The organism is Caldimonas sp. KR1-144, from assembly GCF_049446155.1.
Classification (GTDB): domain Bacteria; phylum Pseudomonadota; class Gammaproteobacteria; order Burkholderiales; family Burkholderiaceae_C; genus Rivibacter.
Window position 1 is genome coordinate 55,716 of record NZ_JBMSEE010000011.1, and the last position, 56,821, is coordinate 112,536.

A 56,821-nucleotide genomic window follows, 5' to 3' on the forward strand; every position below is an offset into this window, starting at 1 on the left:
CGCGAGCGCGGCCTGCTCGCCGTCATCGAGTCGGCTCAGGACCTCACAAGCCGGCTGGAGCGCAACGAGTTGCTGAGCGTCATCGTCGCGCGGGCAAGGAACCTGCTGGGGTCGGACCTGGCCTGGCTGTCCACCCACGATCCCGACAGCGGCGAATTTCGAGTTCTCGTCGCCGACGGTGCCGTGTCACACCGCGTCGCGAAGATGGTGACCCGGCGTGATGCCGGCGTTGCAGGCGTCGTCATGTCGACCAAGCTTCCCTTCACGACGCCTGACTACCTGCACGACACACGCTTCGCGCACGACGGTGCGTTGGACGATACCTTCCGGGACGAGGGAATCGATGCTCTCGCCGGGGTGCCGCTGATCTGGGAAGGCGAGGTCGTCGGACTTCTCTTCGTGGCCGACCGCTACAACCGGACCCACCTCGCGCCAAGCATTGCCATCCTCTGCACCCTGGCAACGTATTGCGCGGTCGCGCTGAGGAACGCGCGGGACTTCGAGCGGGTCAATGCAGCGCTGGCGCGTGCCGATCAGGCACGCGCCGACCTTGAGCACACCCTGCGCGGCATACAAGCTGCCGCCGAGGCCCACGAGCAGCTCACCACGCTGCTCGCAAGAGGTGCGCCACTGGCGTCGCTGTGCCAATCGATCGCCCGTTGGTTCGGCGGCAGTATGCTGGTCCTGGACGAAGCGGGACACGTGGTCAGCCAGGGTCATGCGCACAAGGACCCGGACTCCTGCGCGGCGAGGTACGAACCGAATGGCGTGCATGCGATGGACGTGAGCCGCGCTCTGCGCTCGAGCCGGCAGGTCGGCCGCTCGGTCGTTGCGTTCACGGAGTCCGGCGAGGCCTGCCGCGTGATGGCCGTCATCGGCGGCGATGACATCCTGGGTGCGACGCTGCTCTTCCACCGCAGCGATCTCGACGATCTCGCTGTGCGCACCTTCGAGCGCGGCTCGAGTGTCGTCGGCATCGTTCTGTTGTCCCAGGAACGTGCGGAAGCGGCCAAGCACCGAAGCGAATCCGCTCTCCTGCGGTCACTCGTGGCGCAGCGGCAGGACGAACCCGCCGTCATGGCCAATCACGCCGAGCGGCACGGACTGCTGCTGACCCAACCCTTGTCTCTGATGCTGATGCGGTTGGACGAGCCAAGCGCCTCGTACGGCGCCCGTGCGCTGAGAATTGCCGTGCCTTCGGCCGGCATGCTGGTGGACGACATCGACGGTCTTGTCGTGGTCCTTTGCAGCACCACCAAGGCGCTCGACCTCAAGCAATCCGTGTCGACCTGGGCTCGCCGCGAACTCGGAGCGGCCAGATTCCGCGGCGTCATGTCGCGTCCCGTTTCCAGCTCAGCGGAGATTCCGGCTCTATACGCCACCCTTCGACGCGCGGTCGGCGTGCTGGATCGCATCGGGATACAAGGTCACATCGTCGATCAGAACGAGTTGGCGTTGTACTCGACCCTGTTCGAGACTCACGATCGATCCAGCCTGGCCGACTATCTGGACTCGATCATCGGCCCGGTGCTTGCGCATGACCGCAAACGCTCCACCGAACTCGCCAACACGCTTCTGAGCTACCTGGACTGCAACCGGAACTCCAAGACAACGGCCCAGAAGTTGGGCATACACGTGAACACGGTGCGCCAGCGGCTGGCCACGATCGAAGAACTGCTGGGGCACTGGGGCCGGGCGGGCCGGGCGCTGGAGATCCATGTTGCGCTGCGCCTCTGGCATCTCAGCACTCCCGTGGATTGAGCCTGTCCGAACTGGAGAGGCGGCTCGGTTTCACACGTGGGGGTAGCCATTGCACACCGCGGCTCCGCGGCTGGGTACGGGCAAGAACATCGGGTTGCCCCCGGCGCCAATGCGCCGCATGGACAACCCGGCACGCCGCGTTCCGCGCCGATCGCGGACGGAAAGCTGCAGATGTTCCTCTAGGGCCGCCGTCTGGCTCGGGCCAGTTCGTTGCGCCTGAGGATCTCTGCCACCGTGCGGCCACTGGGCGACTCCACTTCGGTTGCCTGGGCCTTCGCTGCACGGATGCGCGCGAGGACTTCGCACCGTTCGACATCCGGTCGGCGGAAGGCTCTGGTTGCGCTCGAGAGGTCCGAGTTTGCACGCGAGCGCAAGCACCGACGCTCCTCCCGCAACAGACTGCCGCACTGTCCGGAGCATCGAGTGCACCGGTCAATCCACTGCCGCACCGAGCGACTCGCGTGGGGCAGCCCATTCGCAACAATCTGGAGACGACAACATGATGACGAGGGTGCTTCCTGTGCTGGCCGGTGCCGCGTTCGGGCAAGCGGCCAGCGCGCAATCCAATGTGGCGATATTCGGCACGGTGGATCTCGGCATACGCGGCATCAACAACTCGGGGTCGGGAACGTTCAAGAGCGTGGGCAACCAGGGCAACCTGGCCAACCGCCTGGGCTTCAAGTGCGAGGAGGATCTCGGTGGCGGACTGAAGGCCTCCTTCCACATCGAGACAGGCATCCTGCCGGACACCGGAGAGTCGCTCGGGCAGTCGTTCGGGATCGGGTTCTGGAATCGTCAGGCCACCGTCCGTCGCCGCAAACCTGTCCGCTCGCCGGAAACCTGCCTCTCGCAGTTTTTCCGCGATCAGCTTTTCGAGCGTGTCGGGAAGGACGGCTTATGGCCGGTTGCTCCCGCCGGCATCGGTGGGCTTGCCGGACTCTGGCGCCTTACGGCCCGGCCCGCCGGCCTCAAGGCCCGCGGCCGATCTCGACATAGCTGCCCTCGTGCCAGCGCACGCGCAGCGGTCCTTGCGCATCGGCGATGGACTCCGAGTTCACGTCCTTGCCGCTGCCGAAGTTGATCTGTCGGTCGGTGCGCTTGTTGATGCCGAGCACGAGCACGAGGCGGCTGCCGGCTGCCAGCCGGCGGGCCGTCATGCGCTCGGCGGTGAACGAAAGCAACTGGCGCTCGCCGGCGCGCAGCAGCCGGCGATGGCTGCGGTGGCCGGCGTAGCTGGCGCGAAAGTCGTAGGGCTCGAACAGCAGCAGGTCGTCGCCGCCGGCGGTGCGCTCGTACAGCGAGACGTTGAGGTCCACGTCCTGCCGCGAGGGGGTGATGTCGAACGCGCCGCGCAGGCTGCCTTCGATCTCGGTGTCCTTGGGCAGCGGATCGCTGACGAAGCTGAGGCTGTTGCGCGCCGGCAGCGGCTTCAGGCGCAGCGCGTCGGGCCACGGGATGTCCGCGTCGCGACGATCGGCGAGATCGACCGTCAGCTGCGCGTGCCCGCCCTCCTCGGCCGGCGACGGCAGCAGGCGGTGCGGGCCATCGTGCCGGCGGGTGTCGAGGTAGAGCCGCAGCGCGGCGCGGTCGCTCGCCTCCAGGCTCGGCCCATGGCGCCACCGGTTGGCGCCCATCAGCTGCAGGTTGACGCGGTCTTGCAGCAGCGCGGGCTTCTTCGCGCCCTTGAAGACGTGGTCGAGCCACTGCAGGCGCAGCTCGGGCAGGTCAACGCGCGCCACGGCGTCGAGCGTGTAGCCGCGCAGGCTCGGCGCCGTGCCGCGCCGGATCGACTCCGCGTCCCAGGGGCCGAACAGCAGCGTGGCGTCGGCCTGCGGCCGCAGGCGTTGCAGCTCGCGGTGGAACCACAGCGCGCCGGCCTCGGCGCCGTAGTAGCCGGCGATGGTCAGCACCGGGATGTCGATCTGCGCGAACTGCTGCGCGCTGGGCAGCAGCTGCTGCCAGTAGAGGTCGTGGCTCGGGTGCGTGAGCCAGGTGTGGATCAGCGGGCTGAAGTCGTCGATCAGGGCGCCATCGATCTGCGAGTACGGGAAGTCGCCGCGGTACCACAGCGCGTCGAGCGCCTGCCAGCGCGCATCGGCCGCGGCCTGGCTTTCGGCGCGCGGCGGCGCGCCGCTCGCGTGCTCCTGCGCCCAACGGACCATGGCGTTGCGGTAGATCTGTCCGGCCATCGGGAAGTCGATGCCCGGGGCCATAGGCGCGATCGTCGCGATGGCCTTCAGCGCGGCGGGCTTGCCGCGCGCGGCAGCCCACGCGGCGTAGCCGGAGTAGCCGTCGCCGAGCATCGCAACGCGACCGTCGCTCCAGGGCTGCCGGGCGATCCAGTCGATCACCGCCGCGGCGTCCTGGCCGTCATGCTCGAACGGCCACACGGCGCCCTGGCCGTCGGGCGTGCGTCCGCGCGCGTAGGCGGTGACGCCGGCATAGCCCTTGAAGGCGCTGCGCTGCGCGTCGTCCTCTGACGGATCGAGCGTGAAGCGCAGCAGCGTCGGCAGGCGGCTGTCCTTGGCGCGGCCGGGCCGAACCACGCGCGCGTGGATCACGGCGCCGCCGGGCACGGGGATGCGCAGGTCTTGCGCGGCGGCGTAGCGGCTGCGGTTGTCCGCCGCCACCAGCTCGGGCAGCAGCACGGCGAAGCTGCGGCGGGACTCGTAGTCGAGCCAGCTGCGCACGAGCGCGATGGCCTCGGCCTGCGACAGGCTGCCCTTCGCGCGCGCGCGCTCGAAGGCCTGGCGCACCGGCTCGCGGTAGGCCGCCAGCGGCGCTTCGAGCAGCTTGACGACCGCCTCGGCCTGCGCGTTGTCGAGCGGCGCCACCAGTTCGTGGAAGGCGTGCGCATAGGCCTGGGCGAAGCCGCTGCGCTCCTTCGCCTCGACCGTGCGCGCGTGCGCGTAGATCGCGTCGACGACGGCGCGGCCGTCGAACGGCTTGTCGCGGTACAGGCGACGCAGGGCCCGGCTGCTGTCGTAGGCCGCGACATGCGCGCCGCTGACGATCTGCAGCGCGGTCACGTTGACCAGGAAGACGCCGGTGTCGGCCTCCTTGTAGACGGGCACGATGCGCTGCGCGAGATCGCGCATCGCCTCCACGGCCGCGGGGTCGTCGGGATCGCGCGGCGGCTGGAAGCCGAAGTCCTGGCCCCAGGCCATAAGCGGCAGCGTGAGCAGCAACGCAAAGACGACGCGCAACGCCCCCACGATCATGGCCGCGGCTCCCCGCCCTGCGGCGACTTGACCAGGTGAACCACCTGCGTGAACAGGCGGTCGTGCGCTTCGCCGGCCGAGCCGATGTGGATCACGCCGGTGTGCGCGAGCGGGCCGTTGAGCGCGTCGATGATGAGCTCGAGCGTGTCGTCGTCGAAGGCGCCGAAGGCCTCGTCCATCACCAGCCAGCGAGGCGCCTGCAGCACCACGCGGGCGAAGCCCAGCAGCAGCTGCTCGTCGATGCTGAGCTCGCGTTCCCAGCGTCCCTGCTTGTCCAGCAGGGGCTCCAGCCGCTGCAGGCCCACCGTCGCCAGCGCGGCGGCCATCGCCTCCTTCGCGTGGCCGGCGGGCTCCATCGCATAGGTCAGCACCTCGGCCAGCGTGCCGCGCGGCAGGTAGGGCGTGCCGCGCGGCATGAAGTGGATGGTCTCGCCGCGCGGGCGGCGCACGGTGCCGCCGCCCCAGGGCCACAGGCCGGCGATCGCGCGAAACAGCAGCGTCTTCTCGGTGCCCGGCGTGCCGAGGATCAGCAGCCGCTGGCCGGCGCGGATAACGACGTCTCCCGCGTCCAACCGGTCATGGCCGCTCCAGGTGCGCACCTCGAGCCCCTCGAGCGCGATGGTTCCCGGATCGGCTTCGACATAGGCGATGCGGCTGCCGCGCTGCTGCGCCTCCAGGTCGGAGCGCAGCACCTGGCGCAGCCCGGCCACGCGCAGCAGCGTGGCGCGCCAATCGGCGATCGCGCTGAAGTTGTCGACGAACCAGCGCAGCGACGACTGCGCCTGCGTGAACGCGGCGGCGGCCATCATCAGGCCGCCGAACGACACCTTGCCCGAGAAGTACAGCGGCGCCGCCGCCAGCGTCGGCGCGATGACGGTGACCCAGCCGAAGCCCGCGGTGACCCAGGTCAGGTTGGTGAGCCCGAGGATCACGCGCGAGGTGGCGTGCAGCACCTCGCCCAGATGCTGCACGACGCGGCGCTTCTCGTCGGCCTCGCCGCCGGCCAGCGAGATGCCGTCGAGCTGTTCGCTGATGCGCGTCAGCGAAAAGCGCAGCTCGCCTTCGCGCGCGTAGCGCTCGGCGTTGCGCGCGATCAGGCCCTTGCCGACCCAGTAGCTCAGCAGCGAGCCGGCCACGGCGTAGAGGATCGCGGCCCACAGCATGAAGCCCGGCACGGTGACCTCCTTGCCGTCGAGCGGAATGCTGAAGTCCCGCGACAGGCCCCACAGCACGCCCGCGAAGCTCAGGAACAGCATCGCTGCCTGCAGCAGGCCGACGGCGAGGCTGGCCGACATGTCGCACAGCTTCAGCGCGTCGTCGTGCATGCGCTGGTCGGGGTGGGAGCCGATCGGCCCGCTCCCCTCGAGCCAGAGCGCCTGGCGCGGCTGCAGCCACAGGCCGACGAGGTCGTTGACCAGGGCCTCGCGCATCTTCAGCTGCAAGGTCTCGACCAGCCAGCGCTGCGCGACGTTCAGCACCAGCAGCACGCCGGCGATCAGCGCAAAGATGCCGAGCTGGCGAAAGAAGTCGCGCAGGTCGCGGCGCGAGATCGCGTCGTAGAAGGGCTTGTTCCAGCTGTTGAGCTCGATCTGCGCCACCACCGTGAACACCAGCACCATCACGATGCCGGAGGTCAGCGCCGTCAGCGTCTTCGCCACCGCCGAGCGGCGCAGGGCGCCGAACAGTTCACCGATCTGGTGGCCGACGCCGGTCTTCATGGCCGGCTCGGCGGCGTTCGGCGGCGCCGAGCTCATGACGGCTCCCTTGGCGCTGCGCGCCTTCCCTCCGAGAGGGAAAGAGCGCCTCCGGGCGGCCGAGCGGCGCTCATCGCGGCCGGGACCCCTCGAAGGCAGCGGCGGCGCGGCGCGCGCTGGCGCAGGAGATGAGCGCGGCGTGGCTCCAGGCCAGCTGCCGGGCCGAGGTCTGTTCGCCGCTGCGTTGGTCGAACTGCTCGGACAGCTCGCCGCTGGCCGGCGTGTAGGCACGCACGGTGGCGAGGTAGGCGTCGCCGCGCTCGAACCAGTCTCGCCTGTCGCGTGCGTCGCCGCTGCACTGCGCGGCGCGAAAGCAGAACTCGGCCGCACCGAGCGTGGAGAAGTAGTACGCGCCGCCGGAGAAGTAGACATCGCCGGCGTAGCGGCCCATGGCCGTGCCGCGGCCGCTGCGCGCCGCCTCGCGGTTGACCGCGCTGTTGATGGGATAGGCGCTCGCGAACAGCGCGTCGAGCCGCGCCAGCGTGGCATGCATGCGCGGATCGGCCACGCCGTGTGCCTGCGCGTCGTCGAGGCCAGGGCCGTGCGCGTGGATCGCCGCGAGGATGACCGCGATGTCCAGGTCCTTCGCGCTCGGCCGGCCGTCGGCCAGCCGCCGGGCGCGGTAGTAGCCGCCGAGCGCGTCCTCGTTCCAATAGCCGTCGAGCAGGCGCAGCGCGGCGCGCGACGCCTCGCGACAGCGCCGCGCGCCCTCGGCGTCGCCCAGCGCCTGCAGCCATGTCGCGCCTTCGGCGAGCGCCTGCGCCGACATGCGCAGCGTGTAGTAGTGGTGCCCGCTCTCCTCTTCCCAGATGTCGTACGAGGGCTCGCGCCAGTGGCGCAGCGTGAACGCGAGGTCGAAGCGGATCAGCTCGGCGAGCTCGTCGAGCAACGGTGCATCGAGGCGCACCTCGTTCACCCAGCGCAGCAGCGCCAGCGCGCGCAGCGGCGGCCCGTCGTGCTGGGGGCGCGACCAGCGCGAGATGTCGAGCGTGCCGTCGGCGTTGACGCGCACGTCGGCCGCGACGGCATCGCCGTGCAAGCGCTCGAGCTCGCTGTCCTCGCGCAGGTACTGCAGGAACTCGGCCTGCACGCCGGCGCGGCGGTCGGGCACGGCGCAGATGGCACGCCCGTCGAGGTCGTTCAGGGCCAGGCTGAAGCGGGTGAAGTCGCGCAGGTGCTGCAGGGCAACGCCGCCGACGCGACGCTCGACGTAGAGCAGGCGCAGCGCATCGATCACGACGGCCGAGTCGCGGAACCAGTGGAAGAAGTAGTCCGGGTCGGGCTTCCAGTCGCCGAGCACCGTCGAGGCGACGATGGCGCCGGGGACCGGGCGCACCGTCTGGCCGAAGCCCGGCCGGTGCTTGACGATGGCCACCGGCGAGATGCACGCCAGCATCGACTGCGCCGAGCAGCGCAGCTGCTGTTCGAGCCAGGCTTCGAGGCCGGGGGCGTGCGCCGTGGTCACGGGTCGGCGAGGGCGAGTCGACGATCAGGCGCCGAGATGCGGGCTGCTGAAGTCCAGCCGCCGCAGCCCGGCCTGCACTTCGGGCACGCTCATGAACAGCTTCCACAGCAGGCCCGTGCGGTGGTTTTCCATCATCACGACGATCGGACCCTGGTCGATCGCGAGAAAGGTCCGCGCGAACCAGCCGCGCCGCTCGCAGAACGCATCGACGAAACCGTATTCCTTCCACAGCCGCTCGCCGTGCGCGGCGAGGAGGTGCCGCAGCACGCGCATCACCTCGGCGGGCGCGTAGGGCAGGCTGGCCAGCGCCGCCGTCGGCGAGATGGTGCCGTTGTCGACGTCCGGCGCATGCGCGAGGTAGCCGTCGGGATCGTCGCTGGCGGTCAGGCCCCAGCAGGCTTCGCCGTAGCCCGGATGGCCGTTGGGATTGGCGATGCAGTGCGCGCGGTTGATGCGCACGTGGCGGCAGTTGAGCTCCCAGTAGTCGGCGTAACGGTCTTCCAGGCCGCGCGGATCGAGCCCCAGGAACGAGTAGTGCGCGAAGAACAGCGGGCCGCCGCCGGGCATGCCCAGCGGCAGCTCGATGCCGAAGTAGGAACGGCCGTTGATGTAGCCCGGCCCCGCCGCAAAGCCGCGGTGGTAGACGCGCGGATCGACCGCATGGCGCGGCGCCGCCACCGCCAGCACGTAGGTGATGAGGCACTCGTTCCAGCCGCGTATCTGGTGGTTCATCGCCCAGCCGTGCCGGGGGCTCCAGTGCCAGTACAGGACGTCTTGCCCGCCGCGGGTGAACCAGTCCCATTCGATGTCGCGCCACAGCGTGTCGATGTCGGCGCGCAGCTGGCGCGCGAAGGCCGTGTCCTCGCCGAAGTACTGGCGCGCGCACAGCAGGCCCATCGCGAGGAACGAGGTCTCGACCAGGTCGGCCGCGTCGTCGGTGGGCGTCATCGGGATCGTCGCGCCGCTCGCGCCGTCGAAGAAGTGCGGGAAGACGCCGTGGTAGCGCGTGGCGCGCAACAGCGCATCGAGCATGCGCCGCAGGCGGCTCAGCGCCGCGTCGCGCGTGACCCAGCCGCGCTCGACCGCGACGATCAAGGCCATGATGCCGAAGCCCGAGCCGCCGACCGCGACCTTGTCGTCGTCGGTGTTGCCGTCGAGCGAACGGCGGTCGAGCGCGAGGCCGCTCGCCTCGTCGGCGCCTTCCCAGAAGTAGCGGAAGGTCCGGCGCTGCACGACGTCGATCAAGGCATCGTCGGGCAGGACCGCCAGGGCACTCGGGTTCCGGTCGTCCAGCATGGCGCACGCCTCCTGAGTCAAGCGTCTCGACAAGCCACCATTGGCCTCATGGAGTCGTCGAGGCCACGCGGCCCCGGCAGCGTGACATCATGGCGGCCCTCCTGGGTTCCGATTCGAGTCCGCCATGAGTCGTATCGATGCCATCATGGCCCAGATGACGCTGCCCGAAAAGCTCGGCCAGCTCACGATGACGGCCTCCGGCTACGCGGTGACCGGCCCGGTGATCGCGGGCGACTCCACGCAGGCCATCATCGACGGCACGATCGGCAACCTGCTGAACATGGTGGGTGCCGGGCCGGTGCACGAGATGCAGCGGCTGGCCGTGGAGCAATCGCGGCTTGGCATCCCGCTGCTGATCGGCCTGGACATCATCCACGGCCATCGCACGCTGTTTCCGATCCCGCTCGCGGAAGCGGGCACCTTCGACGACGCGCTGTGGGAGCGCACCGCGCGCGAGGCCGCGCGCGAAGGCGCCGCCGAGGGCCTGGCGATGACCTTCGCGCCGATGCTCGACGTCTCGCGCGATCCGCGCTGGGGCCGCACCGCGGAGGGCCCGGGCGAGGACCCGTGGCTCAACACGCGCATCGCGCGCGCCAAGGTGCGCGGCTTCCAGGGCGGCGACCTCTCGGCGCCCGATGCGCTGGCCGCCTGCGCGAAGCACTTCGTGGCCTACGGCCCGGTCAACGCGGGGCGCGAGTACGCGGCCGTCGACATCTCCGAACGCACGCTGCGCGAGGTGCACCTGCCCGGCTTCGTGGCGGCGCTGGAAGCCGGCGTCGCGACGCTGATGCCGGCCTTCACCGACCTCAACGGCGTGCCGATGACCGCGCACGTGCCGCTGCTGCGCGACTGGCTGCGCGCAAAGATGGGCTTCGACGGCGTCATCGTCAGCGACTACAACGCGATCGCCGAGCTGATCAAGCACGGCGTCGCGGCCGACCTCGTCGATGCCGCGGTGCTGGCGCTGAAGGCCGGCGTCGACATCGACATGATGGCCGACGCGTACCGCAAGGGCCTGCCGGTCGCGCTGGAGCAAGGCCGCGTGACGATCGAGGAGATCGACGCCAGCGTGCGCCGCGTGCTGCGGCTCAAGGAGCAGCTGGGCCTGTTCGACGACCCCTACCGCCGCGGCTCGACGCCGGAGCCCGAGGCGGCGATCGACGAGCGCCGCGCGCTGGCGCGCGAGGTCGCGCGCAAGGCCATCGTGATGCTGAAGAACGAGCGCGATGTCCTGCCCTTGCCTGCCGCGGCGGCGAGGCTCGCCGTCGTCGGCCCGCTGGCCGATGCGAGCACCGAGATGAAGGGCCCATGGTGGGGTGCCGGCGAACACGAGCCGGCCACGAGCGTGCTGGCCGGCCTGCGCGCCGCGCTGCCGCGAGCCGACATCCGCCACGCGCCCGGCGTTGCCATCGACGGCGCGGACGACAATGGCATCCAGGCGGCTGTGGCGCTGTGCGACGGCGCCGACGCGGTGCTGCTGTGCCTCGGCGAGCGCGCCACGATGAGCGGCGAGGCGGCCAGCCGCGCCACGCCCGCGCTGCCGGGCCGGCAGCAGGCGCTGGCCGAGGCGGTGATCGCGCGCGCACGCGCGCTCGGCATCCCGGTCATCGCGATCCTGTTCTCGGGCCGCCCGCTCGTCGTGCCGTGGCTGGCCGAACACGCCGACGCGCTGCTGGCGGCGTGGTTCCTCGGCCGGGAAGCCGGCCACGCGATCGCCGACGTGCTCACCGGCCAGGCGTCGCCGAGCGGGCGCACGCCGATGAGCTGGCCGCGCGCCGTCGGCCAGGTGCCGATCTACTTTGGCGCGCGCCCGACCGGCCGGCCGATGAATCCGGCCGACTACTACACGAGCAAGTACCAGGATGTCGACAACACGCCGCTGTACGCCTTTGGCCACGGCCTGAGCTACGGCCGGTTTCGCTACGAGGGGCTCGAGGTCGAGCCGCGGCGCGTGCGCGAACAGGACACGCTGAGGATCAGCGTGCGGCTTCGCAACGAGGGCGTGCGCGAGGCCGAAGAGACCGTGTTCCTGTTCGTGCGCGACAAGCTCGCGCGCGTCACCCGGCCGCTGCTGGAGCTCAAGGGCTACGCCAAGCTGCAGTTGAAGCCCGGCACGGCGGGCTCGGTGGAGCTGCAGCTGTCGTGCGCCGAGCTGCGCTACCTCGGGCCCGATCTGCAGCCCGTGTTCGAGCCGGGCGAGGTGGAGATCCTCGTCGGGCCGAGTGCAGAGCCGGCGGGCTTGCTGAGGCTGACCATCGAGTTGTGCTGATCGCTCCAGGCCCGTGCGCCCTGGGCGGACGGGCCGTTGCGCGATGGGGCGATGGCGGCGGCCGCCCGCTGCGCGTCGAACCGGATCAGCGCGCCATAGGCGCCGTCGGGGCCGCAGCGCGCGCGTTCGGTGGAACGGGGAAGCCCTCGAAGACCGTGGCCACCGCCTTCTCGGCGGCGCCGCCGCCGTCGCGAAGCATCGCGTCGCTCACGCGGCCCTCCGCGATCCCGCGCCAGACCGCTTCGTTGCGCCGCGCATCGATCAGGTCGATCGCCAGGCGCCCGAGGCGGTAGTCCTCGGTCTCGATGCCGTCCCAGCCCGGAAAGCGCCCCGGCACGCTGCGCAACGCCTGCCGGCCCTCGACGACGACGCCCACGTCGACGAGGAGTTCGGCCGACTGCTCGTCGAACATATAGCCACGGCGTTCGAGTTCGCCGCGCGCGGCCTCGAGCAGGCGCCGATCGATGATCGACCGCACGGCCGCGCCGGCAGGCGCGCGGAACGCGAACGTGCGGTAGCTGCGAAGATCGACCTTGGAATCCTGGATGTGGAAGAGCGCAGGCTTCGGGGTGCTGGTGCAGGCGGCCAGGCCCAGCGCGGCCAGGCCGAGCAGCATGGCGCGGCGTTGAACTTTCATGGGTGTGCTCTTGCTCATTTTGTGGCCTTCGCGTCGATCTCGACGAGCGCCTGGGCGTCGAGCAGGCTGTGCTCGAGCCATTCGTAGGTCAGGTAGGCCAGTCCGTCGTCGCCCCATCCGCTGGACCACGAGTTCTTGACGATGAGGTAGCCGCCGCCCTCGACGCGGTCGTCGTCCTGGTAGCCCACGGCAAGGATCTCGTGGCCGCACAGCGTGGCGCCGCAGCTGTCGGCCTGGACCACCCAGGACACGACGCCGCCCTTGTAGGTCGCGAGCTCGAAGTCGTAGTTCGCGTTGACGCTGATCGCCACCGGGTAGCCGCGATACAGCGCCTGCTTGATGCGTCCTACCGAGGCGTAGAGCTTGTGCGCCGTGGTCAGGCGATAGCCGGCTGCGGACGCGGCGGACGGGTCCTGCTGCTTGAGGTCGCTGCCGCCGCCCTGGGCCTCGGTTTCCGAGCAGGTGGCGTTCGGGTTCTCGAGGTTGTAGCGGGCGCAGAACTTGTCGTCCTGGTTGTACGGCCAGTACGACTCCGCCACCCACTTGGTGTTCTGGCCGATGAACGACGCGAACGTGTCGTAGGGAGAAAGCCCCGCGCTGTCCCAGGTGTCGGTGAGGCGCTTGCCTTCGAAGTACGTGTTCTGTTCCGACAGGTCGGCGTCCTGGTCTTGCCGGGACAGCAGCACTTCCATGCCGCCGTTGAGCGCGAAGGCGACGCAGCTGCCGCGCTGGCCTTGATCGCGAACGCTGGCCTTCAGCTCGCTCAAGCCGGCCACCAGCGCGCTGTCACCCACGCCCAGGGCCGCGGAATCCGTGGTGTCGCAGCCTTCGAGGTCCTGCGGACAGCTGTTCTTCGACGCCGAGATGAGCTTGACCTTGTAGCTGCCGAACACCTGGACCAGCCCGTCGTCGACGGCCGAGATCAGCGATGCCAGTTCGCTGCCGGCGTCCTGGTTGGCCACCACCTTGTCGGTGACGTCGCTCAGGTCGGCCTGCCAGCGGGTGTCGCCTCGAGCATCGCCGTAAGTGGGGGCATAGAAGCCGCTCTCACGGGAGTCGTCGTCGTCGCTGCCCCCGCAGGCCTGGAGTGAAAGGATTGCGGCGGCGAGGAGCGTCGCATGGATGAGTTTCATGTTCGTGTGGTTGTGGATCTCTGAATCGCGGCCCGCGGGCCGTGATGGCAAGTGTCAGAGCCTCGCCACGCGAAGTCGTCTCGCGGCCGTCTTGATTCGGTATCACTTGCGTCCCGCCGCCTGGCGGGGGAACGCCCGGCCCCCGCCCCCAGGCGCGTTCAGCCCTGCGGCGCGCTCCCGCGCGGCGCACGTCTGCGATGCCACTTGGCCAGGACCGCGCGCAAGCGCTCGGCGCTGACGGGCTTGGTGACGAAGTCGTTCATGCCGGCGCGGCGGCAGGCTTCGCGATCCTCTTCGAAGGCGGCGGCCGTCAGCGCGACGATCGGCAAGGCCTGTGGCGCGTACCGGGACCGCAATGTCGCGGTCACGTCATAGCCGCTCATCTGCGGCATGTGCAGGTCCATCAGCACGATGTCAAAGCGCCCTTCGTCCCGGTCGATCAGTTCGAGCGCCTCGCGCCCGCCTTGGGCCGTGACCACCTCGACACCCCATCGGTTCATCAACGCGCTGGCGATCACCACATTGGTTTCGTTGTCCTCCACCAGCAGCACCCTCATGCCGGAGATCGCGGCCTCGTCGGCCGCCGAAGCCGGCGGCGCCTCGCCGGCGCGGACCTGCGGCGGCACGGCAGGCAGCGGAAGCTCCGCCCAGAAGAGACTGCCCTTGCCCGGCTCGCTCTCGGCCCCGACCCGGCCGCCCATCTCCTGGGCCAGCGCCCGACAGATCGACAGGCCGAGTCCGCTGCCTCCGAACTGTCGGGTCGTCGACTCGTCGGCCTGGACGAAGGGCCGGAACAATTGCTTCAGCGTGTCCTGCTGGATGCCGATGCCCGCGTCCTCGACGGCCAGGCAGACACGACCGTCGGTCGTCGCCTTCGCCATCAGGTGCACACGGCCGCGCGAGCTGAACTTGATGGCGTTGCTCAGGAAGTTGGAGAGGATCTGACGCACCCGCACCCGGTCACCGGTCACGTGGGCCGGCACGTCGGGTGCGATCGACAGCGGCAGCTCGAGCCCCTTGGCGGATGCCAGCTCGCGAAAGCCCCGTTGCACCGAGTGCAGCAGGTCGTGGAGGTCGAAGTCGACCTTCTGGAGGCTCGACTCGCCGGCCTCGATCTTGGAGATGTCGAGCACATCCGTGATCAGCTCGGTCAGCGCGCCGGCGCTCTCGACGATGCCTTCGAGGTACTTGCGCAGCCGCGGCGCATCGACCGGCTCGTCCAGGGCCAGGCGGGCCAACCCCAGCACGCCGTTGAGCGGCGTGCGGATCTCGTGGCTCATGTTGGCAAGAAAGGCCGACTTGGCGCGGTTGGCCTGATCGGCCGCGGTCCGCGCGCGGCGCAGCTCGTCGCGCTGGCGGCGTTCGGCCGAGTGGTCCCGAAACGTGATCACCATGCCCCGGATACCGCCGGTCTCGGCCATCGGCTGCACGCCGACCAGCACCGGCCGGCGGCGGCCGTCGAGGCCGACGAACTCGCCCTCGTAGCGGCCGGGCAGCCAGCCGAGGCCGGGGTCGGCGCAGGCCTCGCGGGAGCTGTTCGCGAAGTCGATCGGCGCGAGCGAATCGACGATCCGGTCGTGCAGGCGGAGCCCCAGCAGATCGTCGCGGGCGCAGCCCAGGAGCTGCGCGGCCTCCTCGTTGGCGAACACGCATTCCCCGCGCTCGTCCTCGACCAGGATGCCTTCGCCGACCGCTTCGGCGATGCTGGCCAGGAAGGCGCGCTGGTGCAGCAGCTTCTCGTCGAGCAGCTTCTCGGCGGTGATGTTGGTGCGGATCGACACATAGCGCGACGGCAGGTCGTGCTCGTCGAGCACCGGCACGATGGTCGTGGCCACCCAGTAGAAGCTGCCGTCCCTGCGCCGGTTCTTGAGCTCGCCGTGCCAGACACGTCCGCCCGAAATGGTCTCCCAGAGCTCCCGATACAGCTCGGGCGGATGCTCGCCGGACTTGACGATGTTGTGCTGCGAACCGAGCAGCTCGAAGGCCGTGTAGCCGCTGGTCTCGCAGAAGAGGTCGTTGACGTAGACGATTCTTCCGGTGCTGTCGGCGACGCTGACGATGGCGTGCTCGTCCAGCGCGGCGATGAGCTCCTCCCGGCTCGCGGGGTCCGGCATGGCGTTGTCGATGTGGTGGCCCATGGAGCGCAACGGGGCATCTTCGGCACGGTGCATGGTCATCGGTTCGTCAGCCCTTCGGCGGCTGATAGGGCGCTTGCTCGGCGCGCTCCTTGTCAGGGGCGAGCCGGCGCCCGGTTGGTCTGGGTCGGTCCGTGCATGAAGGCGGCCACCGCTTCGAGCAGGCGGCGCGCCTGCTGCTCGAGGCTCTGGGCCGCGGCCGCCCGCTGTTCCACCAGCGCCGCGTTTTCCTGGGTGGCCTGGTCCATCCTGCTCACCGCCTCGCCCGCCTGCGCGACGCCCGCGCTTTGCTCGGCGCTGGCGGCGCTGATCTCGCCCACGATCGTGGCCACCCGCGAGATCGAGGCAACCACCTCGCTCATGGTCGCGCCGGCCTCGCCGACCAGGGCCGCGCCGTGCGCGACCCGCTCGACGCTGGCGCCGATCAGCCGCTTGATCTCCTTGGCGGCGTCGGCCGCGCGGCCCGCGAGGCTGCGCACTTCGGAGGCGACGACGGCAAAGCCGCGGCCGTGCTCGCCGGCGCGCGCCGCCTCCACTGCCGCGTTGAGCGCGAGGATGTTGGTCTGGAACGCGATGCCGTCGATCACGCCGATGATGTCGGCGATCCTGCGCGAGCTCTCGTCGATGTCGTTCATCGTCGCGACGACTTGCTGGACCACCTCGCCGCCCCTGACGGCAACCGCCGAGGCGCTCGTCGCCAGCTCGTTCGCCTGCCGCGCACGGTCGTCGTTGTGCAACGCGGTCGCGCCCAGCTGCTCCATCGACGCCGCGGTCTCCTGCAGGTTGCACGCCGTCTGCTCGGTGCGCGCACGCAACTCATCGTTGCCCGAGGCAACTTCCGCCGAGGCCCCATGCAGTCCGCGGGCTTGTTCGTTCACGTCGTCGAGCAAAGAGCGCAGGTTGAGCGCGGACTGGTTGACCGCCCGCAGCAGCATGCCGATCTCGTCGACTCGATCGAGGCTGACGTTGCGCTCGGGGCTGCCTTGCGCGGCACTGAGCGCAACTCTCAGCACCGTCGACAGCGGCGCCGCGATCTGCGTCTCGAGCCAGACGATCGCGGCAAGCATCCACAGGCCCGCTCCCGCGGCCACGATCGACAGCGAAGACGCGTCGAGCCCGGCAGCCATGCCGGCGCCGCCCACGACCGGCAGGCCGGCGAGCGCGGCCCATCGAATGCGCGCCCGCACCGACATGGTCTGCAGCGACGGCAAGCGTCCGAGGAGGCCTGTGCGCACGAGCAGGCCCTTGTGCAGCGCCCGTCCGCGCGGCTGGCCGCCACGCAGGTCGCGATAGAGCGCCTCGGCTTGCGCGACTTCGGCGCGCGCCGGCTTGGTTCGAACGGACATGTAGCCCAGCAGGCGTCCGTCGCGCCGCATGGGCGTGGCGTTTGCGCGCACCCAGTAGTGATCGCCGTTCTTGCGCCGGTTCTTCACCAGCGCCGACCAGGACTCCCCGCCCTTCAAGGTCGCCCACATGTCGGCGAAGGCGGCCGCCGGCATGTCGGGATGACGCACGATGTTGTGCGGCTGTCCGAGGATCTCCTCCCGATCGAAGCCGCTGACCGCGATGAACGCCCCGTTCGCGTAGCTGATGTGGCTGTTCACGTCGGTGACGGACATCAGGGTCGTCCCGTCGCTGTAGTCGAACTCCCTTTGCGTCACAGGCTGGTTGTCGCGCATCGTTCTTTCTGTTCAACGCCGATCGATGCATCTTCGACACGCAGCCGCTTTCGCGGATGGGTGTAAACCGCATCGCGGGGCACTACTTGAACGCAAAGTGACGAATCGCGCAGTCCGCGCGGGCCGCGGCGATCTCGGCGATGCGCGCGAGGCGGCTGCCTCAGCCCGATGCTTGCGTCACGCGCGCCAGCAGCTTGTCGCGACGCACCTCGCAGCGCCTGCGATCGCGCCGGATGCCGCCCTCGCCTTCGAGCGTGGCCAATGCGCGCGCGATCGTCTCGCGCCGCGCGCCGAGCAGTTCGGACAAGGCCGAGTGGCTTGGAAGCTCCACCACGGGCACCCGCTGCGCGTCGGCCAGCAGCACGACCACATAGGCCAGCTGCTTCACCACACCGGGCAGGCGCATGACTTCCGACCACGCGGTGACGGCCGCGAAGTTCTCCAGGATCGCCAGGCTTGCATGGGCGTGCAGACCCTGTTCGCAGTCGGCGCGGCCATGCAGGGCGGCGATGGCAATCTCGCAGACGCGAACCGTCGTGAGCGCGACGCAGGAAGCCGGGTTGGGCATGTTGAAGATGCCGAAGGTGCCCAGCGCACTGCCCCGGCTCACGACCCCGACCGGTCGCGATCGGCCGTCGAGGCCGCGGCGGTACGCGAAGACCGTGCCCATCTTGACGACGCGCAGGACGCCGGCCGTGCGGCCTTGCGCCGCAAGCACGTCGTTGCGTCGGAGCACGCGCTCGCGAACATGCGCCTTGAGCAAGGGACCTGCCTCGGGCCCGAGCCGTCCCAGCACGCAATGGCCGCGAATGGCGCATTCATGGCAGTTCGACGCGCGAAGGTGAATGTCGATCGACATGTCAGTGAAGAGGCAATGTGGAAGGCACGAGCCGGCAATCAGGATAGCCGCCGCCGTGCCGGCCCGGCCGGGGCGACGCGGTCGTTACCGAATCAGGACCGACGCGAGACGACTTGGGCGCGCAGAAGTCCGACACTGAATTGAGCGGCCCTCGTGGCCGTCCTCCTGGAAACCGATCCGAGAAGAAGTCGATGAAACCTTTCAACCGCCGCACGCTGCTGCTCGGCCTGGCCACGCTGGCCCTGGCCGCTTGCACGAGCTCTCCGAAGCCCACCACCCTGTTTCGCATCCAGGATCCGAACGTCGATCTCCACACCTACCGCAGCTTCGCGTTCCACGTCAGCCGCCCGCACGGCTACATCTCCGCCGCGGAGGAGCGGCTCTACGAAGCCGCGCGCAACCAGCTCGAGCGCCGAGGCTACGAGTACCAGGCGCAGTCGCCTGACATGCTCGTGAACATCGGTGCCGTCATCGAGGAGCGGCAGGGGCAGCGCCTGGCTGCGGGCCAGCTCGAAAGCCTGGACGGGGCCGGAAGGGAACACTATCGGATGGGGCGCATGGCCATCGATCTGATCGACTCGAAGCGGCACGAAGTGATCTGGCGTGGTGTTGCGGAAGGGCCGGTCAGCGCCGCGATGCTGCGCGACCCGGGCACCTCGGTCGAGAAGGCCGTCGCTGAGATCTTCAAGGGCTTCCCCGTCGGCGTGCGTGCGCGCAACCCGACCGACAAATGACGACCCCTCAGGGCTGCGGGCCTGCGCGGGCCTCGAACCCGCGCAGGTCACTGGAGATCGAAGCCCGCGCCGAACAGGAAGCCGACGTCCGGCGTGTTGTTGAAGCGCATGACGTTCTCCGTCACGGCCGCGGTCAGGCAGGCGGCTTGCAGGCAATGGCGCAGCCCCAGCGAGACCTGGTACTTCATGCCGCGCAGTTCCTCCAGGTCGGTCTCGCGCGAGGTGAACGTGCTGCGGCTGGTCGACAGCTGGGCCACCACGTTGGTCTTCTCGTCCCAGCGGTACTCGTAGCCGAAGATGCCGGTGGGCACCGTCGTCGAGGCGTTGCGATAAGGCGCCGGGCTGCCAGCGAAGCGGACCACGGCAGCGCTGACGTAGAAGGCATGCGCGTGCCGGAACCATTGCGCCGTGACCTGCGTGCCGACGTCGGCGCGGCCGGTCGACATCAGGCCGTTGGACTCCAGCGGCAGCTTGGCTGCCGCCTCGGCCACGACGCGCATGCGCTGCGACGGAATCGGCCAGGTGTAGCGCAGCCCCACGACCGGATCGAGCAGCCCGCCCAGGTCATCGCGGTTCAATTCCTGGACCTTCACGCCCTTGAGGTCCAGGTAGAGATTGAAGCGGTTGCGTGCCGCGCCCGGACGCCCGAAGTCGTCGAAGCCGAACCGGCGGTGGAAGCTCTCGATCATGCCGTCCAGCCTTCCGCCGGTGAACTGGGCCGCCGAGACCATCGCGTAGGCGTCGAGCCGCGGCGACAGCGGATAGCGCACCGTCACGTCGAGCATCGCCAGCTCCATGTCGACGAGATAGTGCTCTCCCGGCGTCGCGCGCAGGCGCTCGACGTCGTCGCCCGTGAAGGCCGAGCGCGGGCGCGTCTGCAGGTAGTCGCGCACGTCTGAACTCGTCGACCAGGTGTTCTGGTAGCCGAACGCGAACTCGATCGCCGGTCGGCTGGCATCCGTCGTCACCGGCGCGGGGCGCATGTCGAGCCGGCGAAAGCCGAACGTCGTCATGTCGCGCACCGGCAGCAGGCCGGCGAAGCCGATGCCGGCGTCGTCGTGCGCCGGCTCGGCGTGAAGCGCGGTGCAAAGCAGCAGCGCGCTGCTCACGGAGATGGCGGCACGCAGGTTGCGGCCTTCGAAGACGGGCAAGCCCATGGGCTCTCGCAATGAAGAATGACCGGATCAGCCGCGGCGCAGGCCCTGCAGCACGAGGTCGAGGTGATGGTCGATGAAGGGTGCGCCGCCCAGGCGCTCCTCGCTCTCGCCGACGGCTCGCAGCAGTTGCTGCTGCAGGCCCGCCATGAAGATCGGCAGCACCAGCGATGCGGCCGCCGCGCGCGGGTCGGCGCACCGGAACTCGCCTTGCTCGATGCCTTGCTGCACGATGCGCGCGATCGACGCGCAGCAGGGTTCGACGACCCGTTCGATCCACGTGCGCGGCAGGCTCGGCAGATTGTGGGCCTCGGCAATGGCGATCCTCAGCAGCCGGCCCGCATCGCCCTGCGCGAGCCGCTCCGCGACGGCGACCAGCGCCTCGCGCAGCGCGTCGGCGCCGCTGCGCCCGGCGCCCGGCGCCGGCTGCGGCGAGGACGCGGCGGCGCGCGACCAGAGACGGTCGGCGACGGCGCCGAGCATTTCGAGCTTGCTGGCGTGGTAGAGGTACAAGGTGCCCTTCGCCACGCCCGCGCGTGCCGCGATCTCGTCGGTGCTCGTGGCGTCGAAGCCCTTCGCCACGAACAGCGACATTGCGGCGTCGAGGATGGCCTCGTCGCGGCCGGGCTCGCGCGCGCGTCGCCGCGGGCTGCCGGCGTCAGGCCGCAGGAGCGTGCTCATGGGTTCACGGCTTTCGCACCCGCGTCCTCGGGGACCGCGTTCGCGGCCGTGAGGCCGTCGTCGGCGGCGAGGCTGCGGCGCAGCCGCTGGAAGGCCTCGGACTCGCGCAGCGCGAGCCGGCCCGCGGCCCTGAGCTTGCGCGCCTGCCCCGGCGCGATCGTCAGCGCGGTAGGCACCCGCAGCAGCAGGTGCCGCAGCGACGGATCGTGCAGGTCGCGAAGGCTGACGTTGATCAGGTGGATCTCGGCGTCGGGCGCGAACGGGCTGCCGGGGCGGCCGCGCTCGTCCTCGAGCTCCTGCGACAGCCGGCGTGCGGCGTCGTCGAGCATCGCGGTCGTCTCGGTGGTGAGCCGCGAGCCGGCGCCGAAGACCAGCGAATCGAGCACTTGCGCGGTGCCGGGGACGCGGTCGCTCTGGTCGATGCGGTCGGCCGTGTCGCGTTCGGAGTTGACGCTGATCAGCACGATGTGGCGCACCGAGCCGGGCGCCATCCCGGCGAAGCCGGCCGCCAGGGAGCCGCGGGAAACGGCGCGATCGAGCAGGCCGCGCACGCCGAGGTTGTCCACCAGCCCGCCGTCCACGAGGTGGATGTAGGGGCGTTCGGCCGAATCGCGGTAGCTCATCGCGATCAGGTGGCGCAGGCGCGCCGCGAGGTTGCGCTGCGTCGTGCGGTCGTCGTCCGCCGCCACCGGGGGGCAGCTGCCGCCGTAGTTGCGCACCGTCATCGGGCTGAGCAGCAGCGGCACCGACGACGAGGCCGCCACCGCGAACGACAGCGGCACGCTGTCGAAGTCGGAACAGATGAGCGCGAACTGCTCGGGCGTGAACTCGAACGGCGCGCCGGTGGTCAGGTCCGTCGCGGTGACCAGCAGGCGCAAGCGGGCGTTGCGCGCGCGCAGGTCGCCGAAGGTGGTGCCACGGAAGACGCGGTCCAGGTGCTCGCGCAGCGCGTCGCTGCGGCCCCACCACGGCGACGTGAGCTTGTGCAGTGTCGACGGCGAGGCCATGTCGCGCAGCAGATGCGACTGGAAGTTGACGAGCAGGAAGTCGTGCTCGAAGCGCGTGAACACCTCGTCGCCGAAGGCGGCGTAGTAGCCGGCCAGGATGCTGCCGCCCGAGACGCCGCTGATCAGCCCAACCTCGTCGAGCAGCGTGGTCTCGCGTCCGTCGATCTCGAAGCGCGTGGCCTTGAGCTCCTCGAGCACGCCCAGACCGAACGCCGCGGCGCGCGCGCCGCCGCCCGACAGGGCCACCGCGGCGACGATCGGCGAACCCGCGGCAGCGCCGGGGTCCATCACGGGCACCATCGCCGGCGGCTGCGCCGCCGCGGGCGCGGCGGATGCCGCCACCGGCTGGTTGATCCAGGGCCGCGTCGTCGAGCATGCGCCGAGCAGCAGCACGGCCGCGCCCAGCGCGAGCGCCCGAACGCGGTGCCACATCGCCTGCAGCGCGAGCGGCTTCATCGCGTGGCCAGCCAGCCGTTGAGCGCGCGCAGGTCCGCCTCGCCCAGCTCGCCGACCGCGGCGGCGAGGCGCACGCGCCCGAGCAGGTAGTCGAAGCGGGCCTGCGCGAGGTCGAGCTCGGCGGCGAAGGATCGCTGCTGCGCATCGAGCACGTCGAGCTCGGTGCGCGTGCCCACGTCGCGGCCGAGCGTCGTCGCCTCGAGCGCGGAGCGCGCGGAGATCAGCGACTGCTGGAACGAGGCGATGCGCGAGACGTTGGTCTTGACCGACAGGTAGGCGTCTTGCACCTGCAGGCGCACGTCGCGCCGCGCGGCCGAGAGCTCCTGGTCGGCCTGGCGCTGCCGCGCCAGCGATTCGCGCTCGCGCGAATCGATCGCTCCGCCCGCGTACAGCGGCACATTGAGCTGCAGGCCGACGACCGCGTTGCGCTGGTTGTCGGAAGCCGCCAGCGGCGACAGGCCGCCGCTCTGGTCGCTGGCTGTGTAGCTGGCCACGAGGTTGAGCGTCGGGCGGCCGGCCAGCTTGTGCTTGCCGATCTCGGCGCCGGCGATCTCGAGCTGGGAGCGCCTCACGCGCACCAGCGTGCTCTGGTCCTCGCCCTTGGCCTGCCATGCCGCGAGGCTGTCCGGCTGGGGCGCGACCGGCGCGAAGCTCGTGGCCAGCGGCGTCAGGTCCTGCGCCGGCAGGCCGATCGCCTCCTTGAACGCGGCGCGGCGCAGGTCGAGGTTGCTCAGCGCCGAGATCTCCTTGGTCTGCACCTGGTCGTAGCGCGCCTGCGCTTCCTGCAGGTCGGTCACCTTGCCGCGTCCGACGTCGAAGCGGGCCTGGGCGCGGTCGCGCTGGGCGCCGATCGCGGCCTTCTCGGCCTGCACGACGCGCACCGTCTCCTCGGCCAGCAGAACGCCGAAGTAGGCCTCGGCCACGCGCTGTGCGAGGTCCTGGCGCGACTGGTCGAACTGCGTCTCGGCCAGCGCGCTGAGCTGGTGCAGCTGCTGCTTGTCGGCGCGCGCGCTCGCGTCGTACAGGGGCTGCGTGAGCTGCACCGAGGCCTGGCGCACGCTGCCGTTGCTGTCCGACGGCACGACCGACGCCAGCGCCGGCGGCAAGCTGCTCGAGCTGCGGCTGTCCACGTAGTTCACGCCGGCCGTCAGGCCGATGCGCGGGCGCAGCAGGGCGTCGCCCTGCACCGCCTTCTCGCGTCCTGCCGCCAGCGCCTCGTCGGCCGCCAGCTTGGCGGGGTCGTAGCGCAGTGCGTGCTCGTAGGCGCCGACCAGGTCGATCGCGTGTGCCGTGAGGGCCTGCAGGCCGAGCACACCCAGTACCGCCCAGCGGACGGCCGAATGCTTCACTTTCATTGCCTATGCTTTCGCCGACGCTTCGACGTCGAGAGGAGTGGGTCGCCGGGCGCCGTACACGGTGGCGTACAGCGCGGGCAGGAAGACGAGGGTGAGCAGCGTCGCGACAGCCAGGCCGCCCATGATGGCCCAGGCCATCGGCCCCCAGAACACCGAGCGCGTGAGCGGCACCATCGCGAGGATCGCGGCCAGCGCGGTGAGCGCGATCGGGCGCAGGCGGCGCACCGCCGACTCGACGATCGCGGTCCACAGCGGCGCGCCGGCTTGCACGTCGTGGTCGATCTGCACCACCAGGATCACCGAGTTGCGGATGATCATGCCGGCCAGCGCGATCACGCCCAGCATCGCAACGAAGCCGAACGGGATGCGAAAGGCCGCGAGGATCGCGCTCACGCCGATCAGGCCCAGTGGCGCGGTCAGCAGCACGATCACCATCTTCTTCATGTCGTGCAGCTGGATCATCAGCAGCACCAGGATGGCCACGATGGCCGCCGGCATCACCGCGAAGATCGACTTCTGCGCCTTCAGGCTCGACTCCGTCGCGCCGCCCACATCGATGCCGTAGCCCAGCGGCAGGTCCTTGGCGAGCGCCTCGATCCTGGGCAGCAGGGCGCGCGTCACGTCGGGCGCCTCGGCGCCGTCGATGTCGGCGCGCACCGTGAGCGTCGGGATGCGGCTGCGCCGCCACAGCTGGCTGTCCTCGCTGTCGAGCGTCAGGCGCGCGACCTGCGAGACCGGCACGAACTTGCCGTCGCGCAGGTAGATCTTGGCGTCCTTCAGGTTGTTGAGGTCGCTGCGCTCGGACTCGACCAGGCGCGCGACGACATCCACGCCCTGGTCGCCCTCGCGGTACTGCGTGATCGGCGCACCCGACAGCGAGGTCTCCAGCGCGGCCTTGATCTGGCGCGAGGTGACGCCCAGGGCGCGCGCTTTGTCCTGGTCGACGTCGACGCGCACGCGCTTGGTCCGCTCGCCCCAGTCCTGGTTGACCTGGCGCACGTGCGGATCGGTGCGCATGATGGCCGCGACCTTCGCGCCGATCTCACGGATGCGGTCGTTGTCGACGCCGTAGACGCGGAACTGCACCGGGTAGCCCACCGGCGGGCCGTTCTCGAGCCGCTTGACGCGCCCGCGGACGTTGGGCATGCGCTCGTCGAAGATGCGCATGATCTTGGCGCGCACACGCTCGCGCGCCTCGCCGCCCTGGGTCATCACCAGCATCTCGCCCAGGTTCAGGTTGGGCGTCTGCGCGTCCAGCGGCAGGTAGAAGCGCGGGCTGCCGTTGCCGACGAAGCTGGTCACTGCGGCCACGTCCTCGTCGCCGCGCAGCGCCTCCTCGAGCGCGCGCACCTCGCGCTCGCTCGCCTCGAAGGTCGATGCCTGCGGCATCCAGAGGTTGACCATCAGCTCGGGGCGGTCCGAAGCGGGGAAGAACTGCTGCGGCACCACCTTGAACAGCGCGATCGAGCCGACGAAGGCCACCACCGTGATGCCCACCACCCAGGCGCGGCGCGCGAGGCAGAAGTCGACGAAGCGGCGAAAGCGCAGGTAGAAGCCGCGCTGGTACACCGCGTTCTCGTCGTGGTGGGCGTGCTTTTCCTCCTTCAGCAGCTTGAAGCCGATGTAGGGCGTGAACACCACGGCGACGATCCACGACAGGATCAGCGAGATGCCCACCACCTGGAACAGCGAGAACACGTACTCGCCGGTGCCCGACTTCGCAAAGCCCACCGGCAGGAAGCCGGCCGCGGTGATCAGCGTGCCCGTGAGCATCGGGAACGCGGTCGCGGTGTAGGCGTAAGTCGCGGCGCGGAACTTGTCCCAGCCCTGCTCGAGCTTGAGCGCCATCATCTCGACCGCGATGATCGCGTCGTCGACCAGGAGGCCCAGCGCGATGATCAGCGCGCCCAGCGAGATGCGCTGCAGCTCGATGCCGAGGAAGTACATCACCAGGAAGGTCATCGCCAGCACCAGCGGGATGCACAGCGCGACCACCAGGCCGGTGCGCAGGCCCAGCGAGAAGAAGCTGACCGCGAGCACGATGATCACCGCCTCGGCCAGGCTCTTCTTGAATTCGTGCACCGACTCCTCGACCACGCGCGGCTGGTCGCTCACCGCGTGGATCTGCACGCCCACCGGCAGCTGCGACTGCACGCGCTCGACGCTCGCCTCGAGCGCATGGCCCAGGCGGATCACGTCGCCGCCCTTGCGCATGCTGACCGCCAGGCCGATCGCCTCCTGCCCGTTGAAGCGCATCTTCGCGACCGCGGGGTCGACGAAGCCGCGCTTGACGGTGGCGATGTCGCCGAGCCGGAAGCTGCGGTCACCGGCGCGGATGCCGATGTCGCGGATGCCCTCGACCGAATCGAACTCGCCGCTGACGGTGATGCGCACCTGCTCGCCGGTGGTCTGCACCGTGCCGGCGGGCGCGACCGCGTTGGTCTGCGCCAGCGTCGCGGCGATCAGCGCGGGGTCGAGGCCCAGCGAAGCCAGCTTCGCGGTGGAGACCTCGACATAGATCTTCTCGTCCTGCTTGCCGATCAGGTCGACCTTGTTGACGTCGGGGATGCGCAGCAGTTCGTTGCGCATGTGGTCGGCGATCTCGCGCAGCTCGCTGTTCGAGAACCCGTCGCCCGTGAGCGCATACATGTTGCCGAAGGTGTCGCCGAACTCGTCGTTGAAGAACGGCCCCTGCACCTCGGGCGGCAGGGTATGGCGGATGTCGCCGAGCTTCTTGCGCACCTGGTACCAGACGTCCGGGATCGCCTGGGGCGGCGTCGCGTCGCGCAGCTCGATCTTGACCTGCGTCTCGCCCGGTCGAACGTAGGTGGTCGTGTGGTCGATCTCGGCGACTTCCTGGAGCTTCTTCTCGATCTTGTCGGTGACCTGGTCGGCCATCTGCTGCGAGGAGCTGCCGGGCCAGTAGGCCTGCACGACCATGGTCTTGATCGTGAAGTCCGGGTCTTCCTTCTGGCCGAGGTGGCTGTAGGCGAACAGGCCGGCGATGGTCAGCAGCAGCAGCAGGAACGCCACCATCTGCTGGTGCTTCAGCGCCCATTCGGAGAGGTTGGGGCCCTTCACTTGGCGCCTCCCGCATCGGTTTCGGACGCCGCTTGCTGAGCGCCGGCGACCTTGACCCGCTGGCCAGGCTGCAGCATGTGCACGCCGGCGGTCACGACCATCTCACCCTCGGCCAGGCCGGCGGCGACGAGCACGGTGTCGTCCTGCGGGCTGCCCAGCTTGACCTCGCGAAGCGCGACGCGCGAGGTCTTGGGATCGACCACCCACACCTGCCGCTTGCCCTGCTGGTCGACGATCGCGGTCAGCGGCACGCGGATCGTGCTCGTGCCCTCGATGTCGGGTGCGAACACCGACGCCGTCATGCCCAGGCGCAGCACCGTCGGGTCGAAGTCGCGGATCGTGATGCGCGCGGAATAGGTGCGCGTCACGTTGTCGGTGTCCGGCGCCAGTTCGCGCAGCACGCCGGTCCATTGGCGGTCCGGATGCGCCCAGACCGAAACCTTCAGCGCCTGCACGCGGCGCAGCTCGTCGATGCGCGACTCGGGGATGCTGATCGCGACCTCGCGCTCGCCGTCGGCGGCCACGGTGACCACCGTCTGGCCGGCCGCGACGACCTGGCCGGCCTCGGCGGCGATCGCGGTCACGACGCCGTCGCGGTCGGAGCTCAGCACGGTGTAGCCGCGCTGGTTGACCAGCGCGTCGCGCTGCGCGATCGCGGCGCGCAGCTGCGACTCGGCCTGGTCCAGCGCCAGCTTGTTCTGGTCGAACTCGGCGCGCGAGGCGAACTGCCGCGCCAGCAGCTGCTCGGTGCGCTGCAGGTCGATGCGCGCCTGGGCCGCACGGCTGCGCGCGGCATCGACCTCGGCATCGGCGCCGGCGACGTGCAAGGCCTCCTGCTGCGGATCGAGCCGCATCAGCGGCTGGCCGCGCTTGACGGTGCTGCCCAGCTCGACCAGGCGCTCGGCCACCTTGCCCGCGGTGCGAAAGCCGAGCCGGCTTTCGTAGCGCGCGACGATCTCGCCGGAGTAGCTGGCACCCACCGAGCCGGCCTGGCGGCCTGCTGCGATCGCGCGCACCGGCCGCACTTCCTCGTAGGCCTGCGGTTCGCCGCGCGAGCATGCGCTCAAGAGGATGACGCCTGCCAGCGGCAGAGCGGCCCAATGGATTCTCATCGATGACTCCTGGATCGTGATCACTTGACGACGTAGCCGCGCGCTTCCATGCAGGCGGCGAGCGCGCGGCCGTAGGCCGAGTGCTGGCTATCGCGTGCGCCGCTTTGCGCAAGCTGGCGCTGCACCTGATCGAGGTCCGGCAGCGGCGGCAGGCCGGACGGCGGCGCCGGCAGCTGCGGCAGGCCAGCGAGCAGTGCCGGCCGCGACGGAAGGCTTGGCGCGGCCGCGCCGCCCGAGGCGGTCGTCGTCGCGGTCGAGGAGTCGGCGCCGGACTTCTGGCGCGCCCATTTCGCGCACTCGTCCTGGTCCTTGTCCTGCTGCTCGGCCGACTGGCCCTTGGCCGGATAGGCGAGCGGCTGCGGCTGCTGCGCGAGCGCGACCGACGCGACGAGCACTGCGGCCGCGATGAGCGCGGCGCTGGCGGTGAGCCGGGTCCTCATCGCGCATCCCCCTGCGGCGCAGCGCCGTGGCCCGAATCGCGCGATGCATGCGCGGCCAGCCATTCGAGCAGCGCGTGGCCGCTGGCAAAATCGGTGCTGTCGCCGCTGGCGACGTGCTCGATGCGGCCCATGAGCTGGCCGACCGCGGGACGTGCATCGCGATGCAGCCGCAGCACATAGCCGCCGGCTGCCGGATAGATCGGAAGAGGATTGAGCGTCATGTCGGCAGTGTCCGAAGGCGCCGCCTCGAAGTCGTCTCGTTACGGTCTCGCTTCGGCACCAATTGAGTCAGGCACCCACGGATGAACGAGACAACGCAGCTGCAGGCCCGCTTCGGCCGGTTCCAGATCGACGAGGCACAGGCGCGGCTGGACATGGACGGCCTGCCGGTCGAGCTGACGCCCAGGGCGTTCCAGCTGCTGTGCGAGCTGGCCAGGCGCGCCGGCCAGCTGGTGACCAAGGAAGAGCTGCTCGACGCCGTCTGGGGTCACCGTCACGTCAACGAGGCGGCGCTCAAGAACATCGTGAGCCAGCTGCGCCAGGCGCTGGGTGACGACGCCCGCGAGTCGCGCCTGATCCAGACCGTTGCCCGGCGCGGCTACCGCTTCATCGCGCCGATGAGCACGGCGGCGGCGCCGGCCGCGCCGGCGCCGGTCGCATCGCGCGCCCAGCCGCTGGCCGGGCGCGACGCCGCACTCGCCGCGCTGCGCCAGGCCCTGGCCGCGGCGAAGCAAGGCCAGCGCCAGCTCGTGTTCGTGCTCGGCGATGCCGGCAGCGGCAAGACCGCGCTGGTCGAGCGCCTGGTCGCCGAAGCCGGCGCGCGCGTCGCCTTCGGCCAGTGCATCGAGCACTATGGCCAGGGCGAGGCCTACATGCCGGTGCTCGAGGCGCTCAACGCGCTGTGCCGCGCGCCGGGCGGCGCGGCGGTGGTCGACGCGCTGCGGCGCGTCGCGCCGAGCTGGCTCGCGCAGCTGCCGTGGCTGCACGACGAGCCGCAGGCCGGCGACTTCGCGCCCGCGGCCGGCACCACGCAGGACCGCATGCTGCGCGAGTTCGGCGAGCTGATCGACCGCGTGGCCGCCGACCAGCCGGTGCTGATGGTGCTCGAGGACCTGCACTGGAGCGACCACGCGACGGTGCAGCTGCTGGGCTACCTCGCGCGGCGGCGCCAGCCGGCACGGCTGATGGTGCTGGGCAGCTTCCGCCCGGCCGAGCTGATCGTCGAGGACCATCCGCTGGCGGGGCTGCGGCAGGAGCTGCGGCTGCACCGGCTGTGCCGCGAGCTCGACCTCGAGTCGCTGTCCGAGGCCGAGCTCGACGACTACCTCGTCGCGCGTCTCGGCGCGCCGGCGCCGGAGTCCTTCGTGCGTGCCCTGCATGCGCACACGTCGGGACTGCCGCTGTTCGTCGTCAACGTCGTCGACGAGCTGGTCGAGTCCGGCCGATTGCAGCGCGACGGCAGCGCCTGGCGCTTCCCGGATGCCGACGGCCTAGCGGTCCCGCGCAGCATCGTCGGCATCGTCGAGCGCCAGCTCGCGCGGCTGTCGGCCGATCAGCAGCGCGCGCTCGGCGCAGCCAGCGTCGCGGGCGTCGAGTTCATGCATCCGCCGCTGGCCGAGGTGCTGGAGCTACCGCCGGCCGAACTGCAGGCCAGTCTCGACGAGGCAGCGGCGCGCCTGCCGTGGCTGCGCTGCGTCGGCGCGGCACCGGTGGCCGGCGGCGGCATCGGCGCACGCTATGCGTTCGCTCATGCGACCTACCGCCGCGTCCTGTACGAGCGGCTGGCAGCGCCGCAGCGGCTGCTGTGGCACCGCCGCTGGGCCGCCGCGCTCGCGTCGATGCACGGCGCCGGCGCCGCCGAAGTCGCCAGCGAGCTGGCACTGCACCACGAGCGCGGCGGCGAGCCGGCCGCTGCCGCGGCGCAGCTCTCGCTTGCCGCGTCGCGCGCGCTCGCGCGTGGCGCCGGGCGCGAGGCGCTGCAGTCAGCGCGCCACGCGCTCGCACTGGCCGGGGGCCGGATCGAGCCCGCACTCGAGCTCGATCTGCGCCTGCTCGAGGCCGTCGCGCTGACGCGCCTGCACGTGCCCTGCGAGCCCGAGGTGGCGGCCGCCTTCGAGCGCGTGCTCGCGCTGGGCGAGTCCGACAGCGCCGCCTGGCCGGGCGCGCTGCACGGCTCATGGTGGGTGCGCTTCCTGCGCGGCGAGCTGCCGGCCGCGCGCGCGTTGGCCGCAGACATGCAGGCGCTGGCCGAACGCCGTGCCGAGCCCGCGCTGCGCTTGAGCGGCCTCAACGCGATGGGCCTGACGCTGATGATGATGGGCGAGCTCGACGCCGCGCGCACGCAGCTCGAGGCGGCGCTCGACGCGCACCGCGAGCTCGCCGACCGGTTGTCGGCGGCGCGCTTCGTGCAGGACCTCGGCGCCGAGACCTCGCTGGCATTGGCGCTCGTGACCTGGCTGGCCGGCGAGCCGCGCCGAGCGCGTGACCTCTCTGCGCAGGCGGCCGAGATCGCGGTCGCGAACCGTCATCCGATCAGCGAGGTCGCCGCGCTGTACGTGGCCGCGATGCTGCACGCGCTGGCGGGCGAGTTCGAGACCGTCCATGCGCTGACCGAACGCGTGTACGGCGTGATCCGCGACCAGGAGGTGCCCGCCGCGCGCAGCGGCTTCGCCTGGCTGCACGGCCGCGCGCTCGTCGCGCAGGGCCGCGTCGACGAGGGGCTCGACGAGATGCGCGCGACGCTTCGCACCGTGCAGGCGCTCGGGATGGGCTTCGGGCTCGGTGACTTCCACTTCCACCATGCCGAGGCCTGCCGCGCGGCCGGGCAGGCCGCGCAGGCGCGCGCCTCGGTCGAGGCCGGCCTCGCCATTGCGCAGGGCACCGGCGAGCGGCTGATGCTCTCGCCCCTGCTTTGCCAGCTCGCGCAGATCCAGGCCGATGCCGGCGACACGGCGGCAGCGGCCGAGAGCTTTGCGCGCTCGATCCGCACCGCGCGCGAGCAGCACGCGGTGTTCCATGAACTCGTCGCGCTCGCGGCGGCCCAGCGCGCGGGATCTCAGGCGGCCGATCCGGCGCGCCTTCGCGAGCTGCTGGCGCGCTATGCCGACGACGCCAGCCCGGTGATCGCCGCCGCGCGCGCGGCGGCTTGCGTCGCCGGCTGAGGACTCAGCGCGGCTGCGCCGCGGCCATTGCGGCCGAGGTCTGCACCAGCAGGCCGCCTGCGAGGATCTCGACCGGCCGCAAGGCCGAATGCGCAATGCGCTCGGCGCCCTTGGCGTCGACGCCCAGCGCTCGCAGCGCGGCCGCCGCGGTCTGCTCTGCGAAGTCGCTCTCGCAGTCCGGCTCGAGCATGCAATGCGTCGCACCGAGCACGGCCCCGGCGACGATGTTGAGCGCCAGCGCAATGGGCATCGGCGCGAAGCGGCCCTGGCGGATGCCCTCGAGCAGGTCGCGGCGCACGAACTCGAGCAGGATGTTGGGCCCGCGCACGTCGGGCCATCCGAGGCGCACCAGGAAGCTCGCCGCCAGCGGATGGTCGATCGCCAGCCGCGCGACCAGGCGGATGCCGCACGAGACGCGCTGCGCCGGATCGTCGTGGCTCAGCACGACCGGCTCGGCCATGCGGATCAGCTCGTTGGCGATCTCGATCGCGAGCTCTTGCACCAGCGCGTCGGGCGACGCGAAGTACTTGTAGAAGGTGCCGCGCGAGACCTCGGCAGCGCTGATCACGTCGTCGATCGACGTGGCCGCCGTGCCCTTGGCCGCGATGAGTTTCATCGCGCTGGCGAACAGGCGCGCGCGCATCCGTTCGCGGCGCTCGGCCGCCACCCGCTGGCGATGGTCCTGGATCTGCATGGGTCGATTGTGCCGCCGGTTGGTAGGTGAAAACGACAATCGTGTCATAATGACATGAACGTCATTATTACGTCCCTCGACGCCCGCGTCATCCGCTCGAAGGACCTCCGATGTCTCGACTCCCACGGCCTTGCCTCCTCGCTGTCGCCGCAGCCGCTGCAGCCCTTCACGCTGACGCATGGGCCGTCAACGGCGCCCAGCCGGGCGGCATCGGGATCAAGAACGCCTCGATGGGCGGCGCATCGATCGCGCTGCCGCTGGACGCGACGGCCGCGGCGAACAACCCGGCCGGCCTTGCATTCGTGCCTTCATCGGCGACCTTCGGCTTGCAGCTGTTTCGCGGCCACTCCTCGGCCGAGTACGTGCTGCCGGGCAACAACCTCGACAACCGGCAGACGCAGCCGGTGCCCGAAGGCGGCATCAACCGGCAGCTCGACGGCGGCATCGCGGTCGGGCTCAGCGTCTCGGGCGCCGGCGCCGGCTCCGATTACGGCCAGCCGGCGCTGCCGGTGGCCGGAGCCGGCGAGGCGAAGACATCGCTGCGCGTGGCCGAGTTCGTGCCGGCGCTCGCCTACGCGCCGCGTCCGGACCTCGCCGTCGGACTGGGCCTCACGCTGGCCTGGCAGCAGTTCGAAGCCGACGGCGTGATCGTGCCGGCGCCGGTGCCCGGCGGCCTCATGCCGCTGCCCGGCCACGGCCGGCAAAGCGCCACCGGCATCGGCGTGCGCGCCGGACTGCTTTGGAAGCCCGCCGAGAACTGGACGCTCGGCGCCACGGCCCGCTCGCGCGTGCGCATGAGCAGCCTCGACGGCTACGAGCGCGACCTGCTCGCCTACAGCGACGGCCACCTCGACGTGCCGGCGCAGTACGGCGTGGGCGTGGCATGGCAGGCGACGCCGCGCCTGACGCTGGCGGCCGACTGGCTGCGCATCCTGTGGGGCGAGATCGAGGCGATGCGCGATCCGAACGGCTTCGCCTGGCGCAACCAGCCGGTGCTTCGCCTGGGCGCGGCCTGGTCGCTCGACGATCGCTGGACCCTGCGCGCCGGCATCAGCCGCAATGACCGCCAGATCGACAGTTCGCGCGCAGTGCAGAACCTGCTCGTGCCGTCGATCCACGACCGCGCCTACAGCGTGGGGCTGAGCTGGCGCAGCGGCGAACGCTCGGAGATCAATCTCGGCTACGAGCTCAATCCGCGCACCACGCTCGAGGGCACCGGCGCGAGCGCGGGCACATCCCTGACGAGCAAGGTGCAGATGTTTTTGCTCGGCTACCACCACAACTTTTGAAGCGAGACCGCATCTTGAAAGGCTCACAAGCCGTGCTGCGGCAGCCCGAGTCCTGCCCGGAAAGCCGGCTGCCACCCGATGTCCAGCGCCTGTCTCGACCGAGCGCGCTCGGCCGCGCCACCGAACTGGCCTTCCTGCGCTGGGAGAAGCGCGAGCTCGCGCCGACCGAGCGCTTCTGGCGTGACTTCGGCCTGCACATCGTCAGCTCGACGCCGCAGAAGCTGGTCGCGCGTGGCACCGGCAGCGCGGCGTGCATCGCCGTGGCCGAGGCCGGCCGCGAGGACCGTTTCGTCGGACCGGCCTTCCAGATGTCGGCCGACACCGACCTCGACCGCTACGTCGCCGAACTCGGCGCGCGCTGGATCGACGCGCGGCAACTGCCGACCGGTGGGCGCGGTGTCGAGCTTGCCGACCCGAGTGGGCGCAGCGTCTGGCTGCTCAAGGACTGCCTGCGCGTCGAGCCGCTGCCGCTTCGCCAGGCGGTCACGGCCGACACCAACACTGCGCATTGCACGCCGCGCGTGAACCGCACGGTGCGCACGCCGATCGAGCCGGCGCGCGTCGTGCGCCTCGGTCACGTGGTGCTGCAGACGCTGGACTTCGACCGCATGGCCGAGTGGTACCTGCGCGTGCTCGGCCTCATTCCGACCGACGTGCAGTACCTGGCCGACGGCAGCCCCGCGCTCGCGTTCTGCCGTCTCGACCTCGGCGCGCAGCCGGCCGACCACCACACGCTGGTGATCGTCGGCGGCATCGAGGAGAAGTACGAGCACAGCGCCTACGAGGTGCTCGACCTCGACGCGCTCGGCCAGGGTCAGCAGGTGCTGCGCGCGCAGGGCCACGAGCACATGTGGGGGATCGGCCGCCACCTGCTGGGCAGCCAGCTGTTCGACTACTGGCGCGACCCCCAAGGCTTCGAGTACGAGCACTACACCGACGGCGACGTCTTCACCGCCGACTTCGAGACCTGCTACTCGCCGCTCGAGTTCGGCGGCATCTGGGCCTGGGGCGACGACGCGCCAGCCTCGATGAAGCCGCGCAAGAACCTGCGCACCCTCCTGCACCTGATCGGGCTGCTGCGCCGCAAGGCGATCACGCCGGCGCGGCTGAAGCTGCTCGGTTCCGCGCTCGACGCGCCTGCCCGCCCCTGGCTGTAACCCAAGACGGATCCTTCCATGCCTGTTTCGATCATCCGCTACGCCGAACAAGGCGTGCCCCGCTGGGGCGTGCTGTTCGGCCGACTCATCGCGCCGCTGTCGACCGATGCGCCGAGCACCGGCGAGCTGCTGTCGCGCCACTGGGACGCGCTGTGGGCCGCCACGCCGTCGCAGGCGGTGCTGCCGCTCGAGCGCGTGCAGCTGCTCGCGCCGGTGACGCGCCAGCAGCAGTTCATCTGCCAGGGCATCAACTACCGCAGCCACATCGCCGAGTCGGGCCTGCGCGTCGAGAACTTCCCGTTCAACACGATCTTCACCAAGGCGCCGTCGTGCATCACCGCGGCCGACGCGCCGGTGGTGCGTCCGGCACACGTGCAGCTGCTGGACTACGAGATCGAGCTGGGCCTGGTGCTGCGCCGCGCGCTGCCGGCCGGCACGCGCGTCGAGCCGGGCGAGCTGCATCAGTGGCTGGCCGGCGTGACCATCGTCAACGACCTGTCGGCGCGCGACGTGCAGCTGCCGCAGGGCCAGTTCTACAAGGGCAAGAGCTACCGCGGCTTCGGTCCGGTCGGGCCGACGCTGGTACTGCTGTCGGCCGAGGAATGGGCGCGCTTGCCCGAGCTGCACATGCGCCTGGCGGTCAACGGCCAGCCGCGCCAGGACGCCTACTGCGCCGAGATGATCCATGCGCCGGCGGCCACGCTCAGCGAGCTGGCCGCGATGCACGACCTCGAGCCTGGCGACCTGGTCGCCACCGGCACGCCGGCCGGCTGCGCGGCGCGCGCGCCGGGCAAGCTCGCGATGTTCGTCCTGCGCCACCTGGTCAGCGACGCCGGCAAGTGGCGCATGTTCGTGCGCAAGGGCCGCGCCAACCCGGCCTACCTGCGCCCGGGCGACCGCATCAGCGCGACCATCCGCACCGACGACGGCGCGATCGACCTCGGCGAGCAGACCACTCGCATCACCGCGCCATGAGCACCTCGACCGCCCACGGCGCGCCGTCGCCGCACGACACCGACGTGCTGCTGGTCGGGCTCGGGCCGGTCGGCGCGGCGCTCGCCAACCTGCTCGGCCGCTTCGGCTTGCGCGTGCTGGTGATCGACAAGGCACGCGCGATCTTCGAAAAGCCGCGCGCGATCGCGCTCGACAACGAGGCGCTGCGCATCCTGCAGATGGCCGGCGTGCGCGAAGGCGAGTTCCAGGTCGTCGCGATCCCGCAGGTGCAGTACCGATCGCCGCTGTTCGGCCGCTTTGCGCGCATCAACAGCGCCGGCATCGTCGACGGCCACCCGGCGCTGGTGACCTTCTACCAGCCCGAGCTCGAGCAGCTGCTGCGCGGCAAGCTCGCGCAGTACCCGAGCGTCGAAGTGCGCCTGGGCGTCGCGTTGAACGGCTTCATGGACGACGGCAGCGGCGTGTTCGCCGAGCTGACCAACGACGACGGCAGCACGACCCGGGTGCGCGCCCGCTACCTCGTCGGCGCCGACGGCGCGAGCTCGCTCGTGCGCCGGCTGCTCGGCTTCGAGTTCGAGGGCCGCAGCTTCCAACAGGACTGGCTGATCGTCGACGCGCTCGACGTGCCTGATCCGATCGATCACGTCGAGTTCGTCTGCGACCCGCGGCGGCCTTCGCCGCGCATGGTCGCGCCGGGCGGGCGCCAGCGCTGGGAGTTCATGCTCAAGCCCGGCGAGCAAGCCGAGGAGATGGAGTCGCCGCAGGCGGTGCGCCGCCTGCTTGCCCCCTGGTGCGACAGCGAGCGCATCCGCATCGAGCGCACCGCGGTCTATCGCTTCCATGCGCGCGAGGCGCGGCGGTTCTCGGAGGGTCGTTGCTTCCTCGTCGGCGACGCGGCCCACATCACGCCGCCGTTCGCCGGCCAGGGCCTGGTCGCAGGGCTGCGCGACGCGGCAAACCTCGCCTGGAAGCTGGCCGCGGTCGTGCACGGGCAGGCCGGCGAGCACGTGCTCGACAGCTACGACACCGAGCGCCGGCCGCATGCACGCAAGATCATCCGGCTCGCGCGCACGCTCGGCGCGCTGGTGATGCCGCGCAGCCGCCCGGCCGCCTTCGTGATCCACGGGCTCGTGAGCCTGATGCGCGTGCTGCCCGCCGGGCGCGCGCTGTTCGAGGACCTCAAGCTCAAGCCGGCCAATGTGTTCGACGCGGGCCTGTTCTGGCGCGCGCGCGGGCGAGAGCGGCTGCGCGCCGGATCGATGCTGCCGCAGGGCTGGGTACGCCCGGGCACCGGCGGTGCCCCGGTGCTCAGCGACGACGTGCTGGGCCCGCATTGGGCCCTGATCGGTTTCGGCGTCGATCCGGCGCAGGCGCTGCCGGCCGAGCTGATGCAGCGCTGGCAGGCTGCGGGCGGCAAGCTGTGGCAGTGGTGCCAGCGCGGCCAGGCGCAGCACCTGGCGCCGCCGCAGCGGCGGCTCGAGGCGCTCGACGAGGCGTTGCTGCCGCGTCGCGTGCCGATCGGCTGGGTCGCGATCGTGCGGCCCGACCGCTGCGTGCTGGCCGAAGGGCCGATCGAGGACTGCGAGGCCCTGCTGCGCGAGGCGCTCGAGCGCATCTCGGCGCCCGCGCCGGCCGGCGGCGTGCATCGCGTCGCAGGAGCTGCGCATGCGTCGTGAACTCGTGTGCGTGGAGCCGGGCACGCCGCCGCGGCTCGCCGTGCGTGATGCGCCCGAGCCGAGGCCGGCAGCCGGCGAGGTGCTGGTGCGCGTGCAGGCGGCCTCGGTCAACCCGATCGACGTGAAGCGCGCCGCCGGATACGGGCGCCGGATGTTCTCGCTCAAGGGCGCCGCGCGGGCGCCGTTCGTGCTCGGCAACGATCTCGCCGGCGTGGTCGAGGCCGTCGGCGCGCGCGCCACGCGCTTCTCGCCGGGACAGAAGGTGTTCGGCCTGGTCGGCGCGCGCCGCGCCGGCGGCACGCATGCCTCGCTGGTCGCTGTGCCGCAGGATCTGCTGCGGCCCGCGCCCGGCGAGACCGACCCCGCTGCGCTCGCGGTACTGCCCTACTCGTTCACCACGTTGTGGCTCGCATTGCGCGCGATCGGCCTCGGCGAGACCCGGGCGCGCGGTGCGCGCGTGCTGATCCACGGCGCGACCGGCGGCCTGGGCCGCCTTGCGATGCAGCTGCTGGTCGGCTGGGGTTGCCGCATCACGGCCATCTGCGGCCGCGGCCAGCGCGCAGTCGCCGAGGCGCTCGACGTGCAGCTTGCGGTCGAGCGCTGGCCGGGCTGCCTCGATGTGCTGCGCCCCGACTACGACGCGGTGCTCAACTTCGGCAGCTGGGACGATGACGCGGCGCTGGCCTCGCGCCTGGCCCCCGGCGCGCTCGGTCACGCCACGACGGTCCACCCGCTGCTCGGCAACTTCGACCGCCTTGGCTGGCTGCGCGGCGCGGCCGCGAGCCGCCGCGAATGGAAGGCGGTGCGGGCCGTCGTCGCGTCGCGTGCGCCGCAGGCGCGCTACGCCTGGACGGTGTTCCGGCCCGACCGCGAGGCGCTCGACGCGCTTGCCGACGGCGTTCGCGCCCGACGACTCGCATTGCCGGTGGGCATTGCGCGGCCGTTGGATCAAGCCGATGCCGCGTTCGCCCACGTGTCGGCGGGCCTAGCCGGCAAAGCGGTGCTGTTGCCATGACTGCGGCCACCACTGCGGCCACAACTGCGGCCATGACGCCAAAGGGGATCGAGACCATGAATGCCATCGCCTCCATGACCGATGTTCTCGCGCTCGAGCGCTCGCTCGACGGCCGCCTGCCGGCCTCGCTGCCGGAAAGCACCTACGAGATGATCGGCGCCACCGCGCGCGCCCAGCCGGATGCGCCCGCGCTGTCGTTCTTCGCGCGCATCGAAGACCACGCGAACCCGCGGCGCTGGAGCTATCGCGAGCTGTTCGAGCGCATCACCGCCACCGCCAATTTCCTGCACGAACTGGGCGTCGGCAGCGACGACGTGGTGGCCTTCGTGCTGCCCAACCTGCCCGAGACGCACCTGGCGATCTGGGGCGCGCAGGCCGCGGGCATCGCGTTCGCGATCAATCCGCTGCTGGAGCCGGCGGCGATCGCCGAGCTGCTGGCCGCCGGCGGCGCGAAAGTGCTGATCACGCTGGCGCCGCTGCCCGGCATGGACCTGTGGAGCCGGCTGCAACCGGCGCTGGCCGGCGTGCCGAGCCTGGCGCACGTGGTGCTGGTCGATCCGGCGCGCCGCCCGGCCGGCAGCGTCGAGCCCGATGCGGCCGCGCGCTGGCAGCTGCACGACTTCCACGCCGGCCTGCAGCGCCAGCCTTCGGACCGCCTGCTCAGCGGGCGGCGCATCCGATCGAGCGAGCGCTCCTCCTACTTCTGCACCGGCGGCACCACCGGCGCACCGAAGATCGCGATGCGCACGCACGGCAACGAAGTCGCCAACGCGTGGAGCGCCGCACAGTTCCTCGGCGAGGGCATCTCGCAGGGCAAGACGCTGTTCTGCGGCCTGCCGCTGTTCCACGTGAACGGCGTGCTGGTCACCGGCCTGCTGCCGTTCTCGCGCGGCGCGCACGTGCTGCTCGGCACGCCGCAGGGCTACCGCGGCGAGGGCGTGGTCGCGCGCTTCTGGGAGCTGGTCGAGCATCACCGCATCAACTTCTTCAGCGGCGTGCCCACCGTCTACGCGGCGCTGCTGCAACAGCCCACGCAGGGCCGCGACCTGAGCTCGCTCGAGTACGGCCTGTGCGGTGCCGCGCCGATGCCCGTCGAGCTGCTGCGCAGCTTCCAGCAGCTGACCGGGCTCAAGATCCTGGAGGGCTACGGCCTGACCGAGGGCACCTGCGTGAGCAGCTGCAATCCCCCGCGCGGCGAGCGGCGCAGCGGCTCGATCGGCCTGCGCGTGCCGCTGCAGGCGATGAAGGCCGTGGTGCTCGACGAGCGCGGCCGCTACCTGCGCGACTGCGAGACGGACGAGCCCGGCGTGCTCGCGATCAGCGGCCCCAACGTCTTCCTCGGCTACCGCGGCCACGAAGACGACGCCGGCCCCTGGATCGACCTGGGCGACGGCCGCCGCTGGCTCAACACCGGCGACCTCGGCCGGCAGGACGCCGAGGGCTACTTCTACCTGACCGGGCGCAAGAAGGAGCTGATCATCCGCGGCGGCCACAACATCGACCCGGCGAGCATCGAGGAGCCGCTGCACCGCCACCCTGCGGTGCAGCTGGCCGCCGCGGTCGGCCGGCCCGATGCGCACGCCGGCGAACTGCCCGTCGCCTATGTCCAGCTCAAGCCCGGTGCGCGCGCGAGCGAGGAGGAACTGCTCGCGTTCGCCGCGTCGCAGGTGGCCGAGCGCGCCGCGCAGCCCAAGGCGATCCACGTGCTCGATGCGATGCCGCTGACCGGCGTCGGCAAGATCTTCAAGCCCGAACTGCGCCGGCGCGAGGTCGCCGACAGCCTCCGCAACGCGCTGCAGGAAGCCGGCGTCGCCGCCGCGCGCGTCGAGGCCGCGCTCGATCCGCGCGACGGCCTGACGGTCAGCGTCGCGCTGGCCGACGCCGCCGACGAGCCGCGGGCGCGCGAGGTGCTGGGCCGCTTCCCGCTGCGCTTCGCGATCTCGAAGCCGCCGGCCGCCTGAGGCCGCGAGGAGCAAGGCGATGCTCGGCGACCTGCAGCACTACTGGAGCGGCCCGTTCCTGGCCGCCAATGCCTTCATCGGCCTGAACCTGGTGGGCGCGCTGCTGCTGGGCATGCCGGTCGGCTATAAGCGCTCCTACAACGGCCACCCACTGCTGCACCGGCTGGAGTCGCGGCCGCCGCGGCGCATCACGCTGGATGTGGCGCCGACCTTCCAGCCCGGCGAGCTGCCCGACCTCGGACTGCTGCGGGAACGCGCCGCGGCGCGCGGCTACCAGCTGCTGCCCGAAAGCCTGACCGTCAGCTATGCCAACGACCAGGTCGTCTGGCGCGTCAGCGTGGTCGCGCCGAACAAGTCGCGCGCGGTATCGACGGCGCTGCTGGCTTCGGAGATCGCGGCCACGCGGGGCTTCGCGCACTTCACGATCGCGCCGGTGCGCAGCTGACGCGTGCGATGGGCACCTTGAAGCTCAGGCTGGCCATCGCCGGCGCGTTCGTGATCGCCATCAGCGTCGCGGTCACCGTCGTCCAGGCGATCGGCGAGATGCAGGCACGCACGGAGGGATCGATCATCGAATCGAACCTCGGCGTGGCCCAGCTGGCGGCGTCCTTGTCCGCCAGCGTGGTCGACCGCGAACGCGCGCTGTCCGCCGCGGCGCAGGACTGGCCGCGCGGACAGCTTGCCGATCCGCAGCGCGTGCAGGCGTTCCTGGCGCAGACGGCCGTGCTGCGCATGCTGTTCAACGACGTCACGGTCGTCGCGGGCGGCAGCGCCGACCTTCCCGCGCGCCCGATGCCGGTCGCAACGCGCGCGCAAGGCGCCGCGACGCACACGGGCCACGTGATGCTGGCCGCCCCACTGCCCACCGGCGAAACGCGACCGCCGTACGTGGCGGGCGTGTTGCGATTGGACGAGACGAACTTCCTGTCCGGCATCGCCGCCGCGGCGGCGCTCGATGCCGGGAACATCCGCACCATCGTCGCCGACCAGCAAGGCCGCGTGCTGGCCCATGCCGAGCGGCAGAAGCTGATGACGGCGATCGACGACGAGCCGGGCCTGCGCGGGATCGTCGAGCGATGGCGGCGCCAGGGAAGCCCGCTCGAGCCGGCACCATGGACCGAACGCTCGGGCGACCGCTTCGCCGCGATGGCGGCGGTGCCCGGCACCGATTGGGTGGTGTTCCGCGTCGCGAACGCCGAAGCCTTGTTCGGCGAGGCGACCCGCTCGGCATCGCGCACCGTCGCGCTGGGCCTGTTGGTGGGTCTGGCGGGCGCGCTCGCGATCTTTGCGATCACCGCCTGGTTCATGCGGCCGATGGGACAGCTGAGCCGCCGCGCGCTGCGCGCCGTCGATGCGCACCAGGCGCCTGCCGAGGGCTGGCCTGCGGCCAGCGGCGAGGTGGGCGAACTCTCGCACGTGCTCAGGGACGTGAGCGTGCAGCTCGCCGCCAGCCGCCGCGAGATGGAGCAGGCGCTGCAGCGCATGCATGCGGTCCTTGCGCATGCGCCGGTCGGCATCGCATTCACGACGGACGCGCGTTTCGATCTGGTCAGCAGCGAACTCGAACGCCTCACCGGTTATGCCTCGGGCGAGCTGCAAGGCACGCGCTGGGAAGCCTTGCTGTGCCCCGACGAGCAGCCGGCGCTGCGCGACGCGGTCGAGGCGGCCTTCCGCGAGGGTCGCTGGTTTCGCGGCGAGATGCCGCTGCGCCGCCGCGACGGCTCGATGCTGTGGGCCCATGTGCACGGCACCGACCTCAAGGGCGATCGCATGCGTCGCATCTGGATCGTCTCCGACGCCACCGAGGCGCGCCGCCAGCGCGAATCCTTGCTGTGGAGCGCGACCCGCGATCCGCTGACCGAGCTGGTCAACCGCCGGGAGTTCGAGCGGCAGCTCGGCCTGCTCGTGAGCGACCGCCGCCGCGACCGCGCATGTGCGCTGTTCATCGACCTGGACCACTTCAAGCCGGTCAACGACGGCGCCGGCCATGCGGCCGGCGACGCGCTGCTGAAGAAGATCGCCCAGCTGCTGCAGATGCGCGTGCGCGCCGACGACACCGTCGGGCGTTTGGGCGGCGACGAGTTCGCGGTGCTGCTGCGCCGCTGCACGCTGGCCGAGGCGCTGCAAAAGGCGCAGGAGCTGCGCACTCAGGTCGAGCTGAACGGCACGTGCGACACCGACCCGTCGCTGCGGGTCACCGCCAGCATCGGCGTCGTGGAAGTCGATGCATGCCAAGGCACGGTGGCCGAGGTTCTCGATGCCGCCGACATCGCCTGCTATGCGGCCAAGCGGGCGGGCCGCAATGCCGTGAGGCCGTTCGAATCGCGGGGGGAACACTGAGACGCCGCTGCCACGGCTGCACAGGGTAAGCAGCAACAAGAGGGGTAGGTGGACGCGAATCCCCCCAAAATTCCCCCACCAAAGGAACACGGGCCAGCCCCTCGCGGGGCTGGCCCGTGTTCTCTTCTTGTTCTTTGTTCTTCTTGTTAGGTGGCGCGGCTGGCAGGATTCGAACCCACGACCCCTTGGTTCGTAGCCAAGTACTCTATCCAACTGAGCTACAGCCGCGCTGAGCCACGCAGTATAGCACGAAGATTTTCCTTGTCTTGCGGTGTTGCACGCGAAAGTGCAGAACCGGTGCGATCACGCGATGGCCGCGGCCGCGCGGAAGGCGTGTGCCGCGCGCTCGCTGGCGCCCTCGTGCTCGGCCATCGCGGCAAGGCGCAGCCAGGCTTCGCGCCGCGCAACGCCGTCGAGCGAGTCGTCGGCCGCGGCGGCTTCGAGCAGCTGGCGCGACTTGCCCCACAGGCCGCGCGCCGCGAAGGCGCGGCCGACCGCGTAGGCCAGCGCCGGTTCCTGCGGAAAGCCGGTCAGCGCGGCTTCGAGGCGCGGCAGCCAGTCGGGGCCGATGCCGTCGCTGGCGAGCGCCAGTGCGCGCGCGATCACGTCGCGCTCCTCGCGCGTGAGTTCGCCGAGGCGGTCCCAGAACGGGCGCAGCCAGGCGCGCGCCTCTTCGGGCCAGCCGAGCGAGACGAGGTGGTTCGCGGTGCGCGCGGCGATGAAGGCGTCGCGCCGCTCGTTGGCGTCGAATTCGCGCCAGGCGCGCTTGATCTGGTCGAGGTCGCGCGTCGCGTCGATGGCCTCGTAGGCCAGCGAACGCATCAGGCCTTGCGCGGCGGCCGGCGAGAAGGCCTGGTGCTTGCCCAGCAGGCGCGCGGTGCGCAACGCTTCGCCGGGTTGGCGCGCAAGACGGGCCGCAGCCAGCTTGAGCCGCAACGCCTGCGTGCGCCGCGCGACGCCAGGCGGCAGCTGTGCCACCAGTTCGAGCGCGCGCGCGGCGTCGCGGTCGTCGATGGCCCATTCGGCCGCGAGCAGCAGCGCGCCCTCCTCCGCAGCGCGAGCATTGCCGCGCTGCGCGATCGAGAGCGCGCGCTCGAGTTGCTCGTTGCGGCGCGCCTTGTCCTGCAGGCGGTGCAGGCTGCCGGCGGCGAGCAGGTGGCCCAGCGCGGCGAACTCGCGGTCGTCCTTCAGCTCGGGCGTGTCGAGCTGGATCGCCACGGCGCGCTGCGCGGCCTTGTGCGCGCGGCTGAAGCGCCCGCCGAAATACTGCGCCAGCGCCTCGCGCAGCGCGGCCTGCGCGGTGCGATCGCGCCGCGCGACGCGCCACTCGCGCGCGCGTCGCGGCATGCCGACCAGCGCACCGATGCCTTGCAGCAGCGCGTTGAGCACGATGCAGAACACGACGACGCCGACGACGAACAGGTTGAGCGAAAGATCCACGCGCCACGGCGCCCAGTAGATCGTCACCACGCTGTCGTTGCCGCCCAGCAGCGTGGCCGCGACCACGGCCACGATCGCCAGCAGCAGAACCCAGACGACGGTACGCATTCGCGGCGTCCGTGGTCAGCGACCGGCCGCGGCCGCGGCGAGCGCGGCCAGGGTCTCGTCGGGCCGCGGCACGCCGGCCTGGCGGGCCTGGCTGGCCACGCCGCGCACGAGCTCCGACAGCGCCGCGGTGCGCCGCGCGTGGCGGTCGGCATAGCGGTCGATCGCGGCCTGCGCGGCCTGCAGGTCGGTCTGCACCGTGTCGAACTGGCGCGACAGCAGCGCGAGCCGCGCGTTCAACAGGCGCAGCTTGAGGTTCTCGCGCAGGAACCAGCTCTGCTCAGGCGCGAGGAGCATCGCGTCGGGCTGGTCGATGCGCGTCACGCGCAGCAGGCTGCGCACTTCGTCCCAGACCGTTTGCGCCCAGGCGCGCCCGGCGCTGGACCAGTCGGCCGCAGCCGAGGCCGCCGAGGCCGCGGGCTGCGGCGCCGATGCGGAGCCGCGCGTGATCGCCCGCGACGGCTTGGCGGGCTCGGCGGCGCGCGGCTCGGCCGCGAGCAGCGGCAGGTCGTCGACCATGCGCACCGCTTCGTCGAGCTTGATGATGAGCGTCGGCAGATCGGCCACCGCGACGGCCTTGACGCGATCGAGATCGCGCGCCACCGCGCGGCGCACGCCGGCCAGGCGCGGCTGGTTCACGCGCGCAAGCCGCTCGTCGGCACTCTTCAGGGCCGCAACCACCGGCTCGGCGCTGCCGGTCAGCGTGGACTGCTGCAAGGCCACGCGCAAACCAGCCTCGATGTCGACGACGAGGTTCTCGTCGCGCGAACGCGAGAGTGACTGGATCAGCTCCTCGAGCTGGCTGCGCTGCAGCGCCGCTTCGGCGACGCGGGCTTCGAGCAGCGTGGCCTTGGCCAGCGCCTCGCGCGCGGCGTCTTGCGCCTGCTTGGCGATCACGCGCGACTCGGTGACCTGGCCCTGTGCGTCCTGCTGGCGGCGCACGAGCTCCTGCTCGAGGGCGCGCATGCGCTGATGCGTGGTCCACGCGAAGGCACCGATGCCGGCGGCAGCCAGCAGCGCCGCCAGCGCCAGGACCGGCGTGATCCGTTGCGGGCGCGGCTTCGCGGCGGGCGGCACCGGCGCGGCGCCGGTGGGTTCGACAGTGGGAGAAGTCGCGTCGGTCACGGTGCGAAGGATTCTATCGACGGGCCTTGTGCGCCCACGTCACGCAGCGCAGCCGCGATCGCGGCCGGTTCGGGCGCCACGAGCCCGGGCTCGCGCCAGCCGAGGGCGCGTGCGCGCTCGGCGATGCGCGGGTGCGTCACGAGCGCCCGCATCGAGCCAGGAACCAGGGGCAAGCCGGCCTCGAGCGCGAGCACATGCAGGCGCTCGATCGCCTCTGCGCTGCTGAACAGCCACGCGTGATCGGCCGGCTTCGCCAGCGCCCCGGCCAGCAGCGCGTGCTGCGCGGCATCGAGCAGCGCCGGCCCGCGCTGATAGACGGCCTGCAGCTGCACCGTTGCCCCGGCCTCGGTGAGCTGCCGTGCCAGCCACTCGCGGCCGCGGCCGACCGCAGGTGCCGCGTCGGCCACGTCGGCCCCGCGCAGGATGAGCACGCGCGCCGCGCGCCAATCACGCCGGCCTTCGAGCGCGTCCCACAGCGACTCGGAGTCGAGCGAGCGCGCATCGGCCGCCGGTTCGACCACGCATGCCGCCGGCACGCCCGCCGCGCGCAAGGCCTGCGCGGTGCCGCGCCCGGGCGCGGCGGCCATGAGCCCGGCCGGCCACGCCACCTGCGCCGGCCGCTGCGCGAAGAACTGGCCCACGGCGTTCGCGCTGACGAACACCAGCGCCTGCCATTGGCTCAGCCGGCTCCACAGCGCGCGCACCGGCGCCGTGTCGGCCAAGGGCGCGATGCCGATCAGCGGCAGCGCCTGGGCATTCACGCCCTCGGCGCGCAGCGCCTCGACCCAGCCCGCCACCTGCTCGGCGGGCCGCGTCACGAGCAGGGTCGGCGCGGTCACGGCTAGGCGAGCAGCTCGCGCCCGCCGTTGCCGAGCAGCTGCTGAGCGACCTCGCGGCCCAGCGCCTCGGCCTGCACGGTGTCGCTCACGACCGCGCTCGCGCGGGCCGTGACGAGGCCGCGCGGTGCGACGCCCTCGGCCGGCTCGGCGCCCAGCGCGGCGCGCAGCTCGAGCGTGCGGCCGTCGGCCGCGAAGCGCGCGTGCGCGGCCAGCGGCATGCTGCAGCTGCCGCCCAGCGTGCGCGCCACCGCGCGCTCGGCATGCACGGAGAACCAGGTCGGCCGGTGCGTCAGCGCCTCGACGGCCTGCCACAGCAGCGGGTGCTGCGTTCGCGCATCGGCGCGCAGCTCGATGCCCAGCGCGCCCTGGCCCGCGGCCGGCAGCATCACGTCGGGATCGAACACGCCGCGGATGCGCGCCGCCAGGCCCAGCCGCTTGAGCCCCGCGGCGGCGAGCACGATCGCGTCGTAGCGGCCTTCGTCGAGCTTGCGCAGGCGCGTGTCGAGGTTGCCGCGCAGCGGCTCGATGCGCAGGTCGGGCCGCAGCGCGGCCAGCTGCACGACGCGGCGCAGGCTCGAGGTGCCGACCACGGCGCCTTCGGGCAGCGCGTTCACGTCTGCGTAGCTCGTCGAGACCCAGGCATCGCGCGGATCCTCGCGTTCGAGCACGGCCGCCAGTGCAAAGCCGGCCGGCAGGTCCATCGGCACGTCCTTCAGCGAGTGCACCGCGAGGTGCGCCGCGCCGGATTCCAGCGCGGTCTCGAGCTCCTTGACGAACAAGCCCTTGCCGCCGACCTTGGCCAGCGTGCGATCGAGGATCTGGTCGCCGCGCGTGGTCATGCCCATCAGCGTGACCGGCGCGGCAAGAGATGGGCCGAGCAGCGCGCGCACATGCTCGGCCTGCCACAGCGCGAGGCGGCTCTCGCGCGTGGCGATCACCCAGGGAGAAAGCGTCGTCGAAGTCATTGCGGGAATGCTAGCAGCGCCACCCCGGCGCACCGCGCCGAACGGTCGTTCGCAAGCTGCGTACGCCTCGCCGGCGGTTAGCATGGCCGCTTTGCCCACCAGCCGAGCAGTCCCATGCCCGCCCGTCGCGCCGCCGCCACCGATCGCCCGCTCGTCGAAGACATCCGCCTGCTCGGCCGCGTGCTGGGCGACGTGATCCGCGAACAGGAGGGCACCGAGGCCTTCGAGCTGATCGAGCGCATCCGACAGCTGGCGGTGGCCTACCGGCTCAAGCGCGACGCCGCGGCCGGCCGCAAGCTCGACCGCCTGCTGCGCGAGCTGAGCGTCGAGCAGGCGGTCTCGGTGGTGCGCGCGTTCAGCTATTTTTCGCACCTGGCCAACATCGCCGAGGACCGCCACCACGTGCGCCGGCGCGTGCATCACGAGCGCCTGGGCCACGTCCAGGAGGGTTCGCTGGCCGCCAGCTTTGAGCGGCTCAAGAAGCGCGGCATCAAGCCGCGCGAGATCGCCGAGCTGCTGGCGCGCGCCCATGTCTCGCCGGTGCTGACCGCCCACCCGACCGAGGTGCAGCGCCAGAGCGTGATGGCCGCCGAGCGCTCGATCGCCGAGCTGATCGCCGAGCGCGACGGCCTGGACGGCGAGCACGAGCTTTCGACCAACGAGGCCCGGCTGCGCGCGCGCGTGGCCCAGCTCTGGCAGACGCGCCTGTTGCGCCCGAGCAAGCTCACGGTCGGCGACGAGATCGACAACGCGCTGCGCTACTACCACTCCACCTTCCTGCGCGAGATTCCGCAGATCTACGCAATGCTCGAGGAGCAGCTCGGCGAGCACGAGGTCGGCCCGTTCTTCCGCATGGGCAACTGGATCGGCGGCGACCGCGACGGCAACCCCAACGTCACCGCAGCGACGCTGCAGCTCGCGCTCGCGCGCCAGTGCGAGACCGCGCTGCGCCACTACCTCACGCAGGTGCACGAGCTCGGCGGCGAGCTGTCGATGTCGGCGCTGCTGGTCGAGGTGACGCCCGAGCTCGCGGCGCTGGCCGAGCGCTCCGGCGACGACCATCCGCAGCGCCAGGACGAGCCCTACCGCCGCGCGCTGATCGGCGTCTATGCGCGCCTGGCGGGCACGCTGCACGCGCTCACCGGCACCGAGGCGCTGCGCCATGCCGTCGCGCCGTCCACGCCCTATGAAAGTGCCGACGATTTGCTGGCCGACCTGCGCACGGTCGAGGCTTCACTGGCCAGCCACCACGGCGCCGCGCTCGCGGCCGACCGGCTCGCGCCGCTGATCCGCGCGGTGCAGGTGTTCGGCTTCCATCTCGCGACGATCGACCTGCGCCAAAGCTCCGACCAGCACGAGCTCGTGCTGGCCGAGCTGTTCAAGGTGGCGCGCATCGAGCCCGACTACGCCGCGCTCGACGAAGACGCCAAGATCGCGCGCCTGGTCGAAGCGCTCAACGACGCGCGCCCGCTGCGCGTGCCGCACGCGGCCTACAGCGCCAAGACGCAGGGCGAGCTGGCGATCTTCGAGGCCGCGCGCGAGGGGCGTGCGCGCTTTGGCGCCGGCGCGATCCGCCACGCCATCATCAGCCACACCGAGACGGTGAGCGACCTGCTCGAGGTGCTGCTGCTGCAAAAGGAAGCCGGGCTGATGGAAGGCACGCTCGACGACGGCGCGTCGACCGCGTCGCTGATCGTCGTGCCGCTGTTCGAGACCATCGCCGACCTGCGCCACGCCGCCGACATCATGCGCGGCTACTACGCGGTGCCCGGCGTGCTCGACCTCGTGCTGCGCTCCGGCGCCGAGCAGGACGTGATGCTCGGCTACTCCGACAGCAACAAGGACGGCGGCTTCTTCACGAGCAACTGGGAACTCTACCGCGCCGAGACCGCGCTGGTGGAACTGTTTGCGCCGCTGCAGGCGCAACACGGCCTGGTGCTGCGTCTGTTCCACGGCCGCGGCGGCACGGTCGGCCGCGGCGGCGGCCCGAGTTACCAGGCCATCCTCGCGCAGCCGCCCGGCACGGTGAACGGCCAGATCCGCCTGACCGAGCAGGGCGAGGTGATCGCCTCCAAGTACGCCAACCCCGAGATCGGCCGGCGCAACCTCGAAACCCTCGTCGCCGCGACGCTCGAAGCGACGCTGCTGCCGCCCGCGCGGCCGGCGCCGAAGCTGTTCCTCGATGCGGCGGCCGAACTCTCTGCACGCAGCATGGCGGCTTACCGCGCGCTGGTCTACGAAACCCCGGGCTTCACCGACTACTTCTTCGCCGCGACGCCGATCCGCGAGATCGCCGAGCTGAACATCGGCTCGCGCCCTGCCTCGCGCAAGGCCACGCAGGCCATCGAGGACCTGCGCGCCATCCCTTGGGGCTTCAGCTGGGGCCAGTGCCGCGCGGCGCTGCCGGGCTGGTACGGCTTCGGCTCGGCGGTGATGGGCTGGCTCGACGCGGCGAGCAGCACGCGCGAGCGCACCGAGCGCACGAAGCTGCTGCAGCGCATGCACAAGGAGTGGCCCTTCCTGCGCACGCTGCTGTCGAACATGGACATGGTGCTGGCCAAGGGCGACCTGGCCGTGGCGGCGCGCTACGTCGAGCTGGTGCCCGACCGCCGGCGCGCGCAGAAGATCTTCGGCGCGATCCAGAGCGAATGGCAGCGCACCGAGCAGGCGCTGGCGCTCGTCACCGGCGAGCGCACGCGCCTGGCGGGCAACCCGGCGCTGGCGCGCTCGATCGCGCACCGCTTCCCCTACCTCGACCCGCTGAACCACCTGCAGGTCGAGCTGATGCGCCGCTACCGCGCGCAGAAGGACGACGAAGGCGCGGTGCACGAGCGCGTGCAGCGCGGCATCCACCTGTCGATCAACGGGGTCGCGGCGGGCCTGCGCAACTCGGGTTGACGACGCCTCGAACGCAGCCGGGGCACGAGCGCTTCGGTGGCCCTGCTGGCCGATCCGCTCAAGGATCTGTCCGACGCCGATGTCGCCGCGCTGGCCAGGCGCGCTCATGCCCAGGCGCGCAAGGCGGCACGCCAAGCCGATCTGGCGCTGCGTGCACGCATCGCGGCGGAGGTCGCGCAGGCCCGGCAGCACGTGCGGGACTTCCTGGCCCAGCGCGCGGCCGCATGACCGAGCGGCTTCGCCCGGTCCTCATCGTGATCGCCGGGCCCCACGGCTCCGGCAAGACCACCGTCACGCGGCAGCTGCGCGAACACAAGGCCTGGCTCGCCGGCGTCGAGGTCATCAGACCTACGTCGAGCAGCGCAATGCCTGGTCGGACGCGCTCTGGCGCGCGGTGGCGCCCCGACGCAATCGCTGAGCCGCGGCCGCGGCCGCGACGGTGGCCGCTGCCGCGGGAACTTCCGTAGCCACGCCGCGCAGGCGAGTGCGCTATACAGGCGCTTTCATCGACACCCCGACGGAGGCTGCCCATGCGTGCCACGAGACTCTTGGCCCTGACCGCTGCGGCGGTCGCCTTGCTCAGCGCCTGCACCAGCCCGGGCCAGAGCACTGCGCAGGCGACGGCCAAGGGGCCGATGAGCTTCTTCGTCACCAGCGTCGGCAGCGGCAAGGGGGCCGACCTCGGCGGCCTCGCGGGCGCCGATGCGCACTGCCAGAAGCTCGCCGCCGCCGCGGGCGCAGGCAACAAGACCTGGCGGGCCTACCTGAGCGTGCCGGGCACGTTGCCCTCGGGCGGCACCCCGGCGACGCCTGCCGTCCATGCGCGCGATCGCATCGGCAAGGGACCCTGGTTCAATGCCAAGGGCGAGCTGATCGCACGTGACCTCGAGCACCTGCACGACGGCAACCTCATCTCCAGGGCGACGGCGCTCGACGAGCGCGGCAACACCATCAAGGGCCGCGGAGAGACCCCGCTGGAACACGACATGCTCACCGGCTCGCGCGCCGACGGCACCGCGTTCGCGCCGCACACCGACACGAGCTGCGCCGGCTGGACCCGCGGCGGCGCCGAGGGCTCGGCCATCGTCGGCCATCATGACCGCGCCGGCCCGACGGCCGACAACTGGTCCACCTCGTGGAACTTCTCGCACCAGACGGCCGGCTGCAGCCAGGAGGCCCTGGTCAAGACGGGCGGTGTCGGCCGCTTCTACTGCTTCGCGGCCGACTGAAGCGCCGCGCGCTCGCTGCCCCTGAGGGGAATCAGTCCCGTTGGGCGACGGGCGCCTCTTCATGGGCATGGCCTTCATGGCCGTGCCCATGCTCGTGCGACACGCCCGTCACGGCCGCGATCAGCAGCAGCCCCGCGGCCAGCCAGCCCAGCTGCGCCAGCAGCTCGCGCCACGCAAGCCGGCGCTGCAGCTGCGGGATCAGGTCGGCCACCGCCACATAGATGAAGCTGCTCGACGCCACCACCAGCAGATAGGGCGTGAGCTGCTCGAACGGGCCGATCACGAAGTAGCCGATCACGCCGCCGAGCACGGCCGCCAGGCCCGAGATCGCGTTGTAGGCCAGCGCGCGTGCACGCGTGAAGCCGGCGTTGAGCAGCACGATGTAGTCGCCCACCTCCTGCGGGATCTCGTGCGCGATCACCGCCGCCGCGGTCGCCACGCCCAGCCGCGTGTCGGCCAGGAAGGCCGCGGCGATCAGCACGCCGTCGCAGAAGTTGTGGATGCTGTCGCCCACCAGCACGCTCCAGCCGCCGCGCCCGGCCTGCTCGGCGTCGAAGTGGTGGTGATGGTGGTGGCCGTCGCCCTCGTGGTGATGGGTGTGGCGGTAAAGCTCGACCTTCTCGAGCAGGAAGAAGAACAGCAAGCCGCCCAGCAGCGTGAGGAACAGACCCTGCGGCTGGGCGCCCGCGTGCTGCTCGAACGCCTCGGGCAGCAGGTTCAGCAAGGCGGTGCCCAGCAGCACGCCGGCCGACAGGCTGACCAGGTGGCGCACGATCAGCGACAGCACCGAGACCGTGATGCCGGCCGCGATGGCCACCGACAGCACGCCGCCGACCAGCGTCGCCGCCACGATCCACACGAGGGTCATCGACATGTCGTCGTTCTTTCTTCTTGCTCGTTCGATGCGCCGGCAAAACAAACCGCGCCCCGAGGGCGCGGTCGGCGTTCGCGTCGCGGGGTTTGTCAGGCCACGCCGTTCGCCTTGAACCAGGCCAGGCAGCGCTGCCAGCCGTCGTCGGCCGCGTCCTTGCGGTAGCTGGGCCGGTAGTCGGCGTTGAAGGCGTGCGGCGCGTCGGGGTAGACGTGGAACTCGCTCTTCTTCGCCGCCGGGCTGCCCGCCACCAGGGCCGCTTTCATCTTATCGACCGTGTCAAGCGGGATGCCCTGGTCCTGGCCGCCATAGAGGCCGAGCACGGGGCCGTCGAGCTCGCCGGTCAGGTCGACCGGCTGCTTGGGCGTCAGCTCGTTGGTTGGCCCGACCAGGCGGCCATACCAGGCCACGCCGGCCTTCACCTTGGGGCTGTGCGCGCTGTACAGCCAGGTGATGCGCCCACCCCAGCAAAAGCCGGTCACGCCGAGCCTGCCGGCATCGCCGCCGTTCGCCTGCGCCCACGCAACGGCGGCGTCGAGGTCGCCCATCACCTGCGCGTCGGGCACCTTGGAGACCACTTCCTTGAGCAGCGTCGGGATGTCGGGCTGGTTCTTCGCGTCGCCCTGGCGCACGAAGAGCTCGGGCGCGATCGCCAGGTAGCCCTGCTTCGCGAAGCGCCGCGCGACGTCGGCGATGTGCTCGTGCACGCCGAAGATCTCGCTGACCACGAGCACCACCGGCAGCTTGGCCTTGCCGGCCGGCGCGGCGCGGTAGGCGGGCATCTGGAAGCCGCCGACGGGAATCGTGACCGGGCCGGCGACCAGGCCTTGCGTGTCGGTCGTGATCACGCCTTGCGCGGCCACCGGCATCACGGCCGCCGCAAAGCCGGCACCGACCGAGGTCTGCACGAAATCGCGGCGGGAGAAGTCGCGCGAGGGCGTGAGGCTGTCGAACTCCTGCTTCAGCATCGTCGGGTCTCCGCAGTCGAGTGATGGAGCGGGCGATTCTAGGAAGGCCCGTGTGTTGCGCGACGCACGGGGCTTTGCGTCACGGGCTTCGCGGACAATCCCGGCCATGCAGTCATCGCGACACGACCTTGCCGACGCCGCCACCGAGGCGCCCACCGCCGCCCCGGCCGCCGCCGCCAACGGACCGCTGGCCGCGATCGACATCGGCTCCAACAGCTTCCGGCTCGAGATCGGCCACATCCACCGCGGCCGCTACCGCCGCATCGACTACCTCAAGGAGACCGTGCGCCTGGGCGGCGGCCTCGATTACGAGGGCCGGCTCACCGAACCTGCGCAGCAGCGCGGCCTGGCCTGCCTGGCGCGCTTCGCGCAGCGCCTGCGCAGCGTGCCGGGCGTGCAGATGCGCGCGGTCGCGACGCAGACCCTGCGCGAGGCCCGCAACCGCGACGCCTTCCTGGCTCGCGCCCGCGGCGTGCTGGGTCATCCGATCGAGGTGATCTCGGGCCGCGAGGAAGCGCGCCTGATCTTCGCCGGCGTTGCGCGCCTGCAGCCCAGCGACCGTCCGCGGCTGGTGATCGACATCGGCGGGCGCTCCACCGAGATGATCCTCGGGCGCGGCCGCGTGCCGCGCATCGCCGAGAGCTTCCAGGTCGGCAGCGTGAGCCTGTCGATGCGCTACTTCGGCGACGGCCGCTACACCGCCGAGGGCTTTCGCGCCGCGCAGATCGCCGCCGGCGCCGAGCTCGAGGAGGCGCTGCAGCCCTTCGCGCCCGGCGGCTGGGTCGAGGCCCTGGGCTCCTCAGGCACGGCCGGCGCGGTCTCGCAGCTGCTCGCCGCCAACGGCGTCACCGACGGCGCCATCACGCCGCAGGGCCTGCGCTGGTGCATCGGTGCCTGCCTCGCCGCCGGCCACCAGGACAAGCTCGACCTGCCCGGACTCAAGCCGGAGCGCCGCGCGGTGCTGGGCGGCGGGCTGTCCATCCTCTACACGCTGGCGATGCAGTTCGGCATCGACGCGCTGCAGCCCGCCCGCGGCGCGCTGCGCCAGGGCGTGCTGTTCGACCTGAGCGACCGCCTCGGCGCCGCCGGCGATCCCGAGCACGCCGCCGTGCTCGACGTGCGCGAGCTCTCGGTCACCGAACTGCAGCGCCGCTTCGGCGTGGATCTCGCTCAGGCCGACCGGGTGCGCGTGCTCGCGCTCGAGCTGTACGAACGCCTCGTGCCCGAGCAAGGCCTGCTGATCGAGTTCGAGGACGAGCGCCGGCGCGAGCTGGGCTGGGCCGCGTCGCTGCACGAGATCGGCATGTCGGTCTCGCACCACGACCACCACCGCCACAGCGCGTACCTGCTGGCGCATGTCGATGCGCCGGGCTTCTCGCAAAGCCAGCAGCGCCGCGTCGCCGAGCTCGTGCTCGGCCATCGCGGCAGCCTGGCCAAGCTGGCGCACCTGGGTGACGAAACCGTGGCCGCGCAGGTGCTCGCGCTGCGCCTGGCGGCGCTGCTGTGCCACGCGCGCCGCGACGAAGGCGGCAGTGGCGTCTTGCGGCTCGAGCTCACGGGCAAGGGCGCGCGCCTGGCGATCGACAGCGACTGGGCCACGGGGCATCCGCGCACGATGTACCTGCTGGGCGAGGAGGTCGCTTCGTGGGCGCAGTCCGGTCGGATGGGATTGCGCATCGAGACGGTGTAGGCCGCGGCAGCGCAGCGCGGCCCACAGCCGCCTCACAACATCTCGACGCCCTGCACCGCCAGCAGCACGACCTGCGCATCGCCCTCGCGCTCGCGCTGGCGCAGCCACCACACCGCGCCCTTCTTGATCGCCCACGGGTGGTCGTGCCCCGCGAGCAGCCGCGCCGCCACCATGCCCAGCGTCGGCTGGTGGCCGATCACCAGCACCGGCTCGGGACAGCCTGGCCAGCGCGCCGCGGTCAGCACGCCGTCGACGCTGCCGTCGGGCGCCAGCGGCGACAAGGTCTTGAAGCTGCGACCCAGCGCCTTGGCGGTCTGCTGGCAGCGCAGCGCCGGGCTGGCCAGCACGCGTGTGCTCTCGGCCAGGCGGCGGTTGAGCCACTCGGCCATGCGCTGCGCCTGGCGCTCGCCCTTGGGCGTGAGCGCGCGCTGCAGGTCGTCCTGGCCCTCGCGCAGCAGATGGGCTTCGGCGTGGCGCCAGAGGATCAGGTCCATGTCCGCCGGCCCGGCTGCACCCTGTCAGCTGCTCTTGAGCGCGAGCAGCGCCTGCTGCGCGCTGGGGCCGTCGGTGCCGACGCGCTCGTAGCGGCCATCAGGCTGCTGCCGCCAGGCGTCGCGGCCGTCGTGCAGGTAGGGCTGCAGGCATTCGTCGATCACGCGCTGGCGCAGCGCCGCGTCGCGCACCGGCCAGGCGAGCTCGATGCGCCGCAGCATGTTGCGGCTCATCCAGTCGGCACTGCTGAGGTACAGCGCCTCGTCGTCCTCGCCGTCGCCCCAGCGGAAGTACAGCACCCGCGTGTGCTCGAGAAAGCGCCCGACGATCGAACGCACGCGCACGTTGTCGGTCGCGCCGGGCACGCCGGGCGCGAGCATGCAGGCGCCGCGCACGATCAGGTCGATCTTCGCGCCGGCCTGCGCGGCCTCGGCCAGCGCCTCGGCCAGCGTCTCGTCGGTGAGCGAATTGAACTTCGCGACGATGCGTGCGTTCGCGCCCTCGCGCGCGGCCTGCGCGACGCGCCCGATCAGCTTGATCAGCTGGCGCTGCAGCGTCGACGGCGCGAGCAGCAGCTGGCGCGGCGCCCGCCCGCGCGTGAGGCTGGCGAGCTGCTGGAACACGCCGTCGGCGTCGCCGGTCAGCTCGGGGTCGGCGGTCAGCCAGCCGACGTCGGTGTACAGGCGCGCGGTCTTGGCGTTGTAGTTGCCGGTCGACAGGTGCGCATAGCGGCGCAGCACCGGCTGGCCGTTGCCGGCGCGCTCGCGACGCGTGATCAGCAGCAGCTTGGCGTGGGTCTTGAGGCCGACGATGCCGTAGACCACCTGCGCACCCACCGCCTCGAGCCGCTCGGCCCAGTTGATGTTGGCCTCCTCGTCGAAGCGCGCCTTGAGCTCGACGACCGCCATCACTTCCTTGCCGCGGCGCGCCGCCTCGAGCAGCAGGTCCATCAGAGCGCTCTGGCTGCCGGTGCGGTAGATGGTCTGCTTGATCGCCAGCACGTCCGGGTCGCTCACCGCCTCGCGCAGCAGCTGCACCACCGGCTCGAAGCTCTCGAACGGATGGTGCAGCATCACGTCGCCTTCGCGCAGTCGCTCGAAGATCGAGCCCTGGCGCGGCAGCGTCGCCGGCCACGACGGCTCGTGCGGCGCGAAGCGCAGCGAAGGCAGGCCGCCGCTCACGTCGTCGTCTGCCTGGTCGATCAGCTCGTTGAGCCGCACCAGGTTCACCGGCCCGTTGACCTTGTAGAGCGCCGCTTCCGGCAGCGCGAACTGCGACAGCAGGAAGTTGCTGAGCGACTCGGGGCAGGTGTTGACCACCTCGAGCCGGATCGCCTGGCCGAAGTGGCGCGTCGCCAGGCCCGAGCGCAGCGCGGTGCGCAGGTTGGCGATGTCCTCGTCGTCGACGTCGAGGTCCGAATCGCGCGTGACGCGAAACTGCGAGAAGGCCTCGACGGTGCGCCCCGAGAACAGCTCCTCGAGATGCGCGCGGATCACCGACGACAGCAGCACGAAGGCCTGCTGGCCGTGCGACAGCGAGGCCGGCAGGCGGATCACGCGCGGCAGCACGCGCGGCACCTTGACGATCGCGATGCGGTTCTCGCGCCCGAAGGCGTCGGTGCCGCCGAGCTCGACGATGAAGTTCAGCGACTTGTTTGCCACCTGCGGGAACGGGTGCGCCGGGTCCAGCCCCACCGGCACCAGCAGCGGACGCACCTGGCGCT

At 71.4% G+C, this 56,821-nt stretch carries 43 protein-coding genes and 1 tRNA gene (2 of these 44 only partly in view); 17 read left to right on the forward strand and 27 right to left on the reverse strand.

What is annotated here, in order from left to right; all coding sequences use genetic code 11:
- A protein-coding gene (locus tag ACO2TI_RS21385) for a helix-turn-helix domain-containing protein (RefSeq protein WP_423287233.1) crosses the window boundary here: on the forward strand, positions 1–1,761 show its 3' portion. It extends 204 nt beyond the left edge of the window; 1,761 of the gene's 1,965 nt are visible here — the last part of the coding sequence; its start codon lies beyond the left edge, outside the window; its stop codon occupies positions 1,759–1,761.
- Between the two features lie 499 nt (positions 1,762–2,260).
- Positions 2,261–2,842, forward strand: coding sequence for a porin (locus ACO2TI_RS21390; protein WP_423287235.1), 582 nt, complete (start codon positions 2,261–2,263; stop codon positions 2,840–2,842).
- Here the strand turns inward: ACO2TI_RS21390 and ACO2TI_RS21395 are convergent.
- The 4 genes from ACO2TI_RS21395 to ACO2TI_RS21410 all read right to left on the reverse strand — a co-directional run bounded on the left by ACO2TI_RS21395 (position 2,730) and on the right by ACO2TI_RS21410 (position 9,497).
- Entirely contained in the window at positions 2,730–4,982 is a 2,253-nt protein-coding gene (locus ACO2TI_RS21395; RefSeq protein WP_423287237.1) for a CocE/NonD family hydrolase, read from the reverse strand. The genes ACO2TI_RS21390 and ACO2TI_RS21395 overlap by 113 nt on opposite strands.
- Positions 4,979–6,736 (reverse strand): ABC transporter ATP-binding protein/permease, encoded by a 1,758-nt coding sequence (locus ACO2TI_RS21400; RefSeq protein ID WP_423287239.1) that lies wholly within the window; start codon positions 6,734–6,736, stop codon positions 4,979–4,981. Before ACO2TI_RS21400 ends, ACO2TI_RS21395 begins: the two co-directional genes overlap by 4 nt.
- A gap of 70 nt (positions 6,737–6,806) precedes the next feature.
- A complete protein-coding gene (locus tag ACO2TI_RS21405) occupies positions 6,807–8,201 on the reverse strand; it encodes a glycoside hydrolase family 15 protein (protein ID WP_423287241.1) in 1,395 nt (464 codons plus the stop codon).
- Between the two features lie 24 nt (positions 8,202–8,225).
- Positions 8,226–9,497, reverse strand: coding sequence for a glucoamylase family protein (locus tag ACO2TI_RS21410; protein ID WP_423287243.1), 1,272 nt, complete (start codon positions 9,495–9,497; stop codon positions 8,226–8,228).
- 124 nt (positions 9,498–9,621) lie between these two features.
- On the opposite strand from ACO2TI_RS21410, the gene ACO2TI_RS21415 reads away from it, so the two are divergent.
- Positions 9,622–11,766 (forward strand): glycoside hydrolase family 3 N-terminal domain-containing protein, encoded by a 2,145-nt coding sequence (locus tag ACO2TI_RS21415; protein ID WP_423287245.1) that lies wholly within the window; start codon positions 9,622–9,624, stop codon positions 11,764–11,766.
- 85 nt (positions 11,767–11,851) lie between these two features.
- On the opposite strand, the gene ACO2TI_RS21420 is transcribed toward ACO2TI_RS21415, so the two are convergent.
- The 5 genes from ACO2TI_RS21420 to ACO2TI_RS21440 all read right to left on the reverse strand — a co-directional run bounded on the left by ACO2TI_RS21420 (position 11,852) and on the right by ACO2TI_RS21440 (position 18,086).
- Positions 11,852–12,403 carry a DUF4136 domain-containing protein gene (locus ACO2TI_RS21420; RefSeq protein WP_423287247.1) on the reverse strand — a complete coding sequence of 184 codons (552 nt, stop codon included), beginning with the start codon at positions 12,401–12,403 and terminating at the stop codon, positions 11,852–11,854.
- Between the two features lie 14 nt (positions 12,404–12,417).
- Complete coding sequence (locus ACO2TI_RS21425) at positions 12,418–13,536, reverse strand: C1 family peptidase (RefSeq protein ID WP_423287249.1); 1,119 nt, start codon at positions 13,534–13,536, stop codon at positions 12,418–12,420.
- Between the two features lie 158 nt (positions 13,537–13,694).
- Positions 13,695–15,650 carry an ATP-binding protein gene (locus ACO2TI_RS21430; protein ID WP_423287251.1) on the reverse strand — a complete coding sequence of 652 codons (1,956 nt, stop codon included), beginning with the start codon at positions 15,648–15,650 and terminating at the stop codon, positions 13,695–13,697.
- Positions 15,651–15,766: 116 nt separating this feature from the next.
- Entirely contained in the window at positions 15,767–17,350 is a 1,584-nt protein-coding gene (locus ACO2TI_RS21435) for a methyl-accepting chemotaxis protein (RefSeq protein WP_423287253.1), read from the reverse strand.
- Between the two features lie 160 nt (positions 17,351–17,510).
- Positions 17,511–18,086, reverse strand: a complete 576-nt coding sequence (locus ACO2TI_RS21440; RefSeq protein WP_423287255.1) for a Crp/Fnr family transcriptional regulator — start codon at positions 18,084–18,086, stop codon at positions 17,511–17,513.
- 236 nt (positions 18,087–18,322) lie between these two features.
- On the opposite strand from ACO2TI_RS21440, the gene ACO2TI_RS21445 reads away from it, so the two are divergent.
- Positions 18,323–18,943, forward strand: coding sequence for a DUF4136 domain-containing protein (locus tag ACO2TI_RS21445; protein WP_423287257.1), 621 nt, complete (start codon positions 18,323–18,325; stop codon positions 18,941–18,943).
- 47 nt (positions 18,944–18,990) lie between these two features.
- Here ACO2TI_RS21445 and ACO2TI_RS21450 read toward each other — a convergent pair whose 3' ends face one another.
- Genes ACO2TI_RS21450 through ACO2TI_RS21485 form a run of 8 tightly spaced genes read right to left on the reverse strand, consistent with a single transcriptional unit; the run spans position 18,991 to position 28,450 of the window.
- Positions 18,991–20,100 carry a DUF3187 family protein gene (locus ACO2TI_RS21450; RefSeq protein ID WP_423287259.1) on the reverse strand — a complete coding sequence of 370 codons (1,110 nt, stop codon included), beginning with the start codon at positions 20,098–20,100 and terminating at the stop codon, positions 18,991–18,993.
- A 27-nt stretch (positions 20,101–20,127) separates the two neighbouring features.
- Positions 20,128–20,778: a TetR/AcrR family transcriptional regulator gene (locus tag ACO2TI_RS21455; protein WP_423287261.1), complete on the reverse strand. Its 651-nt coding sequence runs from the start codon at positions 20,776–20,778 to the stop codon at positions 20,128–20,130.
- Positions 20,775–22,241 (reverse strand): patatin-like phospholipase family protein, encoded by a 1,467-nt coding sequence (locus ACO2TI_RS21460; protein WP_423287263.1) that lies wholly within the window; start codon positions 22,239–22,241, stop codon positions 20,775–20,777. The genes ACO2TI_RS21455 and ACO2TI_RS21460 overlap by 4 nt, the downstream gene beginning before the upstream one ends.
- Positions 22,238–23,596: a TolC family outer membrane protein gene (locus ACO2TI_RS21465; protein WP_423287265.1), complete on the reverse strand. Its 1,359-nt coding sequence runs from the start codon at positions 23,594–23,596 to the stop codon at positions 22,238–22,240. Before ACO2TI_RS21465 ends, ACO2TI_RS21460 begins: the two co-directional genes overlap by 4 nt.
- 3 nt (positions 23,597–23,599) lie before the next feature.
- Entirely contained in the window at positions 23,600–26,677 is a 3,078-nt protein-coding gene (locus ACO2TI_RS21470; RefSeq protein ID WP_423287267.1) for an efflux RND transporter permease subunit, read from the reverse strand.
- Complete coding sequence (locus ACO2TI_RS21475) at positions 26,674–27,789, reverse strand: efflux RND transporter periplasmic adaptor subunit (RefSeq protein ID WP_423287269.1); 1,116 nt, start codon at positions 27,787–27,789, stop codon at positions 26,674–26,676. The genes ACO2TI_RS21470 and ACO2TI_RS21475 overlap by 4 nt, the downstream gene beginning before the upstream one ends.
- Positions 27,790–27,809: 20 nt before the next feature.
- Complete coding sequence (locus ACO2TI_RS21480) at positions 27,810–28,229, reverse strand: hypothetical protein (RefSeq protein ID WP_423287271.1); 420 nt, start codon at positions 28,227–28,229, stop codon at positions 27,810–27,812.
- Positions 28,226–28,450, reverse strand: coding sequence for a hypothetical protein (locus ACO2TI_RS21485; protein WP_423287273.1), 225 nt, complete (start codon positions 28,448–28,450; stop codon positions 28,226–28,228). The genes ACO2TI_RS21480 and ACO2TI_RS21485 overlap by 4 nt, the downstream gene beginning before the upstream one ends.
- Before the next feature lie 81 nt (positions 28,451–28,531).
- On the opposite strand from ACO2TI_RS21485, the gene ACO2TI_RS21490 reads away from it, so the two are divergent.
- Positions 28,532–31,390: an ATP-binding protein gene (locus ACO2TI_RS21490; protein WP_423287275.1), complete on the forward strand. Its 2,859-nt coding sequence runs from the start codon at positions 28,532–28,534 to the stop codon at positions 31,388–31,390.
- 4 nt (positions 31,391–31,394) lie between these two features.
- Here the strand turns inward: ACO2TI_RS21490 and ACO2TI_RS21495 are convergent, their stop codons facing one another.
- Complete coding sequence (locus tag ACO2TI_RS21495) at positions 31,395–32,084, reverse strand: TetR/AcrR family transcriptional regulator (protein ID WP_423287277.1); 690 nt, start codon at positions 32,082–32,084, stop codon at positions 31,395–31,397.
- Positions 32,085–32,194: 110 nt separating this feature from the next.
- Between ACO2TI_RS21495 and ACO2TI_RS21500 the strand changes: the two genes are divergently transcribed.
- Genes ACO2TI_RS21500 through ACO2TI_RS21535 form a run of 8 tightly spaced genes read left to right on the forward strand, consistent with a single transcriptional unit; the run spans position 32,195 to position 42,476 of the window.
- Entirely contained in the window at positions 32,195–33,373 is a 1,179-nt protein-coding gene (locus ACO2TI_RS21500; RefSeq protein ID WP_423287279.1) for an OmpP1/FadL family transporter, read from the forward strand.
- A 14-nt stretch (positions 33,374–33,387) separates the two neighbouring features.
- The gene (locus ACO2TI_RS21505; RefSeq protein ID WP_423287281.1) at positions 33,388–34,530 is read left to right on the forward strand and encodes a VOC family protein; all 1,143 of its coding nucleotides are present in this window, start codon (positions 33,388–33,390) and stop codon (positions 34,528–34,530) included.
- Positions 34,531–34,548: 18 nt separating this feature from the next.
- Entirely contained in the window at positions 34,549–35,505 is a 957-nt protein-coding gene (locus ACO2TI_RS21510; RefSeq protein WP_423287283.1) for a fumarylacetoacetate hydrolase family protein, read from the forward strand.
- The gene (locus ACO2TI_RS21515) at positions 35,502–37,160 is read left to right on the forward strand and encodes a bifunctional 3-(3-hydroxy-phenyl)propionate/3-hydroxycinnamic acid hydroxylase (RefSeq protein WP_423287285.1); all 1,659 of its coding nucleotides are present in this window, start codon (positions 35,502–35,504) and stop codon (positions 37,158–37,160) included. Before ACO2TI_RS21510 ends, ACO2TI_RS21515 begins: the two co-directional genes overlap by 4 nt.
- The gene (locus tag ACO2TI_RS21520; protein WP_423287287.1) at positions 37,150–38,175 is read left to right on the forward strand and encodes an alcohol dehydrogenase catalytic domain-containing protein; all 1,026 of its coding nucleotides are present in this window, start codon (positions 37,150–37,152) and stop codon (positions 38,173–38,175) included. The genes ACO2TI_RS21515 and ACO2TI_RS21520 overlap by 11 nt, the downstream gene beginning before the upstream one ends.
- A 56-nt stretch (positions 38,176–38,231) precedes the next feature.
- Positions 38,232–40,136 carry an acyl-CoA synthetase gene (locus ACO2TI_RS21525; RefSeq protein WP_423287289.1) on the forward strand — a complete coding sequence of 635 codons (1,905 nt, stop codon included), beginning with the start codon at positions 38,232–38,234 and terminating at the stop codon, positions 40,134–40,136.
- Between the two features lie 19 nt (positions 40,137–40,155).
- Positions 40,156–40,581, forward strand: coding sequence for a hypothetical protein (locus tag ACO2TI_RS21530; RefSeq protein WP_423287291.1), 426 nt, complete (start codon positions 40,156–40,158; stop codon positions 40,579–40,581).
- An 8-nt stretch (positions 40,582–40,589) separates the two neighbouring features.
- Positions 40,590–42,476 (forward strand): diguanylate cyclase, encoded by a 1,887-nt coding sequence (locus tag ACO2TI_RS21535; RefSeq protein WP_423287293.1) that lies wholly within the window; start codon positions 40,590–40,592, stop codon positions 42,474–42,476.
- A 151-nt stretch (positions 42,477–42,627) separates the two neighbouring features.
- On the opposite strand, the gene ACO2TI_RS21540 is transcribed toward ACO2TI_RS21535, so the two are convergent.
- The 5 genes from ACO2TI_RS21540 to hemC all read right to left on the reverse strand — a co-directional run bounded on the left by ACO2TI_RS21540 (position 42,628) and on the right by hemC (position 46,950).
- Positions 42,628–42,704, reverse strand: a tRNA-Arg gene (locus ACO2TI_RS21540).
- 75 nt (positions 42,705–42,779) lie between these two features.
- Positions 42,780–44,024 (reverse strand): heme biosynthesis HemY N-terminal domain-containing protein, encoded by a 1,245-nt coding sequence (locus tag ACO2TI_RS21545; RefSeq protein WP_423287295.1) that lies wholly within the window; start codon positions 44,022–44,024, stop codon positions 42,780–42,782.
- Between the two features lie 15 nt (positions 44,025–44,039).
- The gene (locus tag ACO2TI_RS21550; protein WP_423287297.1) at positions 44,040–45,146 is read right to left on the reverse strand and encodes a uroporphyrinogen-III C-methyltransferase; all 1,107 of its coding nucleotides are present in this window, start codon (positions 45,144–45,146) and stop codon (positions 44,040–44,042) included.
- Positions 45,143–45,985: a uroporphyrinogen-III synthase gene (locus ACO2TI_RS21555; RefSeq protein ID WP_423287299.1), complete on the reverse strand. Its 843-nt coding sequence runs from the start codon at positions 45,983–45,985 to the stop codon at positions 45,143–45,145. The genes ACO2TI_RS21550 and ACO2TI_RS21555 overlap by 4 nt, the downstream gene beginning before the upstream one ends.
- Before the next feature lie 2 nt (positions 45,986–45,987).
- Complete coding sequence (gene hemC, locus ACO2TI_RS21560) at positions 45,988–46,950, reverse strand: hydroxymethylbilane synthase (RefSeq protein WP_423287301.1); 963 nt, start codon at positions 46,948–46,950, stop codon at positions 45,988–45,990.
- Positions 46,951–47,064: 114 nt separating this feature from the next.
- Between hemC and ppc the strand changes: the two genes are divergently transcribed.
- The 3 genes from ppc to ACO2TI_RS21575 all read left to right on the forward strand — a co-directional run bounded on the left by ppc (position 47,065) and on the right by ACO2TI_RS21575 (position 51,077).
- Positions 47,065–49,848, forward strand: a complete 2,784-nt coding sequence (gene ppc, locus ACO2TI_RS21565) for a phosphoenolpyruvate carboxylase (RefSeq protein WP_423287303.1) — start codon at positions 47,065–47,067, stop codon at positions 49,846–49,848.
- A gap of 36 nt (positions 49,849–49,884) precedes the next feature.
- On the forward strand, positions 49,885–50,076 hold the full coding sequence (locus ACO2TI_RS21570; RefSeq protein WP_423287305.1) for a hypothetical protein: 192 nt from the start codon (positions 49,885–49,887) through the stop codon (positions 50,074–50,076).
- Between the two features lie 302 nt (positions 50,077–50,378).
- On the forward strand, positions 50,379–51,077 hold the full coding sequence (locus tag ACO2TI_RS21575) for a hypothetical protein (RefSeq protein ID WP_423287307.1): 699 nt from the start codon (positions 50,379–50,381) through the stop codon (positions 51,075–51,077).
- A gap of 31 nt (positions 51,078–51,108) precedes the next feature.
- On the opposite strand, the gene ACO2TI_RS21580 is transcribed toward ACO2TI_RS21575, so the two are convergent.
- Both ACO2TI_RS21580 and ACO2TI_RS21585 read right to left on the reverse strand, forming a co-directional pair.
- Complete coding sequence (locus ACO2TI_RS21580) at positions 51,109–51,945, reverse strand: ZIP family metal transporter (protein ID WP_423287498.1); 837 nt, start codon at positions 51,943–51,945, stop codon at positions 51,109–51,111.
- 95 nt (positions 51,946–52,040) lie between these two features.
- Positions 52,041–52,916: a dienelactone hydrolase family protein gene (locus tag ACO2TI_RS21585; protein WP_423287309.1), complete on the reverse strand. Its 876-nt coding sequence runs from the start codon at positions 52,914–52,916 to the stop codon at positions 52,041–52,043.
- A gap of 106 nt (positions 52,917–53,022) precedes the next feature.
- On the opposite strand from ACO2TI_RS21585, the gene ACO2TI_RS21590 reads away from it, so the two are divergent.
- Positions 53,023–54,606, forward strand: coding sequence for an exopolyphosphatase (locus tag ACO2TI_RS21590; protein ID WP_423287311.1), 1,584 nt, complete (start codon positions 53,023–53,025; stop codon positions 54,604–54,606).
- A 32-nt stretch (positions 54,607–54,638) separates the two neighbouring features.
- On the opposite strand, the gene ACO2TI_RS21595 is transcribed toward ACO2TI_RS21590, so the two are convergent.
- Both ACO2TI_RS21595 and ppk1 read right to left on the reverse strand, forming a co-directional pair.
- On the reverse strand, positions 54,639–55,100 hold the full coding sequence (locus ACO2TI_RS21595; protein WP_423287313.1) for a SixA phosphatase family protein: 462 nt from the start codon (positions 55,098–55,100) through the stop codon (positions 54,639–54,641).
- Between the two features lie 24 nt (positions 55,101–55,124).
- A protein-coding gene (gene ppk1, locus ACO2TI_RS21600) for a polyphosphate kinase 1 (protein WP_423287315.1) crosses the window boundary here: on the reverse strand, positions 55,125–56,821 show its 3' portion. Its footprint extends 409 nt past the window's final position; the window shows 1,697 of its 2,106 coding nt (coding positions 410–2,106); the start codon falls outside the window, past its right edge; its stop codon occupies positions 55,125–55,127.

What these genes read in the sequence shown, in the direction of transcription:
- ACO2TI_RS21390 (WP_423287235.1), top strand. Translation starts at nt 2,261, where the DNA reads ATGATGACGAGGGTGCTTCCTGTGCTGGCCGGTGCCGCGTTCGGGCAA.
- ACO2TI_RS21395 (WP_423287237.1), bottom strand. Translation starts at nt 4,982, where the DNA reads ATGATCGTGGGGGCGTTGCGCGTCGTCTTTGCGTTGCTGCTCACGCTG.
- ACO2TI_RS21400 (WP_423287239.1), bottom strand. Translation starts at nt 6,736, where the DNA reads ATGAGCTCGGCGCCGCCGAACGCCGCCGAGCCGGCCATGAAGACCGGC.
- ACO2TI_RS21410 (WP_423287243.1), bottom strand. Translation starts at nt 9,497, where the DNA reads ATGCTGGACGACCGGAACCCGAGTGCCCTGGCGGTCCTGCCCGACGAT.
- ACO2TI_RS21415 (WP_423287245.1), top strand. Translation starts at nt 9,622, where the DNA reads ATGAGTCGTATCGATGCCATCATGGCCCAGATGACGCTGCCCGAAAAG.
- ACO2TI_RS21420 (WP_423287247.1), bottom strand. Translation starts at nt 12,403, where the DNA reads ATGAAAGTTCAACGCCGCGCCATGCTGCTCGGCCTGGCCGCGCTGGGC.
- ACO2TI_RS21425 (WP_423287249.1), bottom strand. Translation starts at nt 13,536, where the DNA reads ATGAAACTCATCCATGCGACGCTCCTCGCCGCCGCAATCCTTTCACTC.
- ACO2TI_RS21430 (WP_423287251.1), bottom strand. Translation starts at nt 15,650, where the DNA reads ATGCCGGACCCCGCGAGCCGGGAGGAGCTCATCGCCGCGCTGGACGAG.
- ACO2TI_RS21435 (WP_423287253.1), bottom strand. Translation starts at nt 17,350, where the DNA reads ATGCGCGACAACCAGCCTGTGACGCAAAGGGAGTTCGACTACAGCGAC.
- ACO2TI_RS21450 (WP_423287259.1), bottom strand. Translation starts at nt 20,100, where the DNA reads ATGGGCTTGCCCGTCTTCGAAGGCCGCAACCTGCGTGCCGCCATCTCC.
- ACO2TI_RS21455 (WP_423287261.1), bottom strand. Translation starts at nt 20,778, where the DNA reads ATGAGCACGCTCCTGCGGCCTGACGCCGGCAGCCCGCGGCGACGCGCG.
- ACO2TI_RS21460 (WP_423287263.1), bottom strand. Translation starts at nt 22,241, where the DNA reads ATGAAGCCGCTCGCGCTGCAGGCGATGTGGCACCGCGTTCGGGCGCTC.
- ACO2TI_RS21465 (WP_423287265.1), bottom strand. Translation starts at nt 23,596, where the DNA reads ATGAAAGTGAAGCATTCGGCCGTCCGCTGGGCGGTACTGGGTGTGCTC.
- ACO2TI_RS21475 (WP_423287269.1), bottom strand. Translation starts at nt 27,789, where the DNA reads ATGAGAATCCATTGGGCCGCTCTGCCGCTGGCAGGCGTCATCCTCTTG.
- ACO2TI_RS21480 (WP_423287271.1), bottom strand. Translation starts at nt 28,229, where the DNA reads ATGAGGACCCGGCTCACCGCCAGCGCCGCGCTCATCGCGGCCGCAGTG.
- ACO2TI_RS21485 (WP_423287273.1), bottom strand. Translation starts at nt 28,450, where the DNA reads ATGACGCTCAATCCTCTTCCGATCTATCCGGCAGCCGGCGGCTATGTG.
- ACO2TI_RS21490 (WP_423287275.1), top strand. Translation starts at nt 28,532, where the DNA reads ATGAACGAGACAACGCAGCTGCAGGCCCGCTTCGGCCGGTTCCAGATC.
- ACO2TI_RS21495 (WP_423287277.1), bottom strand. Translation starts at nt 32,084, where the DNA reads ATGCAGATCCAGGACCATCGCCAGCGGGTGGCGGCCGAGCGCCGCGAA.
- ACO2TI_RS21500 (WP_423287279.1), top strand. Translation starts at nt 32,195, where the DNA reads ATGTCTCGACTCCCACGGCCTTGCCTCCTCGCTGTCGCCGCAGCCGCT.
- ACO2TI_RS21510 (WP_423287283.1), top strand. Translation starts at nt 34,549, where the DNA reads ATGCCTGTTTCGATCATCCGCTACGCCGAACAAGGCGTGCCCCGCTGG.
- ACO2TI_RS21515 (WP_423287285.1), top strand. Translation starts at nt 35,502, where the DNA reads ATGAGCACCTCGACCGCCCACGGCGCGCCGTCGCCGCACGACACCGAC.
- ACO2TI_RS21520 (WP_423287287.1), top strand. Translation starts at nt 37,150, where the DNA reads ATGCGTCGTGAACTCGTGTGCGTGGAGCCGGGCACGCCGCCGCGGCTC.
- ACO2TI_RS21525 (WP_423287289.1), top strand. Translation starts at nt 38,232, where the DNA reads ATGAATGCCATCGCCTCCATGACCGATGTTCTCGCGCTCGAGCGCTCG.
- ACO2TI_RS21530 (WP_423287291.1), top strand. Translation starts at nt 40,156, where the DNA reads ATGCTCGGCGACCTGCAGCACTACTGGAGCGGCCCGTTCCTGGCCGCC.
- ACO2TI_RS21535 (WP_423287293.1), top strand. Translation starts at nt 40,590, where the DNA reads ATGGGCACCTTGAAGCTCAGGCTGGCCATCGCCGGCGCGTTCGTGATC.
- ACO2TI_RS21545 (WP_423287295.1), bottom strand. Translation starts at nt 44,024, where the DNA reads ATGCGTACCGTCGTCTGGGTTCTGCTGCTGGCGATCGTGGCCGTGGTC.
- hemC (WP_423287301.1), bottom strand. Translation starts at nt 46,950, where the DNA reads ATGACTTCGACGACGCTTTCTCCCTGGGTGATCGCCACGCGCGAGAGC.
- ppc (WP_423287303.1), top strand. Translation starts at nt 47,065, where the DNA reads ATGCCCGCCCGTCGCGCCGCCGCCACCGATCGCCCGCTCGTCGAAGAC.
- ACO2TI_RS21575 (WP_423287307.1), top strand. Translation starts at nt 50,379, where the DNA reads ATGCGTGCCACGAGACTCTTGGCCCTGACCGCTGCGGCGGTCGCCTTG.
- ACO2TI_RS21580 (WP_423287498.1), bottom strand. Translation starts at nt 51,945, where the DNA reads ATGACCCTCGTGTGGATCGTGGCGGCGACGCTGGTCGGCGGCGTGCTG.
- ACO2TI_RS21585 (WP_423287309.1), bottom strand. Translation starts at nt 52,916, where the DNA reads ATGCTGAAGCAGGAGTTCGACAGCCTCACGCCCTCGCGCGACTTCTCC.
- ACO2TI_RS21590 (WP_423287311.1), top strand. Translation starts at nt 53,023, where the DNA reads ATGCAGTCATCGCGACACGACCTTGCCGACGCCGCCACCGAGGCGCCC.
- ACO2TI_RS21595 (WP_423287313.1), bottom strand. Translation starts at nt 55,100, where the DNA reads ATGGACCTGATCCTCTGGCGCCACGCCGAAGCCCATCTGCTGCGCGAG.